General features: G+C 63.8%; 51 protein-coding genes (1 of these 51 only partly in view). 23 read left to right on the forward strand and 28 right to left on the reverse strand.

From position 1 onward, the window contains the following. The first annotated feature begins 121 nt into the window (after positions 1-121). From ASG25_RS14935 to ASG25_RS14960, 6 genes are all read left to right on the forward strand, one after another. Positions 122-1375: a pilus assembly protein gene (locus ASG25_RS14935; RefSeq protein WP_062475301.1), complete on the forward strand. Its 1254-nt coding sequence runs from the start codon at positions 122-124 to the stop codon at positions 1373-1375. Between the two features lie 316 nt (positions 1376-1691). Further along, entirely contained in the window at positions 1692-4157 is a 2466-nt protein-coding gene (locus ASG25_RS14940) for a glycogen/starch/alpha-glucan phosphorylase (protein ID WP_062475303.1), read from the forward strand. Next, on the forward strand, positions 4154-6355 hold the full coding sequence (gene glgB / locus ASG25_RS14945) for a 1,4-alpha-glucan branching protein GlgB (protein WP_062475305.1): 2202 nt from the start codon (positions 4154-4156) through the stop codon (positions 6353-6355). The genes ASG25_RS14940 and glgB overlap by 4 nt, the downstream gene beginning before the upstream one ends. Positions 6356-6459: 104 nt before the next feature. Continuing rightward, entirely contained in the window at positions 6460-7719 is a 1260-nt protein-coding gene (gene glgC, locus ASG25_RS14950; RefSeq protein ID WP_062475307.1) for a glucose-1-phosphate adenylyltransferase, read from the forward strand. A gap of 4 nt (positions 7720-7723) precedes the next feature. Next, positions 7724-9163: a glycogen synthase GlgA gene (glgA, locus tag ASG25_RS14955; RefSeq protein ID WP_062475310.1), complete on the forward strand. Its 1440-nt coding sequence runs from the start codon at positions 7724-7726 to the stop codon at positions 9161-9163. Between the two features lie 3 nt (positions 9164-9166). After that, positions 9167-10795: an alpha-D-glucose phosphate-specific phosphoglucomutase gene (locus ASG25_RS14960; RefSeq protein ID WP_062475313.1), complete on the forward strand. Its 1629-nt coding sequence runs from the start codon at positions 9167-9169 to the stop codon at positions 10793-10795. 120 nt (positions 10796-10915) lie between these two features. On the opposite strand, the gene ASG25_RS14965 is transcribed toward ASG25_RS14960, so the two are convergent. Then, the gene (locus tag ASG25_RS14965) at positions 10916-11725 is read right to left on the reverse strand and encodes a tetratricopeptide repeat protein (protein ID WP_244475216.1); all 810 of its coding nucleotides are present in this window, start codon (positions 11723-11725) and stop codon (positions 10916-10918) included. Positions 11726-12090: 365 nt separating this feature from the next. After that, on the reverse strand, positions 12091-12339 hold the full coding sequence (gene rpsU / locus ASG25_RS14970) for a 30S ribosomal protein S21 (protein ID WP_062475317.1): 249 nt from the start codon (positions 12337-12339) through the stop codon (positions 12091-12093). Between the two features lie 462 nt (positions 12340-12801). Between rpsU and ASG25_RS14975 the strand changes: the two genes are divergently transcribed. The 4 genes from ASG25_RS14975 (at position 12802) to ASG25_RS14990 (ending at position 18031) form a co-directional block, all read left to right on the forward strand. Continuing rightward, positions 12802-14055 (forward strand): sarcosine oxidase subunit beta family protein, encoded by a 1254-nt coding sequence (locus ASG25_RS14975; protein ID WP_062475319.1) that lies wholly within the window; start codon positions 12802-12804, stop codon positions 14053-14055. A gap of 61 nt (positions 14056-14116) precedes the next feature. Continuing rightward, on the forward strand, positions 14117-14461 hold the full coding sequence (locus ASG25_RS14980; protein WP_062475322.1) for a sarcosine oxidase subunit delta: 345 nt from the start codon (positions 14117-14119) through the stop codon (positions 14459-14461). Positions 14462-14493: 32 nt separating this feature from the next. Beyond that, a complete protein-coding gene (locus ASG25_RS14985) occupies positions 14494-17490 on the forward strand; it encodes a sarcosine oxidase subunit alpha (protein ID WP_062475825.1) in 2997 nt (998 codons plus the stop codon). Beyond that, positions 17483-18031 (forward strand): sarcosine oxidase subunit gamma, encoded by a 549-nt coding sequence (locus ASG25_RS14990; protein ID WP_062475324.1) that lies wholly within the window; start codon positions 17483-17485, stop codon positions 18029-18031. The genes ASG25_RS14985 and ASG25_RS14990 overlap by 8 nt, the downstream gene beginning before the upstream one ends. 35 nt (positions 18032-18066) lie before the next feature. Here ASG25_RS14990 and ASG25_RS14995 read toward each other — a convergent pair whose 3' ends face one another. The 4 genes from ASG25_RS14995 to ASG25_RS15010 all read right to left on the reverse strand — a co-directional run bounded on the left by ASG25_RS14995 (position 18067) and on the right by ASG25_RS15010 (position 21961). Next, positions 18067-19140: a DUF2332 family protein gene (locus ASG25_RS14995; RefSeq protein ID WP_062475326.1), complete on the reverse strand. Its 1074-nt coding sequence runs from the start codon at positions 19138-19140 to the stop codon at positions 18067-18069. Beyond that, entirely contained in the window at positions 19133-19648 is a 516-nt protein-coding gene (locus ASG25_RS15000) for a MaoC family dehydratase (RefSeq protein ID WP_062475328.1), read from the reverse strand. The genes ASG25_RS14995 and ASG25_RS15000 overlap by 8 nt, the downstream gene beginning before the upstream one ends. Positions 19649-19680: 32 nt before the next feature. Next, on the reverse strand, positions 19681-21633 hold the full coding sequence (gene glgX / locus ASG25_RS15005; RefSeq protein WP_062475333.1) for a glycogen debranching protein GlgX: 1953 nt from the start codon (positions 21631-21633) through the stop codon (positions 19681-19683). A gap of 103 nt (positions 21634-21736) precedes the next feature. Continuing rightward, positions 21737-21961, reverse strand: a complete 225-nt coding sequence (locus ASG25_RS15010; protein ID WP_062475336.1) for an aa3-type cytochrome c oxidase subunit IV — start codon at positions 21959-21961, stop codon at positions 21737-21739. Positions 21962-22194: 233 nt separating this feature from the next. Between ASG25_RS15010 and ASG25_RS15015 the strand changes: the two genes are divergently transcribed. Then, positions 22195-22944: a gamma-glutamyl-gamma-aminobutyrate hydrolase family protein gene (locus tag ASG25_RS15015; protein ID WP_062475338.1), complete on the forward strand. Its 750-nt coding sequence runs from the start codon at positions 22195-22197 to the stop codon at positions 22942-22944. Between the two features lie 39 nt (positions 22945-22983). On the opposite strand, the gene ASG25_RS15020 is transcribed toward ASG25_RS15015, so the two are convergent. The 3 genes from ASG25_RS15020 to ASG25_RS15030 all read right to left on the reverse strand — a co-directional run bounded on the left by ASG25_RS15020 (position 22984) and on the right by ASG25_RS15030 (position 25819). Continuing rightward, positions 22984-23955 (reverse strand): 2-hydroxyacid dehydrogenase, encoded by a 972-nt coding sequence (locus ASG25_RS15020; RefSeq protein ID WP_062475340.1) that lies wholly within the window; start codon positions 23953-23955, stop codon positions 22984-22986. A 184-nt stretch (positions 23956-24139) separates the two neighbouring features. After that, the gene (locus ASG25_RS15025) at positions 24140-25168 is read right to left on the reverse strand and encodes a LacI family DNA-binding transcriptional regulator (protein ID WP_062475342.1); all 1029 of its coding nucleotides are present in this window, start codon (positions 25166-25168) and stop codon (positions 24140-24142) included. Between the two features lie 120 nt (positions 25169-25288). Beyond that, entirely contained in the window at positions 25289-25819 is a 531-nt protein-coding gene (locus ASG25_RS15030) for a MarR family transcriptional regulator (protein ID WP_062475343.1), read from the reverse strand. A gap of 123 nt (positions 25820-25942) precedes the next feature. Between ASG25_RS15030 and ASG25_RS15035 the strand changes: the two genes are divergently transcribed. The 3 genes from ASG25_RS15035 (at position 25943) to ASG25_RS15045 (ending at position 28985) form a co-directional block, all read left to right on the forward strand. Next, positions 25943-26755 (forward strand): creatininase family protein, encoded by an 813-nt coding sequence (locus tag ASG25_RS15035; RefSeq protein WP_062475345.1) that lies wholly within the window; start codon positions 25943-25945, stop codon positions 26753-26755. A 134-nt stretch (positions 26756-26889) separates the two neighbouring features. Beyond that, complete coding sequence (locus ASG25_RS15040) at positions 26890-27996, forward strand: GTP-binding protein (protein ID WP_062475347.1); 1107 nt, start codon at positions 26890-26892, stop codon at positions 27994-27996. Next, positions 27996-28985, forward strand: a complete 990-nt coding sequence (locus tag ASG25_RS15045; RefSeq protein WP_062475349.1) for a WD40 repeat domain-containing protein — start codon at positions 27996-27998, stop codon at positions 28983-28985. Before ASG25_RS15040 ends, ASG25_RS15045 begins: the two co-directional genes overlap by 1 nt. Before the next feature lie 38 nt (positions 28986-29023). Here the strand turns inward: ASG25_RS15045 and ASG25_RS15050 are convergent, their stop codons facing one another. The 4 genes from ASG25_RS15050 to odc2 all read right to left on the reverse strand — a co-directional run bounded on the left by ASG25_RS15050 (position 29024) and on the right by odc2 (position 32709). Continuing rightward, positions 29024-30106, reverse strand: a complete 1083-nt coding sequence (locus ASG25_RS15050) for a serine hydrolase (RefSeq protein ID WP_062475352.1) — start codon at positions 30104-30106, stop codon at positions 29024-29026. A gap of 79 nt (positions 30107-30185) precedes the next feature. Next, positions 30186-30638, reverse strand: a complete 453-nt coding sequence (locus ASG25_RS15055; protein ID WP_062475355.1) for a glyoxalase superfamily protein — start codon at positions 30636-30638, stop codon at positions 30186-30188. Between the two features lie 234 nt (positions 30639-30872). Continuing rightward, on the reverse strand, positions 30873-31466 hold the full coding sequence (locus tag ASG25_RS15060) for an N-acetyltransferase (RefSeq protein ID WP_062475358.1): 594 nt from the start codon (positions 31464-31466) through the stop codon (positions 30873-30875). 109 nt (positions 31467-31575) lie between these two features. Then, positions 31576-32709 carry an ornithine/lysine decarboxylase gene (gene odc2, locus ASG25_RS15065; protein ID WP_062475362.1) on the reverse strand — a complete coding sequence of 378 codons (1134 nt, stop codon included), beginning with the start codon at positions 32707-32709 and terminating at the stop codon, positions 31576-31578. Positions 32710-33387: 678 nt separating this feature from the next. Between odc2 and ASG25_RS15070 the strand changes: the two genes are divergently transcribed. From ASG25_RS15070 to ASG25_RS15080, 3 genes are all read left to right on the forward strand, one after another. Next, on the forward strand, positions 33388-34287 hold the full coding sequence (locus ASG25_RS15070) for a LysR family transcriptional regulator (RefSeq protein ID WP_062475830.1): 900 nt from the start codon (positions 33388-33390) through the stop codon (positions 34285-34287). 136 nt (positions 34288-34423) lie between these two features. Continuing rightward, positions 34424-35080, forward strand: a complete 657-nt coding sequence (locus ASG25_RS15075) for a DUF1007 family protein (RefSeq protein ID WP_062475365.1) — start codon at positions 34424-34426, stop codon at positions 35078-35080. Then, entirely contained in the window at positions 35074-36222 is a 1149-nt protein-coding gene (locus ASG25_RS15080) for a nickel/cobalt transporter (RefSeq protein ID WP_062475368.1), read from the forward strand. Before ASG25_RS15075 ends, ASG25_RS15080 begins: the two co-directional genes overlap by 7 nt. A 6-nt stretch (positions 36223-36228) precedes the next feature. On the opposite strand, the gene ASG25_RS15085 is transcribed toward ASG25_RS15080, so the two are convergent. The 4 genes from ASG25_RS15085 to ASG25_RS15100 all read right to left on the reverse strand — a co-directional run bounded on the left by ASG25_RS15085 (position 36229) and on the right by ASG25_RS15100 (position 38946). Beyond that, entirely contained in the window at positions 36229-36438 is a 210-nt protein-coding gene (locus ASG25_RS15085) for a hypothetical protein (protein WP_062475371.1), read from the reverse strand. Further along, a complete protein-coding gene (locus ASG25_RS15090) occupies positions 36435-37133 on the reverse strand; it encodes a GNAT family protein (RefSeq protein ID WP_062475833.1) in 699 nt (232 codons plus the stop codon). The genes ASG25_RS15085 and ASG25_RS15090 overlap by 4 nt, the downstream gene beginning before the upstream one ends. 142 nt (positions 37134-37275) lie before the next feature. Next, complete coding sequence (locus ASG25_RS15095) at positions 37276-38130, reverse strand: tellurite resistance TerB family protein (protein ID WP_062475373.1); 855 nt, start codon at positions 38128-38130, stop codon at positions 37276-37278. A 177-nt stretch (positions 38131-38307) separates the two neighbouring features. Beyond that, positions 38308-38946 carry a 2-dehydro-3-deoxy-phosphogluconate aldolase gene (locus ASG25_RS15100; protein ID WP_062475374.1) on the reverse strand — a complete coding sequence of 213 codons (639 nt, stop codon included), beginning with the start codon at positions 38944-38946 and terminating at the stop codon, positions 38308-38310. Positions 38947-39154: 208 nt separating this feature from the next. Between ASG25_RS15100 and ASG25_RS15105 the strand changes: the two genes are divergently transcribed. The 6 genes from ASG25_RS15105 to ASG25_RS15130 all read left to right on the forward strand — a co-directional run bounded on the left by ASG25_RS15105 (position 39155) and on the right by ASG25_RS15130 (position 43315). After that, a complete protein-coding gene (locus ASG25_RS15105; protein WP_062475375.1) occupies positions 39155-39673 on the forward strand; it encodes a CYTH domain-containing protein in 519 nt (172 codons plus the stop codon). A gap of 8 nt (positions 39674-39681) precedes the next feature. Continuing rightward, positions 39682-40581, forward strand: coding sequence for a CHAD domain-containing protein (locus tag ASG25_RS15110; RefSeq protein WP_062475376.1), 900 nt, complete (start codon positions 39682-39684; stop codon positions 40579-40581). Between the two features lie 83 nt (positions 40582-40664). Continuing rightward, positions 40665-41357: a YafY family protein gene (locus tag ASG25_RS15115; protein ID WP_062475836.1), complete on the forward strand. Its 693-nt coding sequence runs from the start codon at positions 40665-40667 to the stop codon at positions 41355-41357. A 108-nt stretch (positions 41358-41465) separates the two neighbouring features. Then, the gene (locus ASG25_RS15120) at positions 41466-41837 is read left to right on the forward strand and encodes a VOC family protein (RefSeq protein ID WP_062475377.1); all 372 of its coding nucleotides are present in this window, start codon (positions 41466-41468) and stop codon (positions 41835-41837) included. Between the two features lie 61 nt (positions 41838-41898). Beyond that, the gene (locus ASG25_RS15125) at positions 41899-42843 is read left to right on the forward strand and encodes a rhodanese-related sulfurtransferase (protein WP_062475379.1); all 945 of its coding nucleotides are present in this window, start codon (positions 41899-41901) and stop codon (positions 42841-42843) included. Positions 42844-42847: 4 nt separating this feature from the next. Further along, complete coding sequence (locus ASG25_RS15130) at positions 42848-43315, forward strand: GNAT family N-acetyltransferase (protein WP_062475382.1); 468 nt, start codon at positions 42848-42850, stop codon at positions 43313-43315. A 48-nt stretch (positions 43316-43363) separates the two neighbouring features. Here the strand turns inward: ASG25_RS15130 and ASG25_RS15135 are convergent, their stop codons facing one another. The 11 genes from ASG25_RS15135 to ASG25_RS15185 all read right to left on the reverse strand — a co-directional run. Then, the gene (locus ASG25_RS15135) at positions 43364-44755 is read right to left on the reverse strand and encodes a GH1 family beta-glucosidase (protein ID WP_062475385.1); all 1392 of its coding nucleotides are present in this window, start codon (positions 44753-44755) and stop codon (positions 43364-43366) included. 206 nt (positions 44756-44961) lie between these two features. Next, complete coding sequence (locus tag ASG25_RS15140) at positions 44962-46146, reverse strand: Gfo/Idh/MocA family oxidoreductase (protein WP_062475388.1); 1185 nt, start codon at positions 46144-46146, stop codon at positions 44962-44964. Between the two features lie 59 nt (positions 46147-46205). Beyond that, positions 46206-47258 (reverse strand): sugar phosphate isomerase/epimerase, encoded by a 1053-nt coding sequence (locus ASG25_RS15145; RefSeq protein WP_062475391.1) that lies wholly within the window; start codon positions 47256-47258, stop codon positions 46206-46208. Positions 47259-47499: 241 nt separating this feature from the next. Continuing rightward, entirely contained in the window at positions 47500-48456 is a 957-nt protein-coding gene (locus ASG25_RS15150) for a substrate-binding domain-containing protein (RefSeq protein WP_062475394.1), read from the reverse strand. 64 nt (positions 48457-48520) lie between these two features. Further along, entirely contained in the window at positions 48521-49525 is a 1005-nt protein-coding gene (locus ASG25_RS15155; protein ID WP_062475398.1) for an ABC transporter permease, read from the reverse strand. Positions 49526-49536: 11 nt separating this feature from the next. Continuing rightward, a complete protein-coding gene (locus tag ASG25_RS15160) occupies positions 49537-51066 on the reverse strand; it encodes a sugar ABC transporter ATP-binding protein (protein WP_062475401.1) in 1530 nt (509 codons plus the stop codon). Between the two features lie 339 nt (positions 51067-51405). Then, complete coding sequence (gene xylA / locus ASG25_RS15165) at positions 51406-52713, reverse strand: xylose isomerase (RefSeq protein ID WP_062475404.1); 1308 nt, start codon at positions 52711-52713, stop codon at positions 51406-51408. Positions 52714-52745: 32 nt separating this feature from the next. Next, complete coding sequence (xylB, locus tag ASG25_RS15170) at positions 52746-54197, reverse strand: xylulokinase (protein WP_062475412.1); 1452 nt, start codon at positions 54195-54197, stop codon at positions 52746-52748. A 9-nt stretch (positions 54198-54206) separates the two neighbouring features. Beyond that, positions 54207-55292 (reverse strand): LacI family DNA-binding transcriptional regulator, encoded by a 1086-nt coding sequence (locus tag ASG25_RS15175; protein WP_062475414.1) that lies wholly within the window; start codon positions 55290-55292, stop codon positions 54207-54209. 123 nt (positions 55293-55415) lie between these two features. Continuing rightward, on the reverse strand, positions 55416-56948 hold the full coding sequence (locus ASG25_RS15180; protein ID WP_244475205.1) for a DHA2 family efflux MFS transporter permease subunit: 1533 nt from the start codon (positions 56946-56948) through the stop codon (positions 55416-55418). Between the two features lie 252 nt (positions 56949-57200). Then, positions 57201-57671, reverse strand: partial view of an HlyD family secretion protein gene (locus ASG25_RS15185; RefSeq protein ID WP_062475421.1) — the 3' end only. Its footprint extends 744 nt past the window's final position; 471 of the gene's 1215 nt are visible here — the last part of the coding sequence; its start codon lies beyond the right edge, outside the window — the gene reads right to left on this strand; the stop codon is at positions 57201-57203.

The raw sequence follows: 57671 nt of genomic DNA on the forward strand, positions 1-57671 counted from the left end.
CCGCGATGCCCGTAAAAGTTTAACGTCTCTCGTAAGCGAGCGCCAACGAAGCCCTGCTATTCGGGGGCGACGGCTGGCGACAGAACCATCGTCGAGCGGAACGTGAACGCGGGAGACGGATATGACAGGCATGATCGGCTTGGTCGGACGCAGCCTGAAGGACAGGAGCGGCAACATCGCGCTGATGGCGGCCATGGTCCTTCCCGTCGTTCTCTTCGGTGCCGGCGTCGCGGTCGACACGACCAACATCGTCCTGCAAAAGAACCGGTTGCAGGCAGCCGTCGACAGCGGTGCGCTGGCCGCAGCGTCAGGGCTTGCAAACAAGCATATGAGTGTGGACGAGGCCAAGAAGACGGCACGCGACTATCTGGTGACGGCGATGCGAACCACCGCGTCGAGCCTCGTGCCGGATGGCGCCGGCGCAGCCGGAGCCGAAGCCGGCGCCAAACAGGCGAAGGCAGACCAGGAGCTGATCGACAATACGGTGATCTCGATCGAGCCCAAAACCCTTCAGACGGGCGCCAAGGCTTACGACATCAGTGTCCAGACCACGCTGACCGTCGAACTCAATGCCATGACCCGCCTCCTCAGCAGCGGCGTCGTCAACCTCGCCGCCACCGGCAAGTCGGAGGGCGTATCGGAAACGAAGAATGCCCTGTCCATGGTGCTCGTGCTCGATCGCTCCGGATCGATGGCCTGGAAGACGGACACGACGGACCCTTCGACCAGCGGCTGCTATATCTACGAGGAAGCCTATTGGCCGAAATCCAAGTGGAACGTGCCCTGCTACGTCTCCAAGATCGATACGCTGAAGAAGGCGGTCAAAAGCCTCCTCACCCAGTTGAAGACCGCCGACCCGAACGCGGACTATGTGAGAACGTCGGCCGTTTCCTACAACAATGCACAGGATCCGGCCGGCACCCTGTCCTGGGGCACCGCCAGCACGGAGACCTATGTCAACGCTCTGATCGCCTCGGGGGGAACCGACTCCAGCGACGCCTTCACATCGGCCTATCGCGATCTGTCGAAGGCCAGCGAGCTGCAGGCCCACGCCCAGAAAAGTGGCGCCGTGCCGACCAAATACATCGTCTTCATGACGGATGGCGAAAACAACTATTTCCAGAACAAGACCGGCGCCGCGCAGGCGACCCGATCCGACGATGCCACGAAGTTCTATTGCGACAAGGCCCGGGAAGACGGCATCAAGGTCTTTACCGTCGCCTTCAAGGCACCCAAGCGCGGCCAAACGCTGCTTCAAGGCTGCGCAACGGATGCCAGTTACTACTTCCAGGCGGAAAAGAGCGAGGATCTCGTCGCCGCATTCAAGGCGATCGGCGACAAGGCCAGCAGCCTCGTGGTCCGGCTGACGCAATAGTCACCGTTTGATCCCTGAAGGACTGAGAAACCGCGCGATCCGTTCGCGCGGTTTTTGCGCGCGCAGGCCTCCAGCTCGACCGCATGTCCTGGGCTGTCGGGAAGTCTTCGGCGTCAGCGGCGGCCTACCCCTTGCACGCGCGACCGAGCCGGCTAAAGACGGTCGGCATGCGGACGCCACGCCCCGGGTTCATTTTACATCCTCTTGAAAACACTTATTGCAAGCGCTTCGTATCGGTGCATACATTGCGGAAAATCTCTGTCGGCATGCGCCATCGGTGGTGTCGGAACAACGTTCAAGAGGGTAGCCCGGATCCATGGTCAGCCATATCTCCAATGAGAAAATTCCGCACGCCGCACGCCGTGAGTCGAGCGCCGAAATTCTGGCGCAGGAGATCATCGAGCGCCTGACCTACCGCATCGGCAAGGACCCGAAAGTGGCCAAGCCGCACGACTGGCTGACGGCCGCTATCCTGGTCGTGCGCGACCGCATCACCGACAACTGGATGGAGTCCACCCGCAAGGCGTATTCCGAGAGCTCCAAGCGCGTCTATTACCTCTCGCTCGAGTTCCTCATTGGTCGCCTGATGCGCGATGCCGTGACCAATATCGGCCTGATGGACGAGTTGAAGGAAGCCTTGGCCTCCTTCGGCGTCGATATCGACGTGATCGCCGAACTGGAGCCGGACGCCGCCCTCGGCAATGGCGGTCTTGGCCGGCTCGCTGCCTGTTTCATGGAAAGCATGGCAAGCGTCGACATACCGGCCTACGGCTACGGCATCCGTTATGTCCACGGCCTTTTCCGCCAGCAGATGGCCGACGGCTGGCAGGTCGAGCTGCCGGAAACCTGGCTGGCGCATGGCAACCCCTGGGAGTTCGAGCGGCGCGAAAGCTCCTACGAGATCGGTTTCGGCGGCTCGGTCGAAACGGTCAACATCGACGAGGAACTGACCCGCTATGTCTGGAAGCCGGCAGAGCGCGTGATCGCCACGGCCTGCGACACGCCGGTCGTCGGCTGGCGCGGCAAGCGCACCAATACGCTGCGCCTCTGGAGTGCCCACCCGATCGATCCCATCCTGCTCGACGCCTTCAATGCCGGCGACCACATCGGTGCGCTGCGCGAAAGCAACAAGGCCGAGGCGCTTGCCCGCGTGCTCTATCCGGCAGACGCGACGCCGGCCGGCCAGGAACTGCGCCTGCGCCAGGAGTTCTTCTTCTCCTCGGCGTCGCTGCAGGACATCCTGCGCCGCCATCTCCAGCAGTATCCGGACTTCACATCGCTGCCGGACAAGGTCGCCATCCAGCTGAACGATACGCATCCCGCCGTCTCGGTCGCAGAACTGGTCCGCCTGCTGACGGACGTCCACGGCATCGATTTCGACACGGCCTGGGACCTTGCCCGCCGCACGTTCTCCTACACCAATCACACGTTGCTGCCCGAGGCTCTGGAAACCTGGCCCGTCCCGCTCTTCGAGCGCCTTCTGCCGCGGCACATGCAGATCATCTACGCGATCAACGCGAAAATCCTGATCGAGGCGCGCAAGCTGCCGGATTATAGCGACCAGCAGGTGCGCAACATCTCCCTGATCGACGAAAGCGGCGACCGCCGCGTCCGCATGGGCAATCTCGCCTTCGTCGGCTCGCACTCGATCAACGGCGTTTCCGCACTCCACACGGATCTCATGAAGATCACGGTGTTTGCCGACCTGCACAAGCTGTACCCCAAGCGCATCAACAACAAGACCAACGGCATCACGCCGCGCCGCTGGCTGATGCAGTGCAATCCCGAGCTCTTTTCGCTGATCCGCGAGACGATCGGCGACGATTTCATGGACGATGCCGAGGCCCTGAAGGCGCTGGATGCCCATGCCGACAACCCCGTCTTCCAGGAACGCTTCGCCGCCATCAAGCGCGACAATAAGGTGCGTCTGGCGCAACTCGTCCAGAGCCGGATGGGCATCCGCATCAACCCCTCAGCCATGTTCGACATCCAGATCAAGCGGATCCACGAATACAAGCGCCAGCTCTTGAACATCATCGAGGCGATCTCGCTCTACGACCAGATTCGCTCGCATCCCGAGCTGGACTGGGTTCCGCGCGTCAAGCTTTTTGCCGGCAAGGCAGCGCCGAGCTATCACAATGCCAAGCTCATCATCAAGCTGGCGAACGACGTGGCCCGGGTCATCAACAACGACCCTGCCGTCCGCGGCCTGCTGAAGATCGTCTTCATTCCGAACTACAACGTCTCGCTCGCGGAGATCATGGTGCCGGCGGCCGACCTGTCGGAACAGATTTCGACGGCCGGGATGGAAGCGTCCGGAACCGGCAACATGAAGTTCGCGTTGAATGGTGCGCTGACGATCGGCACGCTCGATGGCGCCAATGTCGAGATGCGCGATTGCGTGGGTGAGGAGAACATCAAGATTTTCGGAATGACGGCGGAAGAGGTTTCCAACCTGCGTCGAGACGGCCACGAACCCCGGGCCGTCATCGAGGCGTCGCGCGAACTTTCGCAGGCGCTCCAGGCGGTGGCCTCCGGCGTGTTCTCGCCCGACGACCGCAGCCGCTTTGCCGGCCTGATCGACGGCATCTACGCCCACGACTGGTTCATGGTTGCAGCCGACTTCGACGCCTATGCGAAAGCGCAGCGCGAGGTCGACGCGATCTGGACCGATACCAAGCAGTGGTATGGCAAGACCATTCGCAACACGGCGCGGATGGGCTGGTTCTCGTCGGACAGGACGATTCGGCAGTATGCCGATGAGATTTGGAGAGCCGGATGACCTCCGAGCTGAAAGAGGTCTCGGCGACGGCCTATCTGTCGGATGACGAGGTAGCAGCCTTCATCGAGGGCACGCATACCAATCCGTTTGCGAGCCTCGGGCCGCACATGGTTGGCAAGGATGTCGTGGTCCGGTGCTTCCTGCCGGGCGCCACCCACGTGTCGGTCGAGACGCTGGCCGGCAAGGATCTCGGGGCGCTCGCGCTTCGCCACGATGCCGGCTTCTTCGAGGGCATCGTCGGCCTGCGCAAGGCACAACCCCTGCGTTACCGGGCCGAGAATGCCGGCGGCAGCTGGACCGTCACCGATCCCTACAGCTTCGGTCCCGTCCTCGGACCGATAGACGATTACTATATTCGCGAGGGTTCGCATCTTCGCCTGTTCGACAAGCTGGGCGCCCACCCCGTGCGTCACGAGGGCGTCGATGGTTTCCACTTCGCCGTCTGGGCGCCGAACGCGCGCCGGGTGTCGGTAGTCGGCGCCTTCAACGCATGGGACGGGCGTCGACATGTGATGCGCCTGCGTCTCGACACGGGCATCTGGGAAATCTTCATTCCCGATGTCCATGCCGGAACGCCCTACAAGTTCGAAATCGTGGGGCCGGACGGGCAACTGCAGCCGTTGAAGGCCGATCCGTTCGCACGCCGCTCCGAGCTCCGCCCGGAAACGGCGTCGATCACCACCCTGGAGATCGCACAGGTTTGGGAAGACGAGGCGCACCGTGCGCATTGGGCGTCCGCCGACGCACGCCGTCAGCCGATCTCGATCTACGAGGTGCATGCGGGTTCCTGGCAGCGCGGCGACAACGGCGCGTTCCTGAGCTGGGACGAGATGGCCAGCCGGCTGATCCCCTACTGCGTCGACATGGGCTTCACCCATATCGAATTCCTTCCGGTCAGCGAATTTCCCTACGATCCGTCCTGGGGTTACCAGACGACGGGGCTCTATGCGCCTACGGCCCGCTTCGGAGAGCCGGAGGGCTTCGCGCGTTTCGTCAACGGCGCCCACAAGGTTGGCCTCGGCGTGATCCTCGACTGGGTTCCGGCCCACTTTCCGACGGATGCCCATGGGCTGCGCCAGTTCGACGGAACCGCGCTCTACGAACACGAAGATCCCCGGCAGGGTTTTCACCCGGACTGGAACACGGCGATCTACAATTTCGGCCGCGCCGAGGTATTTGCCTATCTCGTCAACAACGCGCTCTACTGGGCCGAGAAATTCCATCTCGATGGGCTGCGCGTCGATGCGGTGGCATCCATGCTTTACCTCGACTATTCGCGAAAGCACGGCGAATGGGTCCCGAACGAATATGGCGGTAACGAGAATCTCGATGCCGTCCGCTTCCTGCAGACGATGAACAAGGAGGTCTACGGCAGCCACCCCGGCATCCTGACCATCGCGGAGGAAAGCACCTCCTGGCCCGGCGTCTCCGCGCCGGTCCATGTCGGCGGCCTCGGCTTCGGCTTCAAGTGGAACATGGGGTTCATGCACGACACGCTGCAATATCTCGCGCGTGACGCCATCCATCGCAAGCACCACCACAACGACCTGACCTTCGGTCTTGTCTACGCCTTCAGCGAGAACTTCGTCCTGCCCCTGTCCCACGACGAAGTGGTGCACGGCAAGGGGTCGCTGGTCGCCAAGATGCCGGGCGACGACTGGCAGAAATTTGCCAATCTGCGGGCCTATTACGGCTTCATGTGGGGTTACCCCGGCAAGAAGCTGCTGTTCATGGGACAGGAGTTCGCCCAATGGTCGGAATGGTCGGAGGAGCGCGGTCTTGACTGGAACCTGCTCGAGTATCCGTTGCATCAGGGCATGCGCCGGCTGGTCCGTGATCTCAACGGCACCTATCGCAACAAGCAGGCGCTGCATGCACGCGACTGCGAAGGCGAAGGCTTCGAATGGCTGATCGCCGACGACAGCGACAATTCGGTCTTTGCGTGGTTGCGCAAGGCGCCGGGTCAGAAGGCCGTCGCCGTCATCTCGAACTTTACGCCCGTCTACCGCGAGGTCTACTCCATTCCCTTGCCGACCGAGGGGCGCTGGCGGGAGATCCTCAACACCGATGCCGAGATCTACGGCGGCAGCGGCAAGGGAAATGGGGGCGTGGTTCACGCGGTGCGCACCGCGTCGGGAGAGATCCGCGCGGACCTGACATTGCCGCCCCTTGCCACGCTGATGCTGGAGCAGGACTGACATCGACCGAGCCGGATTTCCGTCCGGCACAAGAGCACATGCAGGGCTACCCGTTTGAGAGGGCGGGCAGACCGGCCAAGAGACCGCAAAATCGGGAGGATAGAATGGAAAAACGCATACAGCCCCTGGCACGTGATGCCATGGCCTACGTTCTGGCCGGCGGCCGCGGGAGCCGTCTGAAGGAACTGACGGACCGCCGTGCCAAGCCTGCCGTCTATTTCGGCGGCAAGGCGCGCATCATCGACTTTGCCCTGTCGAATGCGCTGAATTCCGGCATCCGCCGCATTGGCGTCGCGACGCAATACAAGGCCCACTCGCTGATCCGCCACCTGCAGAACGGCTGGAACTTCTTCAGACCCGAACGAAACGAGAGCTTCGACATCCTGCCGGCCTCCCAGCGTGTGTCGGAAACACAGTGGTACGAAGGCACCGCGGACGCGGTCTACCAGAACATCGACATCATCGAGGATCACGGTGTCGAGTACATGGTGATCCTGGCCGGCGACCATATCTACAAGATGGACTACGAGCTGATGCTCCAGCAGCACGTGGACAGCGGTGCCGACGTCACCATCGGCTGCCTCGAAGTGCCGCGCATGGAAGCGACCGGCTTCGGCGTCATGCATGTCGATGAACAGGACCGCATCATCGCCTTCGTCGAGAAGCCCGCAGATCCGCCGGGCATCCCCGGCAACCCGGAAATGGCGCTGGCGTCCATGGGCATCTACGTGTTCCACACGAAGTTCCTGATGGACATCCTGCGGCGCGATGCGGCCGACCCGACCTCCAGCCGCGACTTCGGCAAGGACATCATTCCCTACATCGTGAGCCACGGGAAGGCGATCGCCCACCGCTTCAACGAATCCTGCGTGCGCTCGGACTTCGAGCGCGAGGCCTATTGGCGCGATGTCGGAACGATCGATGCCTACTGGCAGGCCAATATCGACCTGACTCATGTCACCCCCGAGCTCGACATCTACGACAGCACCTGGCCGATCTGGACCTTTGCCGAGATCAAGCCCCCGGCAAAGTTCGTCCACGACGACGAGAACCGGCGCGGGTCGGCAACCTCTTCGCTGGTCTCGGGCGACTGCATCATCTCCGGTGCATCGCTCAATCGCAGCATGCTGTTTACTGGCGTCCGGGTGAATTCCTTCTCCCGCCTCGACGGCGCCGTGATCCTGCCGAGCGTGAAGATCGGCCGTCACGCGCAGCTGAAGAACGTCGTCATCGACAGCCGCGTCGTCATCCCCGAAGGCCTCGTGGTGGGCGAAGATCCCGACCTCGATGCGAAGCGGTTCCGGCGCTCGGAGAACGGCATCTGCCTGATCACCCAGCCGATGATCGACAAGCTGGGACTGTGAGGCGATGAACGTCCTTTCGGTCGCCTCGGAAGTCTTTCCGCTGATCAAGACGGGCGGCCTTGCCGACGTCGCGGGCGCCCTGCCCGCGGCGTTGAAGCCACACGGCATCCGCATGCGCACCCTGCTGCCCGGCTATCCCGCGGTGATGGAAAAGATCGGGGTGACCACGCGGGTCGGCGGTTTCGACACGCTGTTCGGCCATCCCGCAGCCGTTCTGGCCGTGGATCATGAGGGCCTCGATCTTCTGGTGCTGGACGCACCTGCGCTCTTCGACCGGCCGGGCGGACCGTATCTCGATCCGCAAGGCCTCGACCATCCGGACAACTTTCGTCGCTTCGCGGCACTGTCGCTGGCCGCGGCCGAAATCGCACGGGGCATCCTTCCCGACTGGACGCCGGATCTCGTCCATTGCCATGACTGGCAGGCAGCACTGGCGCCCGTCTACATGAACCGTGGCGGCGCAACGCATGTGCCGACCGTGCTGACGATCCACAACATCGCCTTTCGTGGCCAGTTTCCGGCCAGCAGCTTTCCCGAACTGGCGCTCCCCTGGGATGCGTTCTCGGTTCATGGCGTCGAATATTACGGAGACGTATCCTTCCTCAAGGGGGGACTGATGGCCGCAACAGCCATCACCACGGTCAGCCCGTCCTACGCGCAGGAGATCCTGACCCCGGAATTCGGCATGGGCCTGCAGGGTGTCCTCGCCGCCCGCATCGCCGATCTCCACGGCATCGTCAACGGCATCGACACGGATGTCTGGAATCCGGAGACCGATCCGCACATTGCCTCTCCCTATGCCGCCGGGGGCTTGAAAAAGCGCCAGGCAAACCGCGATGCGCTGCGCGCCCGCTTCGGCCTCACGGCCACGGACGGCCCCCTCTTCTGCGTCGTCAGCCGCCTGACGGACCAGAAAGGCATGGACGTGCTGGCGGGCGTGATCGACATGATCGTCGAGAATGGCGCGACGCTTGCGGTCTTGGGTTCCGGCGATCCGGCGCTGGAAGCGGCGTTCCGGACAGCCGCTGCCGTGCATCCCGGCCGGGTGGGTCTTGTCACCGGCTATGACGAACCTTTGTCGCATCTGATGCAGGCCGGCGCGGATGCCATTCTCGTGCCCTCACGCTTCGAGCCCTGCGGCCTGACGCAGCTGTACGGGCTGCGTTATGGCTGCGTGCCGGTCGTAGCGCGCACGGGTGGTCTTGCCGATACGATCATTGACGCCAACGAGGCCGCTGTGGCCGCCAATGTCGCGACCGGATTCCTGTTTTCACCTGTCTCCGAGGAAAGCCTCCGGCGCGCGCTGCGTCGCGTTTTTTCGCTGTGGCGCCAGCCGAAAATCTGGGCGCGTCTGCAGATGCGCGGCATGAAATCCGATGTCTCCTGGGATATGAGTGCCACGCGCTATGCTGCGCTCTACGCCGGTCTTCTTTCGAAAGGTTGAACCATGACGAAAACCGTGACTACGACGCCCTATACCGACCAGAAACCCGGAACCTCGGGGCTTCGCAAGAAGGTTCCGGTGTTCCAGCAGCAGAATTACGCCGAGAACTTCATCCAGTCGATCTTCGACAGCCTCGAAGGCTTTGCCGGCAAGACGCTGGTCATCGGCGGCGACGGCCGGTTCTACAACCGCGAGGTCATCCAGATCGCCATCAAGATGGCGGCGGCAAACGGCTTCGGTCGTGTTCTCGTCGGCCGCGGCGGCATTCTCTCGACGCCAGCGGCCTCCCACGTCATCCGCAAGTACGAAGCCTTCGGCGGCATCGTGCTCTCGGCAAGCCACAATCCCGGTGGCCCGACAGAAGACTTCGGCATCAAGTACAATATCGGCAATGGCGGGCCTGCGCCCGAGAAGGTGACCGACGCGATCTACGCGCGCACCAAGACCATCGAGACCTACAAGATCGCGGATGTCGCGGATGTCAATCTCGACGCGGAAGGCGAGCAGGACGTCGCGGGCATGACCGTTCAGGTCATCAATCCGGTCTCCGACTATGCCGAACTGATGGAAAGCCTGTTCGATTTTCCGGCCATTCGCGCCCATCTCGCCAGCGGCTTCCGCATCGTCTTCGATGCGATGAGCGCCGTGACCGGCCCCTATGCCAAGGAGATCCTCGAAAACCGGCTGGGCGCCGCCAAGGGGTCCGTGCTCAATTTCGTGCCCCTGCCCGACTTTGGCGGCCACCACCCCGATCCCAACCTCGTCCACGCCCGCGCGCTCTACGAGGAAATGATGGGGGACGACGCGCCCGACTTCGGCGCGGCCTCGGACGGGGACGGCGATCGCAATCTCATCATCGGCAAGGGCATCTTCGTAACGCCGTCCGACAGCCTCGCCATGCTCGCGGCGAACGCCACGCTCGCGCCTGGCTATGCCAAGGGGCTTGCCGGCATCGCCCGCTCGATGCCCACCTCGGGTGCTGCCGACCGCGTGGCGGAGAAACTCGGCATCGGCATCTACGAGACGCCGACCGGCTGGAAATTCTTCGGCAACCTGCTGGATGCAGGCCTTGCAACGATCTGCGGCGAAGAGAGCGCCGGAACCGGCTCGAGCCACGTCCGTGAGAAGGACGGTCTCTGGGCCGTTCTCCTGTGGCTGAACATCCTTGCCGTCCGCAAGGAAAGCGTGGTCGACATTGCCCGCGAACACTGGACCACCTATGGCCGGAACTACTATTCGCGCCACGACTATGAAGAGGTGGACTCCGCGGCCGCAAACGGCCTGATGGAAACGCTTCGCGGGCAACTCGCGACGCTCCCCGGCCGCAAGCTTGGGGATCTCGTGATCGAGACGGCGGACGATTTCTCCTACCACGATCCGGTCGACCAGTCGGTCAGCAACCATCAGGGCATTCGCATCCTGTTTGAGGGCGGCTCGCGCGTGGTCTTCCGCCTGTCGGGCACCGGAACCTCCGGCGCGACCCTCCGCGTCTATATCGAGCGCTTCGAGCCCGATGCCGCCAAGCACGACATCGATACGCAGGTCGCCCTCGCCGACCTGATCGAAGCCGCAAATACGCTGGCCGGCATCAAGGAGCGGACAGGCCGCGCCGAGCCGACCGTCATCACCTGATCGCAGGCCGGGCTTCCCCTGATGGTGAGCGGAAGCCCGGCAACGCTTTCATACTGGTCCAAAAACAAAAAACGCCGCTTCGAAGCGGCGTTTTTTGTTGATGTTGGACTTGGAAAAGCCTCAGGAGGCAGCCTTGACGCGGGCAAGGCCGGCGCGGGCGGGCTCGTATTTCGGATCGAGCTGCAGGGCATGGCCGTAAGAGCGCTGCGCCTTGGCCTTTTCGCCACGGCGCTCGTAGACCAGCGCCTGGTTCGCCCAGGATTCGGCGATCTTGCCGTTCAGATTGATGGCCGTGTTGAAATCGGCAAAGGCGTTGTCGTCGTCGTTCTGCGCGACGTAGGAGATCCCGCGACCGTTATACGGCTCTGGCGAACTCGGCGACAGCGAGATGGCCGTCGAGAAATCCTCGATCGCCTGTCCATGCTGGTTGCGGGCCTGATAGATCAGGCCCCGATTGTGATAGGCGCGCGGATCGGTCGTGTCGTTCTCGATCGCCTTGTTGAAATCGGCAAAGGCCTGGTCCAGCCGGCCGCTCTGACGGTAGAGATTGCCGCGGCCGATATAGGCAACGTCGTAGCGCGGATTGAGCTGCAGGGCCGTGTTGTAGTCGGCCAGCGCTTCGGCGAGGTCACCCATGTTCCGCTCGACAAGCGCACGGTTCGCAAAGGCCTGATAGAAGCGGGGATTGAGCTCGATCGCCTTGTTGAAATCGGCGACCGCCCGGCGGAACTCGCCGGCACGACCATAGGCGGAGCCGCGAACGTTGTATCCTTCGGGATTGCTCGGATCGCTGTTGATGACGCCGGAGAGCGAAGCGATGTTCTGCTCGGAGCCCTGTGCCCGCTCGACCTGCAGCGTGCTGTCGTTGGACGGATCCGTCTGGCAAGCCGACAGAAGCAGTGTGGCGCCAAGCGCTGCGAGAATGCCCAGTCGGCCGGAGCGCCGTGCGCCACGGGACACGTCCCGGCCGGCGAAATCCTCTGTCGTCACAGTCGATGTCAAGATTGATCCCTCAAATCAAGAATGCCTCAGGCACGTCATACTCCGCGGTCTTGAACCGCGGCTGCCACTGTAACGCCGCAACGTGCGGTTCGTTCAGGCAAGAGCCGCATCCGTCGCGAATCCACCATCGGCGAACGGATATCGACCTTGATGACATGTCGCGAACAGGCCGTCTACCTGTGCCGGGCGGAAACACGTCGTCATCAGGCGAACGTGAGGCCAGCTGCCGGCATAAGGAAACGGCGGCGGCGCCTGAACGCCTCCGCCGCCACAGTTTCCGAACGATCGGCCGTTCAGCGTGCCTTGGCCGCAAACTTGGCCGCGGCCTTCGGCATCGGCAACAGGCCTTCGCGCTGGGCCTGCTTGCGGGCGAGCTTGCGGACGCGGCTGATGCCTTCGGCCTTTTCGCGCGCACGGCGCTGCGACGGCTTCTCATAGGCTTCGCGGGCGCGCATTTCGCGGAAGACGCCTTCGCGCTGCAGCTTCTTCTTCAGCGCACGAAGCGCCTGGTCAACATTGTTGTCGCGAACGAGTACCTGCACGTGCTTACCATTCCTTGATATCGAGCCGAGATCGCTCAGGCTGTGTCTGTTGGCCGATCCCGGGCTGTGCTTGGAGCAGAGCCGAACGGCACGGTTCTTTGTTCGCCAGGGTCACGCCCCTGCGAGAATGGGCGGCAGATAGCAGATGACAGCGCCAAAGTCCACCCGCGCCCGAAATTGCAGCAATCGGCATCTGTCCGGCGCGCGTCATCGACACCATGGCTTGAAAGCTGCTCTGTCCTGCCGCGCCGCACGCCGGGTCTTTTCCAGACCGCGCTCGCACAGTCCTGGCAGCGCTGGCCGCGTCGGAGATTGGCGTTCCGCATTTTCCGCAACGGGGTCTCACATTGTCGCGGTGTCGAAAGTGAAGGCGTGCCTTGTCGCAAAATGGACGTTGCGACGCGCCTTGATTTGCGATGTGTTGAAACGACGGTCGGGCGTGCCGCACAGGAGATGAGGCGAATGCGCAAATATTCGGTTTTTGCCGTGGCACGCGAAGCCATGCGGGCGCACAAGGGCTGGGAAGCGCAATGGGTCTCCCCCGAGCCGCGGGCTTCCTATGATGCCATCATCATCGGTGGCGGCGGGCACGGCCTGGGCGCGGCCTACTACCTTGCGAAGGAACACGGGATCACCAATGTCGCCGTGCTCGAAAAAGGCTGGCTCGGCGGCGGCAATACCGGCCGCAACACCACCATCATCCGGTCCAACTATCTCTACGACGAGAGCATGGACATCTACGAGCACTCGCTGAAGCTCTGGGAAAACCTGTCGCAGGACCTGAACTACAACGTCATGTATTCGCCGCGCGGCGTGATGATGCTGTCGCACGGCATCCACGACCAGCAGGTGTTCAAGCGTCACATTCACGCGAACCGGCTTTACGGCATCGACAACGAATGGCTTTCGCCTGAACAGGCCAAGGAATTCTGTCCGCCGCTCGACATTTCCGCGTCTGCCCGCTTCCCCATCAACGGCGCCGCCTTGCAGCGCCGCGGCGGCACCGCTCGCCACGACGCCGTCGCCTGGGGCTATGCGCGCGCCGCCTCGGACCGCGGCGTCCACATCATCCAGAACTGCGAGGTCACCGGCATTCGCCGTGGTCCCGACGGCGTCGTCACCGGCGTCGATACCAATCGCGGCTTCATTGGCGCAAAGAGGATCGGGGTCTCCGCCTCAGGCCACAATTCCGTGATCATGGCAATGGCCGGCGTGCGGGTGCCCTTGCATTCGGTGCCCTTGCAGGCGCTCGTATCCGAACCGCTGAAGCCGATCTTCCCCTGCGTCGTCATGTCGAACACGGTGCACGCCTATATCTCGCAGTCCGACAAGGGCGAGCTCGTCATCGGCGCCGGCACCGACCAGTACAACTCCTACTCCCAGACCGGCGGACTGCAGATCATCACCCACACGCTCGACGCCATCTGCGAGCTGTTCCCGATCTTCCGACGCGTCAAGATGATGCGCCAGTGGGGCGGCATCACCGACAACACGCCGGATCGCTCCGCCATTCAGGGCGTGACGCCCGTGCCGAACCTGTATGTCAATTGCGGCTGGGGAACGGGCGGCTTCAAGGCGACGCCGGGATCGGCCCATCTGTTCGCCCATCTGATCGCCAAGGGGGAGCCGCATCGGCTGGCGGCGGGCCTGACGCTCGACCGCTTCCGCTCCGGACGCCTGATCGACGAGGCGGCAGCCGCGGCCGTGGCGCACTGACCATGGCCACGCCAGCCCGCTTTCGCCGCAGACCGTCCGTCCCCGCACCAGGAATACGTCCATGCTTTTGATCCACTGCCCCTATTGTGAGGAAGAGCGCTCCGAACTCGAGTTCCGGGCAGCCGGTGATGCCCATATCGCCCGGCCCGAAAACATCGCCGCCATCTCGGACGAGGACTTCGAGGCGTACTTCTTCCTGCGGGATAACCCGAAGGGCCTGATCTTCGAGCGCTGGCGCCATGTGGCCGGCTGCGGCCGGTTCTTCAACGCGGCGCGCGATACGGTCAGCGACCGATTCCTGAAGACGTACAAGGCGGGCGAACCGAAACCACAGCTGCCGATCGCTGCCATGACCGACGAGACCGTTGTCGAAACCTATGAAGCCACGGAAGGACGTGCGGAATGAGCGGCGCCCATCGGACTGCGAACGCCGCCAGCATGGGGGGAGCGAACCGCCTTCCCGGCAAGGGCCGCCTGACACCCGCGAGAACAGCGCGCTTCACCTTTGATGGCCGCACCTATCAGGGCCTTCAGGGCGACACCGTCGCTTCGGCGCTGATCGCCAATGGGGTCCATCTGGTCGGCCGTTCGTTCAAGTATCACCGCCCGCGCGGCATCGTGTCCGCCGGCCCGGAAGAGCCGAACGCGCTGATCGACGTCATGCGCGACAATGCCCGCCGCCAGCCGAACGTGCGCGCGACCGTTCAGGAAGTGTTCGACGGCATGACCGTCGCTTCCCAGAACCGGTACCCCTCGCTCACCTTCGACGTCGGGGGCATCAACAACATTCTGGCGCCCTTCTTCGCCGCCGGCTTCTACTACAAGACCTTCATGTGGCCGAAGCAGGCCTGGAAGAGCATCTACGAGCCCCGCATTCGAGCCGCAGCCGGCCTTGGCGTCTCTCCGACGGAAGACGATACCGATGCCTATGCCAGCCGTTACGCCCATTGCGACGTGCTGGTAATGGGTGCGGGCGTCGCCGGCCTGACGGCCGCCCTGGCCGCGGCCGGGACGGGTGCGCGCGTGATCCTCTGCGACGAGCAGCCCGAGGTCGGCGGCGCACTGCACCACGATACCGGCGTCATGATCGATGGCCAGAACGGCTATGACTGGGCGCAGGCGGCCGCGCGCCGGCTGGCTGCCCTGGACAACGTCACCCTCCTGACGCGCACGACGGCCTTCGGCTACTACGCCCAGAATTTCGTCGCACTCGCCGAACGCGTCACGGACCATGTCTCGCGCCCCGACCGCACGGCGCCGCGCGAGCGGCTCTGGCAGGTGCGCGCCAAGCGTGTCGTCATTGCGACCGGCGCCATCGAACGTCACATGGTGTTTGCCAATAACGACCGTCCCGGCATCATGCTGGCCTCGGCCGCGCGCACCTATCTCAACCATTTCGGCGTCGCCGTCGGTCGCAAGGTCGGCGTCTACACCGCGCATGACAGCGCCTACGAGGCCGCCTTCGACCTCCACCGCGCGGGCATCGCCATCCCGGCCATCGTTGATTGCCGGGAGCAGCCGGGGAGTGCCGTGCTGGCGGAAGCGCGGGCCCTCGGTATCGAGGTTCTGACCGGCCATGCCGTAACCGACACCAAGGGCAAGCTCCGTGTCTCCGCCATGTCCGTCCGTCGCGTCAGCGGCGGAAGCAGCGCCCGCTCGATTGCGATCGATGCGTTGATCACCTCTTCCGGCTGGACGCCGTCGGTGCACATGTTCTCGCAATCGCGCGGCAAGGTGGCCTTCGACGCGGAGACGCAGCGCTTCCTGCCCGGCATCTACGCGCAGGACTGCATCTCGATCGGCGCCTGCAACGGCACGACCGACATCGCTGCAACCCTTGGCGAAGCCGTCGACGCCGGCGAACTGGCCGCGCAGGCTGCCGGGTTTGCGGGCGGCGCGCGCCTCGACCTTGCCGGCACGCAAGCCTTCGCCTGGACAGGCGGCATGGCGGGCGCTGCCTACGGTGCCGGACCCGAGGACGACGTCAAGGCCTTCATCGACTTCCAGAACGACGTCTGCGCCAAGGATATCCGGCTGGCCGTGCGCGAAGGCATGCACTCGATCGAGCATATCAAGCGTTTCACCACCAATGGCATGGCGACCGATCAGGGCAAGCTGTCCAACATCCATGGTCTGGCGATCGCGGCGGAAACGCTTGGCCGCGGGATCCCGGAAGTCGGCCTCACCACCTTTCGCGCGCCCTATACGCCGGTGACCTTCGGGACCTTGATCGGCCATTCACGCGGCGATCTCTTCGACCCCACCCGCAAGACGTCGATGCACGAGGCCGAAGAGGCCATGGGCGCCGCCTTCGAGGATGTGGGACAGTGGAAGCGCGCGTGGTATTATCCGCGGCCCGGCGAGGACATGCATGCGGCGGTCAATCGCGAGTGCCGCACGGTGCGCCAGACGGTCGGCATGTTCGACGCGTCCACGCTCGGCAAGATCGAGGTCGTCGGGCCCGACGCGGCCGCCTTCCTCAACCTGATCTATACCAACAGCTGGGACACGTTGAAGCCTGGTCGCTGCCGCTATGGCATCATGTTGCGGGAAGACGGATTCATCTATGACGACGGCGTTGTCGGCCGGATGGCCGAGGACCGTTTCCACGTGACCACCACGACGGGCGGCGCCGCGCGTGTCATGCATCATATGGAGGACTATCTCCAGACCGAGTTCCCGCACCTGAACGTGTGGCTGACCTCTGCCACCGAACAGTGGGCCGTGATCGCGCTGCAAGGCCCGAAGGCCCGCGAGATCATCGCGCCGCTCGTCGAAGGCATCGACATTTCCAACGAGGCCTTTCCGCATATGAGCGTGGCCGAAGGCCGGATCTGCGGCGTCCCGACACGGCTCTTCCGCATGTCCTTTACCGGCGAACTCGGCTTCGAGGTCAACGTCCCCGCCGATTTCGGCCCGGACGTCTGGAACGCGATCCGGGCCCGCGTCGAGGCGGTGGATGGCTGCGCCTACGGGACGGAAACCATGCACATTCTGCGCGCCGAAAAGGGCTATATCATCGTCGGGCAGGATACCGACGGCACGCTGACGCCGGATGATGCCAGCCTGTCCTGGGCCGTCGGCAAGAAGAAGGCTGATTTCGTCGGCATTCGCGGCATGAAGCGCCCCGACCTCGTGCGGGATGGCCGCAAGCAGCTCGTCGGCCTGCTGACCAAGGATCCGAACGTCGTGCTGGAGGAAGGGGCCCAGATCGTCGCCGATCCCAACCAGCCGAAACCCATGACCATGCTCGGCCATGTCACCTCGGCCTACTGGTCGGAAAACTGCGGACGCTCCATCGCCCTGGCGGTGGTGGCTGGCGGCAAGGCGCGGCTCGGTCAGACCCTTTACGTCCCGATGGCCGATAGAACGATCGCCGTCGAGGTCAGCGACATGGTGTTCTTTGACAAGGAAGGTGGCCGCATTCATGGCTGATCTCGCAACCCGAACCCTGCCGCTTCGCGGTTTCCACGGGAGCTCCGCCACCGTCCGTCTGACGCCGGCACCGCCGGCAAGCCGCCTGTCGCTACGCGCCAGGCCGGAGGCGGTCGAAGCGCTCTCGACGGCGCTCGGACTGTCGTTGCCGACCCGTCCGAAGACCTCGGCCACCAACGCCGCGCGTCACGCGCTCTGGCTCGGCCCCGACGAGTGGCTCGTGATCGACGCGCTGGATACGGACCTCTTGGGCATGGCCGCCGCGGCGGGTGTCCTGCATTCCGCCACCGACATCTCGCATCGGAATACGGCCATACTCGTCGACGGCCCCGGCGCGGCCGCGGCCATCAATGTCGGTTGCCCGCAGGATCTGTCGCTGAAGGCCTTTCCCGTCGGTGGCTGCTCGCGCACCGTCTTCGGCAAGGCGGAGATCGTGCTCCTGCGCACCGGCGAAACGGCCTTCCGCGTCGAATGCTGGCGCTCCTTCGCGCCTTATGTCTCCGGATTGCTGGCGGCGGGCGCTGTGGACGCGAGCCACTGACCGCCGCATCAGTGGGTGCAGGCCCGCTTTCGGCGTCAGGATAGGCCGGGCCAGCCGCTCCAGTCGACCCAGCGGCCGTGGAAATCTGCACGGCCCACCTCGTGACGCTCGCCGCTGGGCCACATCTGCAGCGTCAGAGCCGCACCCGGCTGCGTTCCATCGTTCTCGAGCGACAGACGCGCGAAGGGTGCCGCCTCCGTCGCCGCGCGACCGGCTTTCCCGATCAGCGCTACGCCGCGTTCGCGGTCCTTCGCCGACAGGTATTGCCAAGCAATCGTGTGATAGACGACATGCACTGAGCCCGGGCGGGCAAGGGCCAGGCGGCGCTCTAGCCACGAGACGGCATCCACGGCCTCGACCTTATGTTCCGACGAAGCCACAAGAGCGATCGCAGCGCGTGTCCGCGCAATCCGATCCGCCTGATCTGCCCACAGGTAGGACAGAAGACGTTGCGCGTCATCCGGACTTGCGGGATCGAGAGGCCGGAGATCACAGCCAGCCCGATCCACAACGAGGAGGGACGTTGCCGGCGGCGTACGGCCCTTCCAGTCGGGTGTCAGCGTCACCGGCGATTGCGGATCGCCCCAGGAGACATCTCCGAGACGATAGGCGAAACGGTCCCAGTGGAGATTAAGCCCCGCACTCGCACCGACCTCCGAGAGGCGAAGCGGCTTACCGAACCGCTTGGCGATCGTGAGAAACCCCGGCAGAAGCGCTGAGGAGCGTCGCACCTCATTTGTCTGGGGTGGAGACTTGAGCCGCGCGAGAACGAGCTCGGCATGGTCGTGACAGGCACGCTCGACGGCCGCCCATAACGCCGTGGGATCCGGGGTGTGCGGGGGGAAAACAGCCGCGAGGTCTTCAGCAACGCTGCCCAGAACCAGAGAATGCAGCGCGCCGGCAAATCGCAGGGGGACCGAATCGGCAGAGGAAGCCGGATCTCCGGTCCAGCCAAGGACACGGCGTCCGACCGAATGCGCTTCCGTCAGCCGGTCTGCAGCGAGGTCGCAGAGACGGGCGACGAAGGGTGAGCCCAGCGCACGGCAGGCGTCCGCTTGCGACCGAAAGGCCGCCCGGACAGCTGCGGCGCGGGCGTCGGCGTCAGGCATCGTCCGGCCGGTCCTTCGGGTCGAACTGGATGATCGTCAACCACGTCGCCGTCAAGGCCGGCTTGCTTTCCTGTTCCACCTCCACGGAGACCTCGTAAGTGACGACGAGCATGCCCGCACCGCGAAAACGGGCGTCGGTGAGCGTGAAATGACCGCGAACCCGTGCACCGGACCGCACGGGCGCAAGAAAGCGAACCTTGTCGAAGCCGTAATTGATCGCCATCGTCTGCTCGCGCACCGCCGGCAGGCAATTGTAGTTCATGGCCGAAAGCAGCGAGAGCGACAGGAAGCCGTGTGCGATGGTGCCGCCATAGGGCGTTTCGGCGGCCGCCCGCACCGGATCGGTATGGATGAACTGATGATCCTCCGTCGCATCGGCAAAGCGGTCGATCATGTCTTGGGAGACGGTGATCCAGTCGGAGATTCCGAGCTCCTGCCCGACGAGATCCTTGACCTCCCCGAGCGCGACCTCTCTGACACGCGTCGTCTTCGTACCGTTCGTATCCATCTCGGTCACTCCTGTGAGACCCTCGGCGGCCCTTACGCGACGTCCGGCGTCACGTACCAGCCGACCGCACGGGCCGGGATCTCCGTCGTGCTTGTCTCCGGCAGCAGCGACTGCCAGCCTGTCCCGGGAAGCGTCAGCGCCGCCGCGGCATGCGCCCGGTTCAGAACCACCGCCAGCCGACAGGGCTTGTCCGTCGTCGCATCGCGCGTCGAAAGGATCATGACGAGCCCGTCGGTGCGCTCACCCTCCCAATCCGAAACCTCCATCGGCTCGCCGTCGAAGCGGACCCAGGCCACGTCGCCCTGCCCTGTGAAGAAACCGTCGCCCTTAAACACATCGAAACGACGGCGCAGGGCGCCGAGCGCGGCGCAATGGGCGATCAGGTCCTCGTCGGCCGTGACCCAGTCGAGCCAGGTGATCGGGTTGTCCTGGCAGTAGGCATTGTTGTTGCCCCCCTGCGTTCGCCCGAACTCGTCGCCGGCGGTGATCATGATCGCGCCGCGCGTGGCAAGGAGCGTCGCCAGCAATGCCTTCACGTCACGCCGGCGCGCCGCGACGATCGCGCCGTCGTCCGTTTCCCCTTCGACACCATTGTTCCAGGAATGGTTTTCATTGTGGCCGTCGCGATTGTCTTCGCCGTTCGCCGCATTGTGCTTGTGGTCGTTGGACACGAGGTCCCGCAGCGTAAACCCGTCATGTGCGGCGATGAAGGTGACGCTGCGGCTCTGCGTGCCGCCGTGCTGCGCGAAGATATCGGACGAGCCGGCCAGGGCACCGGCAAGCGCGCCGATCATGCGCCCCTCGCCTTTCCAGAACCGGCGGAGATCGTCGCGTGCGCGATCGTTCCATTCAAGAAAGGGCGGTGGGAAGTGGCCGAGCTGATAGCCGCCCGGTCCGATGTCCCAAGGTTCGGCGATCAGCACGCGATCCTTAAGAAGCGGATCGGCGAGCATCTCGGTCAAGAGTGTCGCGTCCCGGCGAAACCCTGCCGCATCACGACCGAGGATGGATCCGAGATCGAACCGGAAACCGTCGATCCCGGCTGCCGTGACGAAGTGACGAAGCGTGTCGAGGATCAGGGAGCGGACCGTCGGATGGTCGCAGGCGATGGTGTTGCCGCAGCCCGTATCGTTCACGAGCCGTCCCGGCGCGGCATGCCGATAGTAGACGGCATTGTCGAGGCCGCGCATGGAGAGGGTCGCCCCCTCGGAATCGCTCTCGCCGGAGTGGTTGAAGACGAGATCGAGGATGACGCCGATGCCTTCGCGGTGCAGCGCGGCGACCGCATCCCGGAGTTCGGTCAACCCTCCGGGCACCAGCCGCGGATCGAGCGCCATGAAGGCCACGGGATTGTAGCCCCAGCCATTGGTAAGCCCGAGCGGCGGAAGATGCCGCTCGTCGATCCAGGCGGTGATCGGCATCAGTTCCACGGCGGAAACGCCGATGCGCTTCAGGTGGGCGATGACGGCTGGATGCGCCAGGGCAGCCACGGTCCCCCGCTGCTCCTCCGGCACATCCGGATGCTGCATGGTGAACGGCCGAACCGCGACCTCGTAGATCAGGCCGTCATTGGAAAAACGCGGCGCGGAACCCCGCGCCTTCGGCACTTTTGTCACCAGCGCCTTCGGCACGAGATCTGCCGTCTCCGCGCCGAACTGCGTCAGGCGCACGTCATGCCGAAACGGCCGATCGAGCTCCAGCGCATAGGGGTCGACCAGAAGCTTTGCCGGATCGAACCACAGACCGCGCTCGGGATCGTAAGTGCCGTGGGCGCGCAGGCCGTAGCGCGTTCCGATCGGCGCGTCGGGCAAGGTCAGCGCAAAGACATCGCCTTCCTCGCGGCCCATTTGCAGCCGGCGAAGCTCTGTCTCGCCATCGCCATGGAAAAGGCAGAGATCGATGCGGTCGGCCGTCCGCGAGCGCACGGCAAAGCGCGTCCACCGACCGGTGATCGTGGCACCGAGCGGCCGGGTCGTTTCCGTCATGGTGATCCCTCTCGCTGCATGGCCACACGGTCAGCTAAGAGCAAATCGCGTGCGGATACAACGAATTTCGTGGCATGAGCCCGAAAGTCCAGGCGTACCGACCTCAGCGCAGAAGCACGACGCCGGCAATGTTGAGGAGCACGAACAGCACGAATCCCGTAAACCAGCCGGCGCTCGTGAAGAAGGCCGCAGCCATGGCAATCAGCAGCGCCACGCAGAAGATGGTGAGGAACTTTGCAGCGCTCAGGAAGTGAAGATAGGTCTTCTCGTGTTCGGGATAATCCATCGGCGCACCGGTTTCGGAAGGTCCCGTCTGATGTTCGGCCATGTCTGTCTCCCCGCAAGTTTTCACGCCGCAAGATGCGGCACCTCTTGGCGTCAAGACATGCCCGCACTGCTCCGCGACGTCAAGGCCCGCAGAGCATGGGAAGGCTCAGCTTTTACGGCGACGAAAGGCAGAACACATCCGAGGGCCGCAACCGACTATCCTGGGAAACAGAAGCATTGACGCGGCGACGGCTTCCCGGCAAGTCGGAGGAAGAGACGCCACCGGAGAGCCCCATGTCGAAGCCGATCATCGCCATACCCGCCGATTTCCGTGAGATCGAGGGCAATGTCTGGCATGCCGCCCCGCATCAATATGTGCGCGCCGCCCTGACCGGCTCGGGCGTCATGTCGCTTCTCGTGCCGGCCCTCGAGGCCGGCAACGAGCCCGACGCCATTCTCGATCGCGTGGACGGACTGCTGGTCAGTGGCTCCCGCTCCAACGTCCACCCGACACTTTATGGCCGGGAAGCTGGTGAAACCGACGGGCCGTTCGATCCTGGTCGGGACGCAACCAGCCTGCCGCTGATCCGCCGCGCGCTCACCCGCGGCATTCCGGTCCTCGCCATCTGCCGCGGTATCCAGGAACTGAATGTCGCGCTCGGCGGCACTCTCGCGTCGGAGATCCAGGATCTGCCGGGCCGGCAGGATCACCGCAAGCCCGACGTCAAGGATCTCGACATCGCCTATGGCATTCGCCAGACCGTCATGGTGGAGCCGGGCAGCTGCCTGGCCGGCGTGGTCGGCGCCGGTGCGATCCAGGTGAATTCGCTGCACCGCCAGGCCATCTCCGATCTCGCACCCAACCTTGCGGTAGAAGCGGTGGCCGACGACGGCACGGTGGAGGCCGTCTCCGTCATCGGTGCAAAGGCCTTTGCCGTCGGCGTGCAGTGGCATCCCGAATACTGGGTCGGCCGCGACAAGACCTCGAACGACCTTTTTGCAGCCTTCGGCGAAGCTGTCCGCGCCTATAGCGAGGCAAGATAGACGAGAGGCGAAACAGATGGGAGCCGAAACGGACGGGCGTTATCGCGCGCGTCGCGTAAACGGCGTCTCGGCGACCGGCGTCAGCGCCTTGCCGTTCTGAAACCAGGACGCCAGATTGTCGACCACGAGGTCGGCCATCTTGTTGCGGGTCCCGACCGAAGCCGATGCGACATGGGGCAGCAGCGAGACCTGCGGCAGGGCCATCAGGGCCTCGGGCACCTGCGGCTCGCGCTCGAAGACATCGAGTCCGGCCCCGGCGATCACCCCCTGTTGCAGGGCGGCGATCAGCGCGGTTTCATCCACAGTGATACCACGGCCAACATTGATGACGACACCGTCCGGCCCCAGCGCCTGCAGGATGTCGGCATTGACCGTATGCTTCGTTTCCGCGCTGCCCGGCACGATGACGATCAGCGTGTCCACGGCCTGCGCAAGCGCGAGCAGGGTCGCGTGATAGGCATAGGGCACGTCGTCGCGGCGAGAGCGGGTGTGATAGGCGATATCGAGATCGAATCCCTGGAGACGCCGGGCGATCGCCTGCCCGATACGGCCAAGCCCATAGAGGCCGACCTGGCGGCCGCCGAGCGACAGCGGGCTGAGCGGAAAGGGACCGTCCTTGACCCAGCGTCCGTCGCGCAACCATTGTTCCGCAGCGGGAAGGCGGCGCAGCGTGTTGATCAGGAGGCCGATGGCCGTATCGGCAACCTCGTCATTGAGAACATCCGGCGTATGCGTGACGACGATGCCGGAGCGGGCGGCATGGCCCGCATCGACCCCATCATAGCCGACGCCGAAGTTCGATACGATTTCCAGCTTTTTCAGGGCGTCCATCAGCGACGATGGGACATTGTTGACCGTTGCAATGCCCGTGACACCCGCGGCAAGCTCGGGCGTGATCAGGCTTGCGTCCGGACCGTCGACCTGCCGGACATCGAAGAGGGTCGTCATGCGCTCCAGTACACGCGGGTGCATCTTTCCGGGAACGAGAATGATCGGGCGATCTTGCGACATGGCGTGTCCTTTCAGACGTCGGCGAAAGAAAAATGGCGCCGCGACGGGATCGTTGCGGCATGCGAATGCGCAGCGGAAACTACCGCACGGATCGGCTGCGTCAATTGAGGCTGGGTTGGTGAGTTAAGGCTGGGAGTTTGCCGCAAGGGCACGCGGTGACGCGAAACACCCGGCGGGCGATCGCTCAATCGGCCTGCTGCAGCCGCAGGGGGCCTGTCGACTGACGGATGCGCATTTCCGGTTTGATCAGGTGGATACCATCCGGCTCATGGCTGCCGTTCAGGCGGTCGAGCAGGGCCCGTGCGGCGCTTCGCCCGACATCCGACTGCCCGTTCCAGACCGTTGTCAGGGCGGGCGTGGCGATAGCGGCTTCCTCCAGATCGTCGTACCCGGTAACGGACACATCCCGGCCGGGCACGAGGCCGGCGCGTGCGATGCCGTTCATCATGCCGATGGCGACGAGATCATTCCAGCAGACAACGGCCGTCGGCTTCTGCGGCAGCGACAGGAGATGCACGGCCGCCTCGAAACCGCCCTGCATGGAACGCGGTCCGGGAATGCGCAGATCGGGATCGACGTCGATGTTCGCCTTGCGCAGGGCCTGGACGTAGCCGAGATAGCGGTCACGACCCGTCGAGGTCAGGTCGGTTCCGCCGACCATGGCGATGCAGCGATGGCCGAGGCTGATCAGATGATTGGTTGCGAGCGAGATGCCATAGGCGTCGTCTCCCCGAAAGATCGGCACGTCCACGCCTTCGATCGAGCGTGCAACGAGGATCGCCGGCATGCCGTTGTCTTCCGCCAGCTTGATATCCTCCGGCGGCGTGCCGATGGCCGGAGACATGATGACGCCGTCACCTCCGAGCTGCAGCAGCGTTTCGATGAACACGCGCTGTTTTTCGACGGAGTCGTAGTGATTGGAGAGAATGAAGGTCTGGCGGTCCCGGTCGAGTTCCGCCTCGATGGCTTTCAGAATCTCGCCGTAGAACGGGTTCATGATGTCGTGCACGACGACGCCGATAATGCCGGAGCGAGAGGTGCGAAGGCTGGCGGCACGACGATTGTAGATATAGCCGAGTGCCCGCGCCTGATCCTTGATCTTGTCCCGCGTCACTGATGCAACGAGCGGACTGTCACGCAGGGCGAGAGAAACGGTCGCGGTCGAGACGCCCAGTGTCTCCGCGATCGTCGACAGCTTGATCTTCTGCGCCACGTGTCCTCCGTCTGCCCGGCTATCCCCTCCACGCCTCCGGCCATGCCTGAAAGCGCCCTTAAATCCTCTTAAACTGTTTAAAAGGAGACTGCAATCCCTGCGCGAGGCGGCAGAAAATGCCTACTCGCTTCCCTGCAGATTGGCATCGACGAGCTTCAAAAGCTTGGCCAATGTTCGGACCTGCTTGTCCGTCATGCCCTTGAGAGCCGTCGTCTCCGACAGGTCGGCGGCCGCTTCGATCGCCTGCAGTCGCTCGCGCCCGTTCTCGGTGAGGTAGACCTTGGTCAGCCGGGCATCCGTTGCATCTGGCTTACGCTTAAGAAAACCCTGTGCCTCCATGCGGCCGATGGTTCGCGTCATCGTCGGAGCCTTGACGCCGAGATGGCCTGCCAGCGCGCCGGCGGTCAGCCCGTCGGTTTCGGCCAGCGCGAGCATCACGCCGTCCTGCCCGGCATACAGCCCGCTTTCCAGAAGGTTGCGCGACAGCACGGTCCGCATGGAACGGGCCGCCTGTGCCAGCAAGGGCGCCAGAACCGGCGCTGTCGCCGCCTCCGGCTGCCCCTCTCCGTCGACCGCGGCATGATCGAGGATCTTGTCGATCTTGATCTTTTTCTGCTTGGCTTTCTTCTCGGATTTGTCTTTCTTGCCCATGCTCGCTCCCCTGCCTGGCGAAGGCTTGCACCGCCCTGTCGAGCTTGTATGACTCATATGACAATAGGGCCGCAAGAGCCTGCGCAAGGCCTGATGTCGGGATGCAGACCAGGAAGACACGCCATGACGAGACCCGCTGCCCGGTATGCGGATAACAATCCCGCCCTTGCTGCATCCGAACGGGCCGACTGGATCGCCGTGCTGCCGCTCGGCGCGCATGAGCAGCATGGTCCCCACCTGCCGTTCGAAACCGATACGCTGATCGCGGACGGCTTGGTGGACCGCTTGATCGCGGCACGCGGCGACCTGCCTGTGACCTTCCTTCCGACCGAAGCCGTGGGATATTCGATCGAGCACATGGACGTCGCGGGAACGCGGACGCTTCGCTATGACGAGGCGGTCGAACGCTGGCTCGGCATCGCCGCCCGTCTTCACGCGGACGGCATCCGCAGGTTCGTGATGCTCAATGCCCATGGCGGCAATTCTCCCCTCATGACCATTGTCGCCACCGAAGCGCGGGTGCGCTACGGCATGCTGGCGGTCGCCACCAGCTGGACCCGTTTCGGACAGCCCGACGGCTGGATCGCTCCGGTGGCCAAATCCATCGACATTCATGCCGGCGACATCGAAACCTCGGTCATGCTCGCCCTCCATCCGGACAAGGTCGATCGCAGCAGGGCCGAGACATTCTCGTCGCGACAGAGCGAGTGGCAGGCACGCTTTACGCATCTGCGCGCCTACGGCCCTCATGCCTTCGGGTGGCGCATGCGGGATCTCAACCCGAAAGGCGCAGCCGGCGACGCGGCGGCCGCGACCGCAGAGCGGGGCGAGCAATTGCTCGATCATGCCGTTTCCGGGCTGCTTGCCCTCTTCTCAGACGTCGCGGCTTTCGACCTCGCGCAGTTCGGCGCAGATACCGCAAATCCCGCGCCGTAATGTTATAAAGAACGGATATTCCGTCGGAGCATTTGCACTGCCGTGTGCCATCTCCTATATCACCCCGACGATCCCGCGCATCGGCCGCCTCACGGCAGGTCGGTGGGCACCCCTCCTGCGCTCTCGAGGTTTCCATGTCCGAAGTCCCCGCTTCCGAAACGCCTGTCCAGAAGCCCATTCCCGTGACCGTCCTGACCGGCTATCTCGGCGCCGGCAAGACGACACTGCTGAACCGTATTCTCTCGGAAAATCATGGTCGCAGATATGCCGTCATCGTCAATGAATTCGGCGAGATCGGGATCGACAACGACCTGATCGTCGAATCCGACGAAGAAATCTACGAGATGAACAATGGCTGCGTCTGCTGCACGGTGCGCGGCGACCTTATCCGCGTCGTCGAAGGCCTGATGAAGCGTCCGGGTCGCTTCGATGCAATCATCGTGGAGACCACGGGTCTTGCCGATCCCGTTCCCGTGGCGCAGACCTTTTTCATGGACGATGACGTTCGCGCCAAGACGGAGCTGGATGCCGTCATCGCGCTTGTCGACGCCAAGCATCTTCCGTTGCGCCTGAAGGACAGCCGCGAAGCCGAAGACCAGATCGCTTTCGCCGACGTCGTGCTTCTGAACAAGACCGACCTCGTGACGCCGGAAGAACTGGCCAAGGTCGAGGCGACGATCCGCGTCATCAATCCCTCGGCGCGGATCCATCGCACCCAGCGCTCCGAGATCGACCTCGCCAAGGTTCTCGACCAAGGCGCGTTCAACCTGGAACGGGCGCTGGAAAACGAACCCGACTTTCTGAAGGCGGACGATCATCATCACGACCATGATCATGCCTGTGGACCCGACTGCGACCACGACCATCATCATCATGGCCACGACCATCACCATCATCACGGGCATGACCATGCACACGCCCCGTCCGACATTCACGACGTCACGGTTCAGTCGGTTTCGCTGCGCGGTGGCGAGATGAATCCCGACAGGTTCTTCCCCTGGATCCAGAAGATCACCCAGACCGACGGACCAAACATTCTGCGCCTGAAGGGCATCATCGCGTTTGCGGGAGATGCCGATCGTTACGTGGTACAGGGCGTGCACATGATCATTGAAGGCGATCACCAGCGCCCGTGGAAGGAAGGCGAAGCGCGCGAAAGCCGTCTCGTCTTCATCGGCCGCGATCTCGATCGCGAAAAGCTCGAACGGACCTTCCAGGCCTGCGCGGCAAAGCCCAACTGATGCCAACCGTCGCTCCGCTTGATCTTGATGCCCATGTCGTCGGCGTCGCCTATCTCGGCGACGTCCCTGTCTTTGCCGATGCCGCCGGTCTCGTGCATCGCCTGGATGGCGGCCACGCCGTGACGCCGGCGCATGAGGGGCTGCTTGTTGCCCTCCGCGACGACGCGACCGACACATTGCTGACCGGGGGCGAGGACGGACGGGTCCTGCGCATCACGCGCGATGGCAGCGTCAGCGAACTTGCCCGCCAGCCGCGCAAGTGGATCTCCCAGATCGCGGCCGGCCCGCAAAGCGCTGTCGCCTTTGCCACCGGCAAGACCGCCACCGTCCGGCTCGCCGACGGCACGACGCGGGACTTCACGGAAGAGCGGACCGTGGAAGGCATCGCCTTTGCGCCAAAGGGGCTGCGCATCGCGCTCGCGCGGTACAACGGCGTCTCCCTTCACTGGGCCGCAACATCGAGCCCGGCTATCGATCTCGACTGGAAAGGCGCCCATACCGGGGTGACCTTCAGTCCAGACGGCCGCTTCGTCGTGACCATGATGCAGGAAAATGCCCTGCATGGGTGGAAGCTCGACACGAAGCCCGGCGCGGAAACACGCCATATGCGCATGAGTGGTTATCCGGCTAAGGTAAAATCCTGGTCGTGGTCGGCGCGCGGAAAGTGGCTTGCCTCGTCGGGTGCGCCGGCGGCCATCGTCTGGCCTTTCCAGGCGAAGGACGGCCCCATGGGCAAGGCGCCGCTTGAACTCGGCACGCGTGCCGATGTCATGGTTTCCCAGGTTGCCTGCCATCCGGCCGAAGAGGTCGCAGCCATTGGCTACTCCGACGGAATGGTTCTCGCCGTTCGCTTTGCCGACAGCAAGGAAGTCCTGCTTCGCCGCCCTGGCAAAGGCGCCATCACGGCCTTCGCCTGGTCGCGATCCGGCCAACAGTTGGCATTTGGCAGCGAGGCGGGAGAAGCCGGCGTCATCGACCTGACGTCCTGAGAAGCACCGGTGTCGCGGTGGTTCTTGCACGAACCCCGTCAGGCGCCGACCGTCGAAATGATCCTCGCGAGAAGATCATGCAGGTCGTCCCGATAGCCGGTGCGGGCGGACGGAGCGCCTTCGTCGGAGGTCATGACAACGGTCAAGCTCAGTTCGGGCACGATGTAGAGCATCTGCCCGCCAAAGCCCCAGGCGAAATGAACCTGATGCCCGCCGATCTCCCGGGTGAACCAGCCATACCCATAATCGTCGCCGGAGAAACGGGATTGCGTGCGCGCGGCCCACGACTGGGAAACCCAATCCTCCGGCACCACCTGCCGCCCGGCGGGGGTCCGTCCGCCATTCCGGTAGAGTTCGCCGAACGCCAGCAGAGAGCGAGCACTCATCGCCATCTGGTTGCCACCGAGATAGATGCCTTGCGGATCGCGCTCCCAAGCCGCGATGCGGAAACCCTCGACCGGTCCCAACCAGTCGCGTGCCAGTGCCAGGGTCGATTTTCCCCCGACCTTCGTCAGGATGGCGGACAGAAGATGCGTCGATCCCGTGGAGTAAAGCATCTGCGCGCCGGGTTCGTCCACAAAATCTGCAGCCAGCGCAAACCGGACCCAGTTGCCGCTGGAGACCCATCGCCCGTAATTCGGCCCGGACATCCGGTCCAGCCCAGCCTGCATGGAAAGAAGGTTGCCGACGGTGATCTTCGCCAGACGCGGGTCGGGGTTGGCCGGCAGATCGCGGGCGAGGATCGGCGCGATCGGCTGGTCGACGCCGGTTAAGAGACCCTTCTCGATCGCGATCCCGACCAGTGCGGAGACGATCGTCTTGGAGGCCGACTTGATGTTGGTGCTCTCGGTGGTCGTGTTGGACCGGTAGCCGCGCTCGGCAACGATCCGGCCGTTCTGCGCCACGACAACTGTTTCCAGAGGCGGCAATCGCGCTGCATCGTTCAGGACGCTCGACAGCCGCATGACGTCGAGGACCGGTGCGTGTGCGGGCGCCAGAGACGCGACCGGATCGCCGGCACCGGTCGAGCGACGGATCTCTGCAGCAAGCGGAGACCCGGCGAGGAAAGTGCCGGCGATGAGTGCGAGGGCGGAGACGGATCGGCGGGATAACAGTGTCATTGAGCCGAGGTAGGCATTTGCGCCGGGCTCGCAAGGGAGCGGCACGCCCCGCGTGCCGCCTTCACGTCAACGTGACGCTTTACCAGAGCAGTTCGACATGCGGTCGTCCATCCGACGTCTTCGCGGTCGTTCGCCCGGATCCGTCGATCGTGCAGTGGACGCGCTTGCGAAAGGCGGAAAAGCTCTCGAAGGTGACGACATCGACGGGCTCGTCGAGATCGAGCGTCAGACGATAGTGGCCTTCCCGCGCCGTCAGTGCCTGCACGCCGAGCACCTTCGCCTCGAACGGTTGGCCAAGATAGTATCCGCGAACGCGCGAGCCCAACTGATAGGGGTCGAGCGGCGGCCGGTTACCGACGGCGGCATGAAGCGTATTCCAGTCCCGGAAGCCGTATTGCGCGGCAACCGCTTCCAGAGCATGGGAATGGGACATCTCCGTGCCACGATCGGCAAGCGACGACCGCAGCCGCTTCGCCTGTGCCTTGAGCGCATCGAGACAGGGCAATGGGGATGATGGTGGTGATGGACTCATCGGGATCTCTCCAGCAGGGGCATGCCGTGATATCCGTGGGGTTCGCATTGCCATCGGGAACATGCCGGGAGGGATGACCGAACGTGTTGAAAAGAGACTTCACCAGAGCCCGAAGGCTTGCGAACGGCCGGGGCTCTCACCCGTCTAGCGCAGAGTAAGCCAGCCCACCTATCGTGTCAAATGCCGGTTCGATCCGGCGACCGACCCACAAAGGTCGATCGCCGAAAGACGTGTTCAGGCAACCCTGCGCATCGGCATGGCCTGAGAGAGTTTACGGCCGCTGGCGGTCAGCATGCCCGCGGCACCCTTCAGCCAGCCCTCGCGAAGCTCGAGACCCAGAAACCGATGCCGCTCGAACGGACCCGGCATTACGAGATGCTGGGCGTGCTGCGCTTCAAAGCCGAAGCGTTCGTAATAGGGCGCATCGCCGACAAGCAGGATCGCACCATGACCCCGCAGCGTGGCCTCGCCGATCGCCGCGCGCATCAGGGCAGCGCCGACACCCTTGCCTTCCTGCGCGGAGTCGACGGCAAGCGGGCCGAGGAGAAGCGCCGGGATGGCACGGCCGGCAGAGTCGACGCCAGCGTCGACGTTCCAGAGGCGCACCGTACCGATGACGTGGCCGTCGCCATCACGGGCGACGAGCGCCAGGCCATCTGCCGGCACACGGCCGCGGCGCAGCTTCTCCGAAGACTTGCGCCGGCGGTTCGGGCCCATGGCGCGGTCGAGCAGCCGCTCGCGCGCAACGACGTCGCCGGGATTTTCGGCGTCGATGATGAAGGTATTCTGCGCAAAGAAGGCGCGGACAGAATCAAGAACAGCGGCCATGACAAGGCCTCCCGTACTCAAAACCGTTTCAAACGGTATCGAAGGATCATTGTGAAGGTGCGGTGCCCGTTGCCGGGAACCGCAGGCTCCCTTTGCGGGAGCCGGAACGTCAGATGACGTAGGACTTCAGCGGATCGAAACCGTTGAAGGCGACGGCCGAATAGGTCGTCGTATAGGCACCGGTGCCTTCGATCAGAACTTCATCGCCGATCGTGAGGGACACGGGCAGCGGATACATGTTCTTTTCATAGAGCACGTCGGCCGAATCGCAGGTCGGGCCGGCGAGCACGCAGGGCTCCATCTCGTCCGCATCATGCGCCGTGCGGATCGGATAGCGGATCGCCTCGTCCATCGTCTCGGCGAGACCGCCGAACTTGCCGATGTCGAGGAAGACCCAGCGGTGATTGTCATTGTCCGACTTCTTCGAAATCAGGATGACTTCCGCCTTGATCACACCCGCATTGCCCACCATGCCGCGCCCCGGCTCGATGATCGTCTCCGGCAGCTGGTTGCCGAAGTGCTTGCGCAGCGCACCGTAGATGGCCTTGCCGTAGGCTTCGGCCGAGGGCACGTCGCGCAGGTACTTGGTCGGGAAACCGCCGCCCATGTTGACCATCTTCAGTTCGATGCCCTGCTTGGCCAGCTGCACGAACACGCGCTTGGCATCGGCAAGAGCCACGTCCCAGGCATCGACCTTCGTCATCTGCGAACCGACATGGAACGAGACGCCGTGGGAAACGAGACCAAGCTGGTGCGCGTAGACGAGAACGTCGACGGCCATCTGCGGCACGCAGCCGAACTTGCGCGACAACGGCCATTCGGCGCCTTCGCCATCCGTCAGGACGCGGCAGAACACGCGGGCGCCCGGAGCAGCGCGCGAGACCTTCTCGACTTCCTCGTGGCTGTCGACGGCGAAGAGGGAGACGCCGAGCGCATGCGCGCGGGCGACGTCGCGTTCCTTCTTGATCGTGTTGCCGTAGGAGATACGCGAAGGGGTCGCACCGGCTTCCAGCGCCATCTCGATTTCCGCCACACCGGCGCAGTCGAAGTTGGAGCCGAGACCGGCGAGGAGGCGCAGGATTTCCGGCGACGGGTTTGCCTTGACCGCATAGTAGATCGAGCTGTCCGGCATCGCGTGACGGAAAGCCTTGAAATTGTCCCGCACGACATCGAGATCCACGACAAGGCACGGGCCTTCCGGGCGACGGGTGTTCAGGAAGTCGATGATGCGAGCTGTCGTCATGGTTTCAATCCCAATACGTTAGGCTTCCCGATCCGCGAGGAAACCTCGCCGAGCGATGAAGGACAAAGGGCGTACGGGTGCGCGTTCGGATACCAGCCGGTGGAGACCCCGGAATCCTCACATGCGCTCGTACAGCGCGAATTGTGGATGAAGCCCGCCGAGGCGTTCATCCGGCTTTGTCTGCCATGGATTGGAGGTTGGAACCTACCGCACGTCCGGCAATGAAGGTGTGCCTCTTCAGTAACCCCGGCTGATGGAAAGCCGGCAGAGAACAAAAAGGCCCGCACCGTCGTTGCTTCAAGATGTCCTCGCAATTCCGGTTGGCCGGAAAAACGACTGGAGCGGTTAGATCCAGGTACCTTACCGATTTCCTCACCAAACGAGGGATCGGCGGACACCCACAGGCACGTGCGACTTTGGGCAGAGCGGAGATAAGAAATATCCCTGTCGTAATCAAGTGTTTTTTGAGCTGCGCCGGTTTTTTTCGACCCGTGCCGCAAGCCTCGCACCAGCTTGCGGCGAGACCCGGGCAGACCTCCAGCAGGCGCGGACGCATCAAGAGGGTTGCAGACCCTGCCAACCCTATGTTTTGAATGGCGGCGCGCGACAATGGTTCCCGGAGACGGCTCCGGCGCAGACGCTTGAAGCTCCAGACAGGAGCCGCGCATGGGAGCCGAAATGGACACATTGACCCGCATTCGCGCCTTCATCGACGTCGTCGATGCCGAGGGTTTTTCGGCGGCCGGCCGCCGCGTCGGACGCTCCAAGGCGTTGCTCTCGAAATATGTGCGCGAACTGGAAGACGAACTCGGCGCCCTCCTTCTCAACCGCACGACCCGGCAATTCTCGCTGACGGAAGCCGGCCACATCTACTATCGGACCGCGGCCGAGATCCTGAAGGAGATCGACAATCTGGCCGATCTCGTGCGCGCGGGGAACAGCGACCTCAAGGGACGCCTGCGCATTTCTGCGCCGCGAACCTTCATCGATGCCGATATTGGCCAGTCGCTCATCGACTTCGGCCTCGCGCATCCCGAGCTTTCCCTGGAAATCGTCTCGGACGATCGCTTTGTCGATCTGGTGGAGGAAGGCTTCGACGTCGCCATCCGCATCACCCGGCTCGAGGACTCCACGCTGATCGCCCGCAAGCTGGACGATTTTCACATCAAGATGTGCGCATCGCCCGCCTTTCTCGAAAAGCACGGGGCCATCACGCACCCCTCGGATCTCGCCCACAGGCCGTGCGTGATCGACACGAACGGTCGTTCCTACAGCAATTGGCGGTTTGTGGACCGCGACGGCACGAATTTTTCGGTTCCGGTCAGCGGGCCGATGGAGGTCAACAGCCCCCTGGCCAGTCTTCGCGCCGCCGAGTCCGGCCTTGGGGTCGCCGGCGTGCCCGATTTCATTGCCCGGCAGAAGCTGGAGAACGGCAGCCTCGTGGCCGTACTCGACGAGTTCCTGCCGCATGATCGCGGCATCTACGCGATCTATCCGCACCGGCGCTATCTGCCGACGAAGGTCCGCACCCTCGTCGACTTCCTGCACACCTGGTTTCGCAAGAGAGCGGATATATGAGGGACACAGGAAAGACGCGGAGCCCCCTGTCCCAATTCCGTCTACTTTCGGCTGGATGACAAGCCACCACTTGTCCGCGTCTGCGCCGGACGCGAGACCGTTGCGCCGCATGGCCAGAAGGCAAGGATCCTTTTTGATGACACGTCACCGATTGTCGAAAGGCCTGCTTGCTGGGTTTGCCGCAGCCGCCGTGCTCCCGGCGCAGGCCCTTGCCCATCCGCACATCTTCGCGGAGGCGCGCCTCGAAGTCGTCTCGGACAACACCGGCCATATCGCCGAACTGCGGAACGTCTGGCGCTTCGACGAGCTCTTCTCGGCCAGCGTTCTTCTCGATTTCGACAAGAACTCCAATGCGACGCTGGATCCGGACGAATTGGCGGAGGTCGGTCAGACCGTCCTCGATTCGCTGAGCGAGTACAATTACTACACGACGATCTACAACAACGGAAAACTGGTGAAGGTCTCAAAGCCGGATGCGATCCATGCCGACTTCAAGGACAACCAGCTTCTGCTGATCTTCGCCGTCAAGCCGGCCGAAACGATCGCACTGAAGGGCACACTGTCCTTCGGCATCTATGACCCGACCCTTTACACCGCCATCGACTTCCCCAGCGATGGAGACCTCGCCGTCGTCGGCGACAAGCTTTCCGCCTGCCAGCACAAGGTCGTGCGACCGGATCCGGACGAGGTGATCTCACAGAACCAGTCGACGCTGACGGATGCCTTCTTCACGGATCCGACCGGCACCGACATGTCGAAGCTCTTTGCGACGAGGATTGAATTCACATGCTGATCCGCACGCTTCGCCTGCCGCTCATCGTCGGCACATTCCTCATTCTCGCAACCGTCGCGGCACAGGCGCAATCGCCGCTCGGCATCGGAACCGCCGAGCCGGCGTTCAACACATCCGGTTTTCTTGGCGGCTTTCTCTCCTGGGTGAACATGGAGCAGCAGGGGTTCTACCGAACCCTGACCGACGCCCTGAAAGGGATGCGCGACAATCCCTGGCATCTCTGGTCGCTCGTCGGCCTGTCGTTTGCCTATGGTGTCTTTCATGCCGCCGGCCCCGGCCATGGCAAGGCGGTCATCTCCTCCTACATGATCGCCAATGAAACCGAGCTGAAGCGCGGCGTCACCCTGTCGTTCATGTCGTCCTTCCTGCAGGGCGGCGTCGCGATCCTGCTCGTCGGGGCGGCCTATCTCGTGCTGCGCGGCAGCTCGATCTCGATGACGCAGGCGACGACGTTCCTCGAGCGTGTCAGCTACGCCCTCGTGGCAGCGTTCGGCGCCTGGCTCCTCTTCCGCAAGATGCGCGCGCTCGCCCGCTCGACGCCGTCTTCCGCAGCCGGACTGGCGCTCGCCGGTGCGCCGGATTTCGCGCCCGTCCATGCGCACGACCATCAGCATGCCCACGACCGTCACGCACATGCGCACGCTCACCACGACCACGGCAGGGTGGCGCACGGTATGCTGGCGCATGGCGCAGAGGCCCGCGCGCATAACGCCGGGTCTGCCCATGGCCACGCGCTGGGGGGCCATGCCCATGGCCCGGACGAGGTTTGCTCGAGCTGCGGTCACGCCCACGCGCCGGACCCGTCCATGCTTCAAGGCGATCGCTTCCAGCTTCGCGAGGCGTGGTCGGCCGTGCTGGCCGTCGGCCTGCGGCCCTGCTCGGGCGCACTGATCGTGCTGTCCTTCGCGCTCTTGAACGGGCTCTACCTCGGCGGTGTTCTCTCCGTCCTCGCGATGTCGATGGGCACGGCGATCACGGTCTCCGTGCTCGCGACCCTTGCCGTCACCGCCAAGGATCTGGCCGTCCGCTATGCGTCGAGCGCCGGCACGGCCATGCGGCTGACGAACGGCATCGAGATTTTCGGTGCCGTCCTGGTGCTCGGCCTCGGCCTTGCCTTGCTTGGCGCCTCGCTGCAGGGCTGACCGCCGTCAGCGACGTCGCTGATAGCGGGCGCGGAGCCAGAAGACGAAGAAGAAGGCCAGCACGAACACGGTGCCGACGGCGGCTGCGAGATATGGGGAAATCGTGCCGAGATAGAGCATGACCTTCGGCAGCAACAGGAAACCGGCGCCGAAGACCGTGAGGAAGATCGCCGCAGCGATGGCGGCCGATCGGTCCCGCGGATCGAGCGGCTTCACGCGTCACCCATGACGGCGGCGATTTCCGCCCTGAGGTCTTCGAGGCGCCGGCGCTGGCGACCGTCGGTATCCAAATTCTCCGGTGCCAGCCATGCCTTGAACGCGGCATTGATGACCGGCCATTCGCCATCGATCATCGAGAACCACGCCGTATCCCGGTTGGCGCCCTTGGCCACCATGTGCTGGCGGAAGATGCCTTCGTAGGAAAAGCCCAGCCGAACCGCGGCGACCTTGCTCGGTGTGTTGTCGTTGTGGCATTTCCACTCGTAGCGCCGATATCCGAGATCCTCGAAGACATGGCGGGCCATGAGATAATGTGCCTCGGTGGCGAGCGGCGAACGCGCCATCGCGTCCCCATGCGCGACGGACCCGACCTCTACGACGCCGTTTGCCGGATCGGGCCGCATGTAGCTTGCCATGCCCACGACCGCATGGCTTGCCCTGTCGCGGAACACCAGCGTTACCCAATTGGCCTGGGCCAGGTCGAGCCACGTTCCGAAAGCATCGGCATCGACGAAGGCGGCTTGCGGGAAATAGCGCAGGCGTTCATTGATCGCGAGACCACCAAATCCGTCCCAAAGCGCCTGGAGATGCCGTGTCCGGTCATAGGGTTCGAGCACGACATACGCGCCCTCGAGCGTGACAGGTTTGGGCGCCGGGCAGCCTGCCCAGCTGGAAAGATCGCGGTTCGTCATGTCGTCCTCGCCACATCGAGACATGGCCTTGCCCGATATGGACGAGCCGGCCTTGCCGTCCGGCATAGGCGAAGGTGCGCGTCGGTGCAAATGCAATCGGGTGATTGACGCATCACCGCCGCGCATGGAGAGGATACAATCCTCAGATGATCGAGGGATCGACCACCGTCGGGCTGCTGCCAGCGGGAATTTTGGCGGAGGCAACCGTTGCCTCGATATGATCGATCAGCGCGTCCGGCAGGCCCAGCCGTCCGGCCAGCATGTCGAGATAGCCGCGTTCGGTGCGGCTGTCGGGTTCGATCGTCAGCCGCGAGGCCGTGTAGAGTTCGACCTTCTCTTCTTCCGTGCGGGCGGCCGCCACCAGCCCGTCGATGTCCACGGGGCTCGCAAGTTCGTCGCGCAGGAAAGCCTCGGCCTCGCTGTCGAGGCCGCTTGCGCCGACGCGTTCCATGATGCGGGCACGTTCGCTGTCATCGATATGGCCGTCGGCACGCGCCGCCGCGATCATGGCCCGCACGAGCACCAGCACGAAATCGTTCCGGACGGTGGCGGGTGAAACAGAAAAGCCGGAATTGTCAGGCGGCGGAAGAATCTCCGGCGCGGTCTGCGGATTGACCGGCTGTGGCGCCTGCCCGGCCTGATAATTCTTGTACGCCGTATAGCCAAGGCCGGCGATGGCGGCGAGACCGCCAAGCTTCAACGCGGTGCCCGCAATATCGCGGCCGGCACCGGTTCCCAGAAGAACGGCAGCGAGGCCACCCGTCTTCAGCGGATTGTTGCGGGCCATCTGAACGATCTGCTCGGCCTTGTCCTTCATCGACCCGCCGCCCAGCAGTCCGCCGATCGCACCGCCGACGGAGTTTCCGCCCGCATTGCCGAGGAAGCCGCCCTGCGACCCCGACTGTGGGCCGGACCGATCCTGCGTGCCTTGTGGCCGTTGGCCGCCAAGCCCCTGAGCCCCGAGAAACTGATCCAGCAGCTTTTTTGCGTCGAACATCCTGTCGTCAACCTCCTGAGTGTTTCACTGTCGCAGGAGAGATAGGAAGCCGCACCCGGAAGACAAATGCGGCCTCAGAGGGAAGGCGATGAGGCACACAGGATCCCGGGATGGGAAGCCCGTGACAACCCATTGAGAAGAATAGACTTTTCTGGAGATCGGCCCGACGGAAACCGCTTAGGCCGTCAACGCACAGGCTTCCGATGCCAGCTTTGTGATCCCGGCCCAATCGCCGGCAGCGACCAGTTCCTTCGGCGCGACCCAGGAACCGCCGACACAGATGACGTTCGGCAGGGACAGGTAATCCATCGCGTTTTTGAGCGAAATGCCGCCCGTCGGACAAAACAGGGTCCCCGCGAGCGGTGAGGACAGCGACTTGAGAAATGCCGCTCCGCCGGCCTGCTCGGCAGGGAAGAACTTCATGACGTCGTAGCCTTCGGCGCGCAGGATCATCGCCTCGCTGGCGGTGGAGGCACCCGGCAGGAAGGACGCCTCGTGATCGTCGGCGGCATCCAGCAGATCGGGTGTCGTGCCGGGGCTGACGATGAACTGGGCGCCGGCCTTGACCGCAGCGGCATAGTGTTCGGGATTGAGGATGGTTCCGGCCCCCGTCACGGCGCCCTCGACCTCCTTTGCAACGGCCTCGATCGCGCCGAGCGCCGCCGGCGTGCGCAGCGTGATCTCGATCGCCTTCAAGCCGCCTGCCACAAGGGCACGAGCCAGCGGTACGGCCGTCGCCAGATCGTCGATGATGAGAACCGGCACGACCGGCTGCAACTTGAGGACGGACAGAAGGCGTTCGGTTTTCTCGATCATGCGGCTTCACTCCTCAAACGATTGAATCTTTCTTCGCAATACCGTCCACATCCGCCAATGTCGAGATCCCTCCTGTCCCATGGACTGGTATCCCCGAGTGGAGGCGAGGCCGAGGCGTGGTGGACTTTCGCGGTTTCTGATTTACGTTGTGCGCGACAACGACGACGCTGAGAGACACGACCACGCTGAGAGACTAGGCGGGAGCAGGATGGCCAAGGAAATCGAGCGGAAGTTCCTCGTGAAGCATGCGGGCTGGCGGACGGCCGCAGGGCCGGGCGCAACCATGCGGCAGGGGTATCTGGCCGCCATGGACGACCGCACCATTCGCATCCGCCTGATCAATGGCGAAAGCGCACGTCTGACCATCAAGATCGGCACCGGCATGCTGACCCGCGACGAATTCGAGTACGAGATACCGCTCGCCGACGGCGAGGAGCTGATCGCATCCGCCATCGGCACCGTGATCGCCAAGACGCGGTACCGGGTGCAAGGCGAAACACATGTCTGGGAGGTCGATGTTTTCGAGGAACCCTATGCCGGACTGATCGTTGCCGAGGTCGAAATGCAAACGGAAACCGACTCCCTTGCCATGCCCGACTGGATTGGCGAGGAGGTCACGGATGACCGGCGATACTCCAATTTTGCTCTGGCAACGCAGCGCGACAAGCTGCGTCCCGATCTTACCCTTGCGCCGCCTGCGGGTTCGAGTGCCCAGAAAACCACATAGGAACGACCATGGCCTACAGACTGAAGCCGGCAAGACGCTTCACCGATGAGTTCCAGCGCATTGCAGGCCGAGAGCTCGGCAAGGCGATTGCCGCCCTTGAACTGCGGCCCGACGGTACCTCCAAAGCGATCCATGTCGCGCGCCGTTGCCTGAAACGGACACGTGCGCTCTACCGGCTCGCCGCCCCGGAAGCCGGCAAGTTCTACAAGCGAGAGAATGCGCGTTTGCGGTCCACCGCGCGCAGCGTGGCCGACCTGCGCGATGCGACGGCGCTGATCGACACCGCAACGGCCCTGACGGAGCGCCTGTCGGGCGAGGAGCGGGCCGCGGCCGAGCGCGCGGTCGAAGCATTGCGGGTCCGCAAGGGCTGGGTAGTGACGGCGGAAAGCGATCTCGACGAAACGATCGACGCCATGATCGCCGACCTGCGCGATGCCAGGCTCGCAGCGGAAAAACGCGCCTTTCCCAATGGCGTGCGTCCGACGGCCTACATGCTGGCAGCGTCCTGGCGGAAGGCGGTCGAGCGGGCCCAGATCGCCTTGGCGTCCAGCCACGAGCATCCCACGCCCGATCACTTCCACACGCTGCGCAAGCGGACGCAGGACTATCGCTTCTACCATCTTCTGCTGCAGGCGGCATGGCCCGGCGTGATCCTGGCGCGCGAGCGAAACGTCAAGGCGCTGATCGACCGGCTGGGCTTCATTCACGATCTCGCCGTCCTCGCCGACACGCTCGCCCGCGAGCCCGAGCTGCTGCCGCCCCAGGACATTGCCATCTTGCGCCACGCGATCGGCCTGGAACTGCGCGCCGAGGAACGGCACGCGCTCGTCGAGGCCGATACCCTTTTCGGTGATGTGGCCGGCAAGGAAGCAGAACGCATCGCGATCCTCTGGCTCGCGGCCGCCTGAAGCACGATCACCTAAGAGCGGAGACAGTCCTGTCCCGGCTGCGCGCAGTTGAGATGCTCGCGTCTGGCCGCTATTGCTTCGGGATGTCCCGTTCCGCCCGTCTTCTCGATCTCCTGCAGACCCTGCGCACGCATCGCCGGCCGGTCAGTGGCGCCGCCCTGGCGGAGGCCACCGGCGTGAGCCTGCGTACGCTCTACCGCGACATCGCGACGCTGCAGGCCCAGGGCGCCCACATCACCGGCGAACCGGGTCTTGGCTATGTTCTCCATCCGGGCTTCCTCCTGCCGCCGATCATGCTGTCGAGCGAGGAGATCGAGGCGCTGGTGCTGGGCGCGCGCTGGGTCCGCGCCAACACCGACGAACGTCTGAGGCAATCCGCAGCCCATGCTCTCGCAAAGATCGCTGCGGTTCTCCCGGACGACCTTCGGCGAGATCTCGAAACATCCGCTCTTCTTGTCCCGAACATCCGCCGTGGCCAGGAACCCGACAGGGATCTCGGCGCACTTCGCGACGCCATCAAGGCCGGCATCAAGCTCGACATCGCTTATCGCGACGAGCGGGCGCAGGAGACGACACGTCGTATCTGGCCGGTGGCGCTTGGCTATTTCGAAGGCCTGCGCATTCTCGTCGCCTGGTGTGAACTGCGGCAAGGGTTCCGGCACTTTCGCATCGACCGCATGATAACGGTGACTCCGACGCAGAAGCTATATCCGCGCCGCAACGAGGTGCTCCTGGCGGAATGGCGCCGTGAAAACGGCATCGTGCACGACATGTAATGTTTATCTTACCAAAGACACCGCGCCGGAAGTGCCATGCTGACGGAAACTGACAGGGGTCCGTCCTAGACCCTGATGGCCAGACAGGCTGGCGCTCAGGAGACCTCCATGCAACCGACCTACATTCTTCTTGCCGTCGATAAACCGCTGACAAGCGCCATCTTCTACGAAACCCTGCTCGGCACGGCCCCTCTGGAAGCGCAGGAAACCTTCGCGCTCTTCCGCATGAATCCCGCGACCATGCTCGGTCTCTGGTCGAAACACACCATCGAGCCGCCCGTGCATGTACCCGCCGGAAGTGCCGAACTCTGCTTCGTCCTGGAGAGCTGCGAGGCCGTGGATGCTTGCCATGAAAGATGGAAGGCGCAGGGCTTGCCCATCCTCCAGCCGCCGGTCGAGGCGGATTTCGGCTACACGTTTACGGCCACCGATCCGGACGGTCACCGCCTGCGCGCCTTTCGTCCATCCGAGCAGGGTTGACGTCCGTCTGGATTCGGCCCGGTGATTGCGCGCGCGCGCCGAACGCGGTATTTCACCGCCCATGACGAACAGCGCAACGACACTGCCCCCGGAAGCCCAAGGCTCGTTTCTGGTCGCGGCCCTCTATCATTTCGCCCGTCTGCACCGGTTCGCGGACCTGCGCGACCCGGTGCAGACGGTCTGCGACGAGCACGGCGTGAAAGGTACGCTTCTCCTCGCGCAGGAGGGCATCAACGGGACGATCGCCGGCACGGATGCCGGCATCGCAGCCGTCCTCGCCTTTCTGCGCGGCCAGCCGGAATTCCGGGACCTGGAACACAAGGAAAGCCGGGCCGCGGCCATGCCCTTCCTCCGCATGAAAGTGCGGATCAAGAAGGAGATCGTCACCATGGGCGTCGAGGACATCGACCCCCTGGCGATCGTCGGCACCTATGTGGAACCGAAGGACTGGAATGCGCTGATCTCGGATCCGGACACGCTGGTGATCGACACGCGCAACGATTATGAAACGGCGATCGGCACCTTCCGTGGCGCGCTCGATCCGCAGACCAAGACCTTCCGGGAATTTCCGGACTGGGTGAAGAACCACACCGGCCTCCACAACAAGCCGAAGATCGCGATGTATTGCACCGGCGGCATCCGTTGTGAGAAGGCGACGGCCTTCATGAAGAGCCAGGGATTCGATGACGTCTACCACCTCAAGGGCGGCATTCTGAAATATCTGGAGGAAACGCCGCCGCAGGACAGCCTGTGGGAAGGCGCCTGCTTCGTGTTTGACGATCGGGTGTCTGTCACGCACGGACTGGGCGAAGGCGAGCACACGCTGTGCCATGCCTGCCGCCAGCCTCTGACGGCGGAAGAGCGCGCGTCGCCCGTGCATGAGGAAGGCGTCGCCTGCGTCCATTGCCACGACACGCGGACGGACGAGGATCGCGAACGCTACCGGCAGCGGCAGCGGCAGATCGAGCTCGCGAAGAAGCGCGGTTCGAAGCATCTGGGAAGCTGAACCGGTGCCCGGCGACATCATCATATCCGACCTGCGGGACGTGCCGCACTTCCGCGCGATCATGACCGACCGCCTCTGGACCGCCTGGTGGCGCGACGAGGGGCTGATCACGCGCGATCAACTGGCACGGAAGATCGACGAAAACCTCGGCTCGACCGGCATACCGATCGGCCTGATCGCCCATCGCGGCGATGTCTTCTGCGGCACCGTCTCCGTCATCGAGGACAACATGCCGGCACGCCCGCAATACCGGCCCTGGCTTGCAGCCCTCTGGGTCGAGGACGGCGCACGCCGCCAGGGTGTCGGCGAACGCCTGATCGACACAGCTCTGGACAAGGTTTCCGGGCTGGCGCCCGAAATCCATCTCTATTGCACACCCGAGAACACGCCGTTCTACGAGCGGCGGGGCTGGAACAGGCTCGAAACGGATGTCGGCGGCGTGAATATCCTTCATCGCCGCCTGGCCGGGTAAGCTGGCAGAGTAAGTTGGCCGGGTAAGACGGCCGTGTAAGACGGGACGTCAGGAAACCTTGTCCGAGACGGTCTCCGCATGGTTGCCTTTCGGAAACGCTTGCGCGAGATCCCTGTACCAGAGGCCGCTTTTCTTGATGGTACGAACCTGTGTCTCGTAATCGACATGGACGATGCCGAACCGCATCCGGTAACCTTCCGCCCACTCGAAATTGTCCATGAGGCTCCAGGCGAAGTAGCCCTTCATAGGATAGCCCTCGGAAATCAGGTCGGCCGTGACCGCGAGATGCTCCGCGATATAGTCAAGGCGTGGCTGGTCGTTCACTTCGCCGTTCTCGATGCCCATGTTGTAGCAGGCGCCGTTTTCGGTGATGTAGCAATCGGGCAGGTCGTAGCGCTCGTTGACGGTCCGGATGAGGTCGCCGAGCGCCTGCGGGAAGATCTCCCAACCGATATCGGTCTTTGCCTCGTTGACGAAGGGGGCCGGCTTGGTTGCGGGAAACGCGACACCCTCGGTCGGATCGTCGCTGACACGCATCGGCGTATAGTAGTTCACTCCCCACCAGTCGAGCTTCTGGCTGATGACCGCCATGTCGCCGGCCTCGACCTCCGGCATGCGGGACCCGAGGGCCTTAAGCACGCTGTCGGGATAGGCACCCTTGAAGATCGGACCGAAGAAGACGCCGTTGTGGAAATCGAACGCCCGCTCGGCGGCAGCCTTGTCGGCTTCGCTCTCGGTGCCGGGATAGATATGCATGGGATTGATGACGATGCCGACCGGCAGGTTTGCCCGCTCCTCCCGGACGGCGGCAACGCCAAGGCCGTGGGCAAGGTTGGTCACGTGCATGGCATGCAGCGCCGCCTCCATGTTCTTTTCGCCCGGCGCGTGAATGCCATAGAGATGGCTGAGCCAGACCGAGCACCACGGCTCATTGAAGGTGGCGACGGCATCCAGCCGGTCACCGAGACGGGCGATGACGGTGCGGGCGTAGCGCTGGAACGCAAACGCCGTCGAGCGCGCCGTCCAGCCGCCGTCGCCGGCGAGCGTCAAGGGCAGGTCCCAATGATACAGCGTCGCGAATGCCTTGATATTGCGCGCCTTCAACCCGTCCACGAGCCGGTCGTAGAAATCGAGGCCTGCCTCGTTTACCGGTCCGGTGCCATCGGGAATGATGCGCGGCCAGGCGATGGAGAAGCGATAGGCCTGCACGCCGAGGCTTGCGATAAGATCGAGATCTTCCTCCAGCCGATTGTAGTGATCGCAGGCGATATCGCCATTATGCCGGCCGAAGACGCGGCCCGGCATGTTGGAGAAGGCGTCCCAGATGGACGGCTTGCGCCCGTCCGCTTTCGACGCCCCCTCGATCTGGAAGGCGGCCGTGGCCACCCCGAACAGGAAATCGCCCGGAAAGCGCGCAGCAAGCGTCTTCGGATCGGTCATCACTCGTGTCCTCTTCAATCATGGTCCCGTACGGTCCGGGCGACGCCCATAACGCCATCGCGCGGGGAAACCAGAGCCGAACCTCGGCAAGCGCGGGAGACTATCCATGCGAACATGAACGCCGGATGACCGATGCGACCAAGACCACGAAAAAGCCACCGGATGCCGAGCATCCGGTGGCGATCGTTCCCGGCCGCGCAAAAGGGTCAGACGGAGACCCAGGCGCCGTTCCGCTTGGAGGAGCGCACGCAGGCATCCACGAACAGCATGCCCTTCATCCCGTCGTCGATCGTGGGATAGGTAACCGCCGGATCGACCGTGCTGCCGGAGCGCTTGGCCTGGATGGCACGCGCCGCCTCGGCATAGATCGTCGCGAAACCTTCGAGATAGCCCTCGGGGTGACCGGAGGGAATACGCGACACGCGGTTGGCCTCATCCAGCGCACCCGCACCCATGCGCGTCAGAAGCTGCTTTGGCTGACCGAATGGCGTGTACCAGAGATAGTTCGGATCCTTCTGCGTCCATTCAAGACCGCCCTTCGTGCCGTAGACGCGGACCTGAAGCCCGTTCTCATGGCCCGGCGCCACCTGGCTGCACCAGAGCAGGCCCTTGGCGCGCACGCCGTCCTTCTCCTTGTAGCGCAGCATGACATGCGCATTGTCATCGAGTGCGCGCCCCTCGACGAAACTGTCGAGATCGGCGGCCAGTTCGTCCAGTTCCAGCCCGGAGACGAATGCGCCGAGATTGTACGCGTGCGTGCCGATATCGCCGGTCGAGCCGCCGGCGCCGGAGCGTGCCGGATCTGTGCGCCATTCGGCCTGCTTGGAGCCAGATTTCTCCACCGCATCCGTCAGCCAGTCCTGTGGATACTCCACCTGCACCAGCCGCACGGTGCCGATATCGCCGCGCGCGACCATGGCGCGGGCCTGCCGCACCATGGGATAGCCGGTGTAATTGTGCGTGAGGATGAACAGCGCCTCGCTTTCGTCGGCGAGCGCCTTCAGCTTGCGGGCGTCGCCGAGCGTCGAGGTCAGCGGCTTGTCGCAGATGACGTGGATGCCGCGCTTCAGGAATTCGCGCGCCGCTTCATAGTGCACATGGTTCGGCGTCACGATCGCCACGGCCTCGATGCCGTCCTTCAGCTTGGCCTCGCGGATCGCCATCTGCCTGTAGTCGGCATAGGTCCGGGCCGGGTCGAGACCAAGCTCCGCACCCGAGGCCTGCGCCTTTTCCAGCGTCGAGGACAATGCGCCCGCGACCAGCGTGAACTGATCGTCGAGACGCGCCGCCATGCGATGCACCGCGCCGATAAAGGCGCCTTGTCCCCCGCCCACCATTCCGAGCCGGATGCGCGGCTGGCGCGCCTCCGCTGCTTTACCTTCGATGGCCATGTTCGTTCTCCATTTTCCTTCGCGTCGTCGCGCTCCGGTCGCGTGACCGCACTGTCGTCTCAGATGCCGAGCATGCGCCGGTTGGCGGCGTCATCCGTGCCGCCGGTCGCAAAATCGTCGAACGCCTTTTCCGTCACGCGGATGATGTGATGCTTGACGAAATCGGCCCCTTCCCGGGCGCCGTCCTCCGGATGCTTTAAGGCGCATTCCCACTCGACGACGGCCCAACCGCCGAAGTCGTTCGCGGTCATCTTGGAGAACACCGCGCCGAAATCCACCTGCCCATCGCCAAGCGAGCGGAAGCGGCCGGCCCGGTTCACCCAGCTCTGGAAGCCGCCATAGACACCCTGGCGACCGGTCGGGTTGAACTCCGCATCCTTGACGTGGAACATCCGGATCCGATCCTTGTAGATGTCGATGTTCTCCAGGTAGTCGAGGCACTGCAGGATGTAGTGCGAGGGATCGTAGAGCATGCAGGCGCGCGCATGGTTGCCGGTGCGCTCCAGGAACATCTCGTAGGTGATGCCGTCATGCAGGTCTTCGCCCGGATGGATCTCGTAGCAAATGTCGACGCCGCAGTCCTCGGCATGGTCGAGGATCGGCTTCCAGCGCTTCGCCAGTTCGTCGAATGCGGTCTTCACCAGCCCTGCAGGGCGCTGCGGCCACGGGTAGAGATAGGGCCAGGCGAGCGCGCCGGAAAAGCTCGCCATGGCGTTGAGGCCGAGATGCTTCGACGCGGTCAGCGCAAGTTTCACCTGATCGACGGCCCATTCCTGCCGGGCCTTCGGGTTGCCACGCACCTCCGGTGCGGCAAACCCGTCGAAACCTTCGTCATAGGCCGGATGTACGGCCACGAGTTGTCCCTGGAGGTGCGTCGACAGCTCCGTGATGACGACGCCGTTGTCGCGCGCCTGTCCGGCCAGGTCGTCGCAATAGCCCTTGGATTCCGCTGCTTTCTTGAGGTCGAACAGGCGCGCGTCCCACGTGGGCACCTGCACGCCCTTGTAGCCGATGTCGGCTGCCCATTTCGTAATGGCATCGAAGGAATTGAACGGAGCTTCGTCGCCCGCAAACTGTGCCAGGAACAGACCCGGCCCCTTGATCGTCTTCATTGTGCAATTCCTCCATCGTGGCGATCGACCGCGGAGCGGCGATCATGTTCAGCGGACCGACCGGTCCACCACGTCCATATCTCTGCGCCGCCTTGCTACGCTGTAACGTTGCAGCACGTCTCTACGGTACCATCCTGACATGAGGGCGCAACCCGTTCCGCCAGCGGCAGGACTTCGCACCTGTCCGGTCCGCGCATGAAAAAGCCGCCTGCGGGTCTCGCAGGCGGCTCGATGTCGGTGATCAGAACGGGGAGTCCGGGAAGTAGAACTTCTCGGCATTTTCCTTGGTCACGAGCGTTGCATCCAGCGTATAGGTGCCGCTGACCGGAACCTGGTCGTAGAGCGCGGACGCCGTCAGTTCCATGGCCGTCCCGACCATCGCCGGCGGATAGAGAACATCGACCGGGATCATCGTGTCGCCGTCCATCACCTTCTTGATCATGTCCTTGGAGCCGGCACCGGCGACGACATACTGGATGTCCTTGCGGCCGGACTGTTCGATAGCCTGCAGCACGCCGACAGCCATGTCGTCGTCCTGGCACCAGACCACGTCGATCTTCTGGTACTTGGTCAGGAAGTCCTGCATGACCTTGAACGCATCGTCGCGGTTCCAGTTGCCGAACTGGCGGTCGAGCACCTTGACGTTGGAGCCGGCAATGCCCTTGTCGAAGCCGTCCTGGCGCTGCTGGTCGATCGGGATGGGCAGACCCCGGATAACGACGACCTGGGCGTCGGGCGTCTTGCCCGCGATGTACTTGCCGGCGACTTCGCCGAGAGCCGGGTTGTTGCCCGCCACGTAGAGATCACGGATCGTGTCGTCGTTGACGCTCGGTGCGCGGTCGACGATGGTGACGAACTTGCCCTTGTCCTTGACCTCCTTGATGGCGTTGACCAGCGGATCCGGATCGGACGGCAGGATGACGAGCGCGTCGATCCCCTGCGTGTTCAGGTCCTGCACCGCATTGGCCTGGTTGGCCGCGTCCGGCGAGGTCTTGACGATGACGTTGAGGCCGGGATGCTCGGCCATCAGCAGCTTGGCGACCCGCTCGGCATGAAAGACCACGCCGGAGGTCCAGCCGTGATCGGCGGCCGGAATCGAAACGCCGATCGTCTTCGTTTCCTGTGCGAACGCTCCTCCGGACAGGGCCGTGCCTGCCAGCGCCATTACGAAAGCCAGTCCCAGTATACGTTTCTTCATGGTGTTCTCCTCCCTATGATGCGGGCTTCTGGGCATTGGCCCGGGCGCCCGCGAACCCTTATCTTTATGGCCGGCGGATCAGGAACCTCTGGACCAGCATGGCGATGATGATGATGGCACCCTGGATCGCGCTCAGCAGGTATTCGCTGACGACGTTCGACAGAAGCATGATGTTGCCGACGATCTCCAGGATGAACGCGCCGCAGATCGTTCCCCAGATCCGCCCGACGCCGCCCCGCAACGCCGTGCCGCCGACAACCACGGCCGTGATTGCCTGCAGTTCCCAGAGAATGCCGGTGGTGGCCGACGTCGAGCCGAGCCGGGGCACGTAGATGAGTACCGCGATCGCGACGCAGAGGCCCTGAATGATGTAGGCGATGGTGCGGACGCGGTTGACCTTGATGCCGGAATAGCGCGCGACGTCCTCGTTGGAGCCGACGGCCACCACGTGCCGGCCGTAGCGCGTGCGATAAAGCACGAACGCGCCGATGGCCGCCGTGACGAAGATCACGACGATGGGAACGGGCACGCCGAGGATGGTGCCGAAATAGGCCGGACGATAGAGCGACTGTACGGCGGGATCACGTAGCGTGATGGCGCCGCCCTGGGAAAGCCAGGTCGTCAGTCCGCGATAGATGCCCATCGCTCCGAGCGTTGCGATGAAGGGCTCGATGCGCCCGACCGTGGTCACCAGTCCGTTGGCAAGCCCGCAGGCCGCACCCACGAGCACCGCAATCCCCACGCCGGCAAGCAGGGTCATCGTCGGATCGCCTGCCGCGCCGCTGTTGAGAAACAGGATCATAACGCTCGCAACGAAGGCGACCATGGCGCCGACGGACAGATCCAGCCCGCCCGAGGATATGACGAACGTCGCCCCGACCGCGATGACCGCGATGAAGGCGCTGCGCGCAAGCACGTTGGTAAGGTTGTCGATACTGAGGAAATTCGGATGCGCAAAGGCACCGAGCACCAGAAGAAGCGCCAGGGCGATGAAGGGTGCGACAGCCCCGAGATCGATGTTGCGAATGGATCGCGCCGGCTTTGCGCCGTCTGCCGTGATATTGGTCATTGTCCCCCGCGTCACGCGGCCTCCCCAGAAACGCCCCCGGATACACCCGTGGCCAGCACGACAATATCGTCTTCCGTCATCGTCTCGCCGGCGACTTCGCCGACGATGCGCCCCGATCGCATCACGACGATCCTGTCGCAGATGCCGATCAGTTCCGGCATCTCCGAGGAAACCACGATGATCGACCGGCCCTCTTCGGCCAGACGCGCGATGAAGGCATAGATCTGCTCCTTCGTCCCGATATCGATCCCGCGTGTCGGCTCGTCGATGATGACAATCTGCGGATCCAGCATCATCATCTTGGCAATCAGCAGCTTCTGCTGGTTGCCGCCGGAAAGCTGGCCGGCGAGCAGATCCTTGCGCCCGGTGCGAATGTCGAAATCCCGGATCGCCGTATCGAGCGCGGCATCTTCCTTCCTGCGATCGACCTGCAGGCCGCGCACGAAGCGTCCGAGCGAGGCGAGCGTCAGATTGACCCGCAGATCCTTGGCGAGCAGCAGGCCCTTGCCCTTGCGATCTTCCGAGAGATAGACGATGCCGGCCTTGAGACTCGCATGCACGTCGCGAAAATGAACCGGGCGGCCGTGCAGCATGATCGTGCCATGCGCAGGACGAAGTCCGACCATCCCCTCCATCAGCTCCGTGCGCCCTGCCCCGACGAGACCGGCAAAACCCAGGATCTCGCCCTTGCCCAGCTTGAACGTCGCGTCCGCGGCATAGCCGGGCACGGACAAACCGGACACCTCGAGCACCGTTTCCCGGGATGCCACCGACACACGGTCGGGATAGAGCTTGGCGACATCGCGGCCGACCATGAGCCGCGCCATGTCGGCAGGCTGAAGCGTGGAAGCCGCGTGCGTCGCGACCGTCCGGCCGTCGCGCAGCACGGTGACCGTGTCAGCGATGTCCTTCACCTCCGGCAAGCGGTGCGAGATATAGAGAACCGCCACGCCACGGGCACGGATGTGCCGGATCACCTGCAGCAGCGCCGCTGTCTCGTGCGGCGTGAGGGACGCGGTCGGCTCATCGAAGATGACGACGCGATGCGGAACCAGCAGCACACGGGCAATCTGCACAAGTTGCCGCTGGGCGATCGACAACCGGGAAACGATCGTGCGCGGATCGATATTGGCGCCCAGCGCGCGAACCGCCTCGCGCGCGCCCTCGTTCATGGCCTTGTCGTCCAGCGTCAGTCCCCGGACGACCTCACGGCCGAGATAAATGTTCTGGGCGACGGTCAGATCGGGCGCGAGCAGGATTTCCTGGTGTACCAGCACGATGCCGCGGCTTTCCGCATCGACGGGCCCGGCCAGCGCGACCGGTTGACCGTCGATCAGGATCTGTCCGCGTGTCGGCGGAAGATTGCCGGCAATCAGCTTCATCAGCGTCGACTTGCCGGCGCCGTTCTCGCCGATGATCGCATGAACCTTGCCCGCCTCGATCGAAAGATCGATGCCTTTCAGGACTTCGACGATCCCGAACGTCTTGGACAATCCGCTCGTCTGCAGGACGGGTGACGCCGACGGGGCAACAGTGCTCATGCAGCGCTCCGCATCAACAAGGTGCGCGCCGCCGTGCAACGACAGCAGCTGTGCAAGCGCAAATAGGCATTTGGGCGTACAGACGGATCTCCCCCGCAGACGCCGAAAGGTGCTGTCGAAATCACGCTGAAATCTCCTCCGAAATCGAAGCTAGCGTAAATTTTGAGGTACGTAAAGCAGCTTTGTCGACACAATCACGAAGAGGTGTTCGATGTTCCTAAGATCTTGTTAAAGTACAATTTACCTGCGTACGCGATGCGTATCCGCAAAAAAGGCATTGGCGCGCCCGCTTTCGCGAACGCGCCGATGCCGGACAGCATGCGTCGTGCCGGATACGCCTCAGACGTAGCGGTTGACGACGTTCTCCAGATATTCCTGCCGACCCGAGCGCGGCTGCGGATTGAGATCGGTTGCTTCCACGTGGGCTGCGAGATCTTCGAGCGACATGGATGTCAGACGCTTGCGCCCCTCTTCCGTGCTCCACCCGGCATAGCGCTCGTCGAGCGGACCGGACAGCGCCTTGTCCTCGATCATCTTGGCCGCGGCCTTCAGACCACGCGCACAGCAATCCATCCCGCCGATATGACCGATGAGCAGGTCTTCCGCATCGAGCGACTGACGACGCAGCTTGGCGTCGAAGTTGGTGCCGCCCGTGGTGAAGCCGCCGCCTGCCAGAACCTGATAGTAGGCCAGCGCCATTTCCGGCACGTTGTTGGGGAACTGATCGGTATCCCATCCGGACTGGTAGTCGTTGCGGTTCATGTCGATCGAGCCGAACAGGCCGAGCGCGTTGGCCAGCGCAAGCTCGTGCTCGAAGGAGTGGCCAGCGAGAATGGCGTGGCCCTGCTCGATGTTCAGCTTGACCTCGTTCTCCAGGCCGTAGGATTTCAGGAAGCCGTAGACGGTCGCGACATCGTAGTCGTACTGGTGCTTGGTCGGCTCCTGCGGCTTCGGCTCGATCAGGATCGCCCCCTTGAAGCCGATCTTGTGCTTGTACTCCACCACCATGTTGACGAAACGTCCCAGCTGGTCGAGTTCCTGCTTCAGGTTGGTATTGAGAAGCGTCTCATAGCCTTCGCGACCGCCCCAGAGGACATAGTTCTCTCCGCCGAGCTTGACGGTGGCGTCCATGCACGTCTTTACCGTCGCGGCGGCAAAGGCAAACACGTCCGGATCCGGATTGGTGGCCGCACCCGACATGTAGCGGCGATGCGAGAAGAGGTTGGCCGTGCCCCAGAGAAGCTTGACGCCGGTTTCCTGCTGTTTGCCGGCAAAGTAATCAACGATCTCGTTCAGGTTCCTGGTGTTTTCCGCGAAGGTCTTGCCCTCCGGACGAACGTCGGCATCGTGGAAGCAATAATAGGGAACACCCAGCAGATCGAAGAATTCGAACGCGACGTCGGCCTTGAGCTTGGCGGCCTTCATGCTGTCCTCGAACCAGGGACGTTCGAAGGTCTGCCCGCCGAAGGGATCACCACCCGGCCAGACGAAGGTATGCCAGTAGGCAACGGCGAAACGCAGGTGGTCCTCCATCCGCTTGCCCATGACCATTTCGTTCGGATCATAGTGGCGGAAGGCCAGCGGGTTGGCGCTGTCAGGCCCTTCGAAGCGGATCTTCTGAATATCCTTGAAATAACCTGTGCTCATGATGTCTTCTCCATGTGTCGATGTCAGGGGGATCAGTAGGCGGCGCGGATGGCGGGATAGAGCCGGCCGTAGCGCTGATAGGCATCTTCGTAAGCTTCGCGGAGCGCGGCGACGGGCTCGATCGTCCGGGCGGTCTTCGGCGGCGTGAAGACGGAAAGAGGATCGGCACCTGTGGCTGCGACCAGACCGAGACGGGCTGCCCCGAAGGCTGCGCCGAAATCGCCATCGGCAGGCACATCGACCGGCAGGCCGAGAGCCGTCGCGATCGAGGAAAGCCAGATGGCCGACCGTGAGCCGCCGCCGATCGCCGTCACCCGATGCAGCTGCGTGCCTGCGCTTTTCAGAGCCTCAAGGCTGTCGCGGATGGCAAAGGATACGCCCTCCAGCACCGCCTGGGTCAAGACGGCCCGACTGCTTTCGTGGCCAAGACCGATGAAGGCGCCGCGGATGGTCGCGTCGTTGTGGGGCGTACGCTCGCCCGAGAGATAGGGAAGGAAGGTGACGCCCGTCGGAGCCTGCAGCGTGTCACCCAGTTCCCCCGTCAGGTCCGAGGCGCTGCGGCCGGTAACGCCCGCATGCCAGTTGAGCGCGTCGGTGGCCGACAGGATGACGCCCATCTGGTGCCACGTATCCGGCAGCGCATGGCAGAAGGCGTGGACCGCGCTCTCCGGATTGGGCAGATAGCGCCCATTGGCCGCAAACAGCACGCCCGACGTGCCAAGCGAGACGAAGGCCTGACCTTCGCCGATCGTGCCCATGCCGCAGGCGGACGCCGCGTTGTCGCCGGCACCGCCGGCCACCACGACCCCGGCACCCATGCCCCAGCTGGACGCGAGTTCGGACTTGAGCGTGCCGGCAGGCGCCGTGCCCTCGACCAGCGACGGCATCTGCCGCTCGCTGAGACCGGTCGCCGCCAGCAGACTTTCCGACCACGCGCGCTTGCCCGTATCGAGCCAGGACGTACCGGCGGAGTCCGACATTTCGGACATATGCTCGCCGGTCAGCCACAGGCGCAGATAGTCCTTGGGCAGCAGCACCCAGCGCACCTTGGCAAAGACTTCCGGTTCATGCTTGGCAACCCAGACAAGCTTCGGCGCGGTGAAACCGGGAAAGACGATGTTGCCGGTGATGGCGCGGAACTGCGGATCGGCATCGAGCGCCGCCGCTTCCGCATGGGACCGCGTATCGTTCCACAGGATGCAGGGTCGCAACACGCTGTCGCGATCGTCGAGCAGCGTTGCGCCGTGCATATGACCGGAGAGGCCGATTCCGCGCACGGCCGCAAGCTCTGCAGGATGCGACGCCTTCAGCCCGGAAATCGCCTCCTGCGTGGCCCGGATCCAGTCGGCCGGGTCCTGCTCGGACCAGCCGGGATGGGGGCGCAGCACATCGCAGGCACCTGTCGCCGAACCGACGATGCGCTGATCGCCGTCGATGAGCAGCGCCTTGACGCCGGATGTGCCGAGATCGATGCCGAGATACATGAAATGCTCCTAGTTTTCGCCGCTTCCCGACCCCGAGGGGCGAAGCACCTTGCCGTCCGCCTCGTCCGGGAAAGGGAGGTTGTCCTTGAGAAAGATATCGATACGGATGCGTTCCTGCGCTTCGACGGCAGGAATGCCATCCGCCTTGGCCTTGAGAACGCGGATCGCGCTGCGCACCTCATGGCCGGCATCCTGGTTGAGCACGGCATCGATGAGATCGGCTTCGAGGGCGGCGCGCGTGTGCGGCGTCAGTTCGTGGGCGATGACAGCGCGAGGTCGCGGTCCCGAATGCCGCTGAAGCGCCGCGATGAGACCCCGATTTCCCGCGCCGAGACTGTAGATCCCGGCGACATCGGGATGCCGGGCCAAGAGATCTGCGATCAGGCGTTCGGTCGCCGCGGGATCGTCCTGACCCTCGAGCACAGGCAGCAGTGTGCAGGTTTCCGACAGTGCGGACCTGAAGCCCTCGAGCCTGTCCCGATGGTCGCGGACCAGCATGGAGCCGGCCAGCACTGCGATCGTCTCTGTCGCAGAGGGCACGCGGCCGACGAAGCGTCGCATCAGGCTGCCGGCGGTGCGCCCTGCAGCATGGTTGTCGATTCCGGCGAAATGATCGCGACAGGACGCTCCGAGATCGGACACCAGCGTCACCAGCGGAATGCCGGAGGCCTGCACGCGCAACGCGGCGTCCATGACTTCGGGCGCATCCACAGCCACGACGGCGATACCCGCAGGGTCCTGCACCTTGGCTGCGTCGAGCGCACGGGCAACGGCGGCACCGTCGAACGGCGGGACGATGACGAGAGAGATCGCGACGCGATCGGCTGCGGGCCGCGCCATGGCCTCGCGCACATGCCGCTCGAGACCGCGCATGAACGAGTTGTCGCCCGCCGGAAGAATGAAGGTGAAGGGATAGACCCGGCTCTTGGCGAGGTTTGCAGCGGCCATGTCGCGAACGAACCCGATCGCCGCGATGGCCGCCTCGACCCGCAGCCGCGTCGCATCCTTGACGCCCGGCCGGCGGTTGAGAACCCGATCAACCGTCGCAAGGCTGACGCCCGCTTCTGCAGCGATATCGTGAACGGTCGGTCGCATGTTTCCTCCGGATACGAGATCTAGAGGAAATCTTGATGTACGTAAATCAGAAATTCGGTGTCGGCTCGCGAAAGCGAAAAACGCCGCCTTGCGGCGGCGTCGATCAGGGCAAAGACGGAGCGTTCAGTGGCCGCCGCCAGCACTTGGCGCCACCGGCTTCGGCTTCTGGATCACGAGGACGCAGAAGATGAGCGCGCCGAAAAGGCAGGTCAGCAAGACGAAGATATCCGCAAAGGACAGGATGGATGCCTGCCGCTGGACGATGCCGGCCAGCTGCTTCATGGCGATGGTCGTGCCGTCCATTCCGTGGGCATTGTAGTTGCCGGCGATCTGGTTCAGCTGAGACATCGCCTCCGGGTTGCTCCACGTCACATGCTCGGAAAGCTGGGCGTAGTGCACGTCCTGCCGCCGCGTGAGAATCGTGTTGATCGCGGCCAAACCCACGGCGCCGCCGAGATTTCGCGTCAGGTTGAAGACGCCGGACGCACCGCGGATCCTGTCGGGCGCCAGCGTGCCGAGCGCCACATTGTTGATCGGCACCATGCACATCATCATGCCGAAGCCGCGCAGGATCTGCGGCACCAGGAGTTCGTAGAAATCCCAGTCCGTCGTGATGTTCGTCATGATGTAGGTGCCGCTCGAAAACGACGCAAAGCCGATCACCATCAGCACGCGCGGATCGAACTTGCCCGAAAGAATGCCGGCGACAGGCGCCGTGCAGAACATGGCAACGCCGGAAACGAACATGGTCTCGCCGATCATCAGCGAATCATAATGGCGAATCTGCCCGAGATAGAGCGGATAGAGGTAGGTCAGCCCGTAGAGCCCGATCCCCATGATGAACGAGAAGAGCGAACCGAAGGCGAAGTTTCGGTTCGTGAATGCGCGCAGATCCACGACCGGAAAATCGACCGTAAACACGCGGTAGAAAAACACGACGGCCGCGACGACGCAGGCAACGGCTCCCAGCACGATGTGGCCATCGCTGAACCAGTCGTTCGTGTTGCCCTCCTCCAGAACGTATTCCAGGCAGCCAAGAAAGACCCCCATGGAGAGAAGCCCCCACCAGTCGAACTTCTTGACGAGGCTGAGCTCAGGCTTGTCGAAATCGATGTAGTTCCAGGTGACGATGGCCACCACGATCCCGGGCGGAATGTTGACGAGAAACAGCCAGTGCCAGGAGAACGCATGGCTGAGATAGCCGCCGACCGTCGGGCCGATGGTGGGCGCCAGCGTCGCGATAAGACCGATGATGGGCGAGACGATGTTGCGCTTGGACGGCGGGAAGATGGTGAAGGCCGCCGCAAAGACGGATGGAATCATGCCGCCGCCGATGAACCCCTGCAGCGCGCGGTAGATGATCATCTGGTCGATATTGGTTGCGGTCGCCGCCAAGGCGCTGGCCATCGTGAAGCCGGCAGCCGAGCAGGCAAACAGCACACGCGTGGAAACGATGCGCGCCAGCGTTCCTGATAGCGGAATCATGATCACTTCGGCGATGAGATAGGCCGTCTGGACCCAGCCGATCTCGTCGGAACCGGCGGAAATGCCGGCCTGAATTTCGGCAAGCGACGCGGAAACGATCTGGATGTCGAGGATCGACATGAACATGCCGACGACCATCGCAAAGAAAGCGATGAGCCGCCGCGGATCCATCTTCTCTTCCGCGCCCGTCCTGGCACCGGACCCCGCCCCACCGGGACGGGCTGGCGACCCGCCCGTCATCGCACCCGGCCGTCCGCCGGCGGTGGCAGTTGCACTCGCAGCCATGGGCTTGCTCCCGTGCGGGCGCGGAAATCACCAACGGATTTCAGAGCGCCCGATATCGTCAGAAAGACAGCATTCCGGGCGGCGCAGCTGTCGCCCGGAGGTGGAAAGCCTCAGCGTGTCACCGCGGGCACAGACAGGTCAGCGCGGGCTGCCCGTATCCGTCGTCTGCGGAGCCGTGCGCGTGTCGACCTCGACGACGACACTGAGGCCGGCCTGGAGGCGCCCGCTGTCGAGCACGTCCTGCGGCAGGGCGATGCGCACCGGCACGCGCTGGATGACCTTCGTGAAATTGCCGGTCGCGTTCTCCGGCGGCAGCAGAGAAAAGACCGATCCGGAGGCCGGCGCGATGGACTGGACGGTCGCCTCGATCGGCTTGTCGTCATAGGCATCCACATGCACCTTGACCTTCGAGCCCGGCACCAGACCGGCGATCTGTGTCTCCTTGAAGTTCGCGTCGATATAGAGCTTGTTGACCGGCACGAGCGCGGCAAGACGCTGTCCGGCAGAAACGAGGTCGCCATCCTGAACCGCGAGATTGCCAACGACCCCGTCATAGGGGGCCTTCAGCACCGTAAATCCGAGGTCGCGCTGGGCCTTGTCGCGCGACAG

Origin of the sequence: Rhizobium sp. Leaf384, assembly GCF_001424065.1 — a bacterium.
Taxonomy (GTDB): Bacteria; Pseudomonadota; Alphaproteobacteria; order Rhizobiales; family Rhizobiaceae; genus Ferranicluibacter.

Excerpts from the sequence above, each read along its gene's own strand:
- ASG25_RS14935 (WP_062475301.1), top strand. The coding sequence starts at position 122 with ATGACAGGCATGATCGGCTTGGTCGGACGCAGCCTGAAGGACAGGAGC.
- odc2 (WP_062475362.1), bottom strand. The coding sequence starts at position 32,709 with ATGACGACAGCTCGCATCATCGACTTCCTGAACACCCGTCGCCCGGAA.
- ASG25_RS15175 (WP_062475414.1), bottom strand. The coding sequence starts at position 55,292 with ATGCGACCGACCGTTCACGATATCGCTGCAGAAGCGGGCGTCAGCCTT.
- ASG25_RS15030 (WP_062475343.1), bottom strand. The coding sequence starts at position 25,819 with ATGGGCAAGAAAGACAAATCCGAGAAGAAAGCCAAGCAGAAAAAGATC.
- ASG25_RS14985 (WP_062475825.1), top strand. The coding sequence starts at position 14,494 with ATGGGGGGAGCGAACCGCCTTCCCGGCAAGGGCCGCCTGACACCCGCG.
- ASG25_RS15075 (WP_062475365.1), top strand. The coding sequence starts at position 34,424 with ATGACACGTCACCGATTGTCGAAAGGCCTGCTTGCTGGGTTTGCCGCA.
- ASG25_RS15150 (WP_062475394.1), bottom strand. The coding sequence starts at position 48,456 with ATGAAGAAACGTATACTGGGACTGGCTTTCGTAATGGCGCTGGCAGGC.
- ASG25_RS14995 (WP_062475326.1), bottom strand. The coding sequence starts at position 19,140 with ATGCCTGACGCCGACGCCCGCGCCGCAGCTGTCCGGGCGGCCTTTCGG.
- ASG25_RS14960 (WP_062475313.1), top strand. The coding sequence starts at position 9,167 with ATGACGAAAACCGTGACTACGACGCCCTATACCGACCAGAAACCCGGA.
- ASG25_RS15045 (WP_062475349.1), top strand. The coding sequence starts at position 27,996 with ATGCCAACCGTCGCTCCGCTTGATCTTGATGCCCATGTCGTCGGCGTC.
- ASG25_RS15095 (WP_062475373.1), bottom strand. The coding sequence starts at position 38,130 with ATGTTCGACGCAAAAAAGCTGCTGGATCAGTTTCTCGGGGCTCAGGGG.
- glgA (WP_062475310.1), top strand. The coding sequence starts at position 7,724 with ATGAACGTCCTTTCGGTCGCCTCGGAAGTCTTTCCGCTGATCAAGACG.
- ASG25_RS15090 (WP_062475833.1), bottom strand. The coding sequence starts at position 37,133 with ATGACGAACCGCGATCTTTCCAGCTGGGCAGGCTGCCCGGCGCCCAAA.
- ASG25_RS15135 (WP_062475385.1), bottom strand. The coding sequence starts at position 44,755 with ATGACCGATCCGAAGACGCTTGCTGCGCGCTTTCCGGGCGATTTCCTG.
- ASG25_RS15010 (WP_062475336.1), bottom strand. The coding sequence starts at position 21,961 with ATGGCCGAACATCAGACGGGACCTTCCGAAACCGGTGCGCCGATGGAT.
- ASG25_RS15055 (WP_062475355.1), bottom strand. The coding sequence starts at position 30,638 with ATGAGTCCATCACCACCATCATCCCCATTGCCCTGTCTCGATGCGCTC.
- ASG25_RS15000 (WP_062475328.1), bottom strand. The coding sequence starts at position 19,648 with ATGGATACGAACGGTACGAAGACGACGCGTGTCAGAGAGGTCGCGCTC.
- ASG25_RS15120 (WP_062475377.1), top strand. The coding sequence starts at position 41,466 with ATGCAACCGACCTACATTCTTCTTGCCGTCGATAAACCGCTGACAAGC.
- ASG25_RS15145 (WP_062475391.1), bottom strand. The coding sequence starts at position 47,258 with ATGAAGACGATCAAGGGGCCGGGTCTGTTCCTGGCACAGTTTGCGGGC.
- ASG25_RS14975 (WP_062475319.1), top strand. The coding sequence starts at position 12,802 with ATGCGCAAATATTCGGTTTTTGCCGTGGCACGCGAAGCCATGCGGGCG.
- ASG25_RS15155 (WP_062475398.1), bottom strand. The coding sequence starts at position 49,525 with ATGACCAATATCACGGCAGACGGCGCAAAGCCGGCGCGATCCATTCGC.
- ASG25_RS15180 (WP_244475205.1), bottom strand. The coding sequence starts at position 56,948 with ATGGATCCGCGGCGGCTCATCGCTTTCTTTGCGATGGTCGTCGGCATG.
- xylB (WP_062475412.1), bottom strand. The coding sequence starts at position 54,197 with ATGTATCTCGGCATCGATCTCGGCACATCCGGCGTCAAGGCGCTGCTC.
- ASG25_RS15110 (WP_062475376.1), top strand. The coding sequence starts at position 39,682 with ATGGCCTACAGACTGAAGCCGGCAAGACGCTTCACCGATGAGTTCCAG.
- ASG25_RS15015 (WP_062475338.1), top strand. The coding sequence starts at position 22,195 with ATGTCGAAGCCGATCATCGCCATACCCGCCGATTTCCGTGAGATCGAG.
- ASG25_RS14990 (WP_062475324.1), top strand. The coding sequence starts at position 17,483 with ATGGCTGATCTCGCAACCCGAACCCTGCCGCTTCGCGGTTTCCACGGG.
- ASG25_RS15035 (WP_062475345.1), top strand. The coding sequence starts at position 25,943 with ATGACGAGACCCGCTGCCCGGTATGCGGATAACAATCCCGCCCTTGCT.
- ASG25_RS15105 (WP_062475375.1), top strand. The coding sequence starts at position 39,155 with ATGGCCAAGGAAATCGAGCGGAAGTTCCTCGTGAAGCATGCGGGCTGG.
- ASG25_RS15140 (WP_062475388.1), bottom strand. The coding sequence starts at position 46,146 with ATGGCCATCGAAGGTAAAGCAGCGGAGGCGCGCCAGCCGCGCATCCGG.
- ASG25_RS15125 (WP_062475379.1), top strand. The coding sequence starts at position 41,899 with ATGACGAACAGCGCAACGACACTGCCCCCGGAAGCCCAAGGCTCGTTT.
- ASG25_RS15160 (WP_062475401.1), bottom strand. The coding sequence starts at position 51,066 with ATGAGCACTGTTGCCCCGTCGGCGTCACCCGTCCTGCAGACGAGCGGA.
- ASG25_RS15080 (WP_062475368.1), top strand. The coding sequence starts at position 35,074 with ATGCTGATCCGCACGCTTCGCCTGCCGCTCATCGTCGGCACATTCCTC.
- ASG25_RS15100 (WP_062475374.1), bottom strand. The coding sequence starts at position 38,946 with ATGATCGAGAAAACCGAACGCCTTCTGTCCGTCCTCAAGTTGCAGCCG.
- ASG25_RS15060 (WP_062475358.1), bottom strand. The coding sequence starts at position 31,466 with ATGGCCGCTGTTCTTGATTCTGTCCGCGCCTTCTTTGCGCAGAATACC.
- ASG25_RS14980 (WP_062475322.1), top strand. The coding sequence starts at position 14,117 with ATGCTTTTGATCCACTGCCCCTATTGTGAGGAAGAGCGCTCCGAACTC.
- ASG25_RS14940 (WP_062475303.1), top strand. The coding sequence starts at position 1,692 with ATGGTCAGCCATATCTCCAATGAGAAAATTCCGCACGCCGCACGCCGT.
- glgC (WP_062475307.1), top strand. The coding sequence starts at position 6,460 with ATGGAAAAACGCATACAGCCCCTGGCACGTGATGCCATGGCCTACGTT.
- xylA (WP_062475404.1), bottom strand. The coding sequence starts at position 52,713 with ATGAGCACAGGTTATTTCAAGGATATTCAGAAGATCCGCTTCGAAGGG.
- glgX (WP_062475333.1), bottom strand. The coding sequence starts at position 21,633 with ATGACGGAAACGACCCGGCCGCTCGGTGCCACGATCACCGGTCGGTGG.
- ASG25_RS15050 (WP_062475352.1), bottom strand. The coding sequence starts at position 30,106 with ATGACACTGTTATCCCGCCGATCCGTCTCCGCCCTCGCACTCATCGCC.
- glgB (WP_062475305.1), top strand. The coding sequence starts at position 4,154 with ATGACCTCCGAGCTGAAAGAGGTCTCGGCGACGGCCTATCTGTCGGAT.
- ASG25_RS15040 (WP_062475347.1), top strand. The coding sequence starts at position 26,890 with ATGTCCGAAGTCCCCGCTTCCGAAACGCCTGTCCAGAAGCCCATTCCC.
- ASG25_RS15020 (WP_062475340.1), bottom strand. The coding sequence starts at position 23,955 with ATGTCGCAAGATCGCCCGATCATTCTCGTTCCCGGAAAGATGCACCCG.
- ASG25_RS15115 (WP_062475836.1), top strand. The coding sequence starts at position 40,665 with ATGTCCCGTTCCGCCCGTCTTCTCGATCTCCTGCAGACCCTGCGCACG.
- ASG25_RS15070 (WP_062475830.1), top strand. The coding sequence starts at position 33,388 with ATGGACACATTGACCCGCATTCGCGCCTTCATCGACGTCGTCGATGCC.